Annotated in this window: 54 protein-coding genes (1 of these 54 cut by a window edge); 32 read left to right on the top strand and 22 right to left on the bottom strand. The window is 64.3% G+C overall.

Translation table 11 applies throughout. The features are described from left to right. The first annotated feature begins 30 nt into the window (after nucleotides 1–30). Both QZM15_RS09285 and QZM15_RS09290 read left to right on the top strand, forming a co-directional pair. Nucleotides 31–891 carry an N-acyl homoserine lactonase family protein gene (locus tag QZM15_RS09285; protein WP_302106260.1) on the top strand — a complete coding sequence of 287 codons (861 nt, stop codon included), beginning with the start codon at nucleotides 31–33 and terminating at the stop codon, nucleotides 889–891. Nucleotides 892–1,036: 145 nt separating this feature from the next. Then, the gene (locus QZM15_RS09290; protein ID WP_302106261.1) at nucleotides 1,037–2,272 is read left to right on the top strand and encodes an MFS transporter; all 1,236 of its coding nucleotides are present in this window, start codon (nucleotides 1,037–1,039) and stop codon (nucleotides 2,270–2,272) included. Nucleotides 2,273–2,484: 212 nt separating this feature from the next. Here QZM15_RS09290 and QZM15_RS09295 read toward each other — a convergent pair whose 3' ends face one another. From QZM15_RS09295 to QZM15_RS09310, 4 genes are all read right to left on the bottom strand, one after another. Next, nucleotides 2,485–2,772: a putative quinol monooxygenase gene (locus tag QZM15_RS09295; protein WP_060317923.1), complete on the bottom strand. Its 288-nt coding sequence runs from the start codon at nucleotides 2,770–2,772 to the stop codon at nucleotides 2,485–2,487. A 225-nt stretch (nucleotides 2,773–2,997) separates the two neighbouring features. Then, nucleotides 2,998–3,534: a carboxymuconolactone decarboxylase family protein gene (locus QZM15_RS09300; RefSeq protein WP_060968142.1), complete on the bottom strand. Its 537-nt coding sequence runs from the start codon at nucleotides 3,532–3,534 to the stop codon at nucleotides 2,998–3,000. A 505-nt stretch (nucleotides 3,535–4,039) separates the two neighbouring features. Beyond that, complete coding sequence (locus QZM15_RS09305; RefSeq protein ID WP_302106262.1) at nucleotides 4,040–4,408, bottom strand: BON domain-containing protein; 369 nt, start codon at nucleotides 4,406–4,408, stop codon at nucleotides 4,040–4,042. A 469-nt stretch (nucleotides 4,409–4,877) separates the two neighbouring features. Beyond that, on the bottom strand, nucleotides 4,878–5,810 hold the full coding sequence (locus QZM15_RS09310; protein ID WP_059581376.1) for a LysR family transcriptional regulator: 933 nt from the start codon (nucleotides 5,808–5,810) through the stop codon (nucleotides 4,878–4,880). A gap of 140 nt (nucleotides 5,811–5,950) precedes the next feature. Here QZM15_RS09310 and QZM15_RS09315 point away from each other — a divergent pair, with 140 nt between their 5' ends. The 10 genes from QZM15_RS09315 (at nucleotide 5,951) to QZM15_RS09360 (ending at nucleotide 17,459) form a co-directional block, all read left to right on the top strand. Beyond that, nucleotides 5,951–6,958 carry a zinc-binding alcohol dehydrogenase family protein gene (locus QZM15_RS09315; RefSeq protein ID WP_124862357.1) on the top strand — a complete coding sequence of 336 codons (1,008 nt, stop codon included), beginning with the start codon at nucleotides 5,951–5,953 and terminating at the stop codon, nucleotides 6,956–6,958. Between the two features lie 62 nt (nucleotides 6,959–7,020). Next, a complete protein-coding gene (locus QZM15_RS09320) occupies nucleotides 7,021–8,244 on the top strand; it encodes an L-dopachrome tautomerase-related protein (protein ID WP_059581382.1) in 1,224 nt (407 codons plus the stop codon). A gap of 36 nt (nucleotides 8,245–8,280) precedes the next feature. Next, a complete protein-coding gene (nfsB, locus tag QZM15_RS09325; protein WP_226224069.1) occupies nucleotides 8,281–8,934 on the top strand; it encodes an oxygen-insensitive NAD(P)H nitroreductase in 654 nt (217 codons plus the stop codon). Nucleotides 8,935–9,024: 90 nt separating this feature from the next. Continuing rightward, a complete protein-coding gene (locus QZM15_RS09330; RefSeq protein WP_302106263.1) occupies nucleotides 9,025–9,948 on the top strand; it encodes a DMT family transporter in 924 nt (307 codons plus the stop codon). A gap of 28 nt (nucleotides 9,949–9,976) precedes the next feature. Further along, nucleotides 9,977–10,738 carry a glycine betaine ABC transporter substrate-binding protein gene (locus tag QZM15_RS09335; RefSeq protein WP_059581390.1) on the top strand — a complete coding sequence of 254 codons (762 nt, stop codon included), beginning with the start codon at nucleotides 9,977–9,979 and terminating at the stop codon, nucleotides 10,736–10,738. Between the two features lie 295 nt (nucleotides 10,739–11,033). Further along, entirely contained in the window at nucleotides 11,034–11,834 is an 801-nt protein-coding gene (locus QZM15_RS09340; protein ID WP_124659505.1) for an SDR family oxidoreductase, read from the top strand. Between the two features lie 56 nt (nucleotides 11,835–11,890). After that, nucleotides 11,891–12,652, top strand: coding sequence for an SDR family oxidoreductase (locus QZM15_RS09345; protein WP_050012423.1), 762 nt, complete (start codon nucleotides 11,891–11,893; stop codon nucleotides 12,650–12,652). 103 nt (nucleotides 12,653–12,755) lie between these two features. Continuing rightward, entirely contained in the window at nucleotides 12,756–14,189 is a 1,434-nt protein-coding gene (locus tag QZM15_RS09350; RefSeq protein ID WP_302106264.1) for a catalase, read from the top strand. Nucleotides 14,190–14,266: 77 nt separating this feature from the next. After that, nucleotides 14,267–15,631, top strand: a complete 1,365-nt coding sequence (locus tag QZM15_RS09355; RefSeq protein WP_302106265.1) for an FAD-dependent oxidoreductase — start codon at nucleotides 14,267–14,269, stop codon at nucleotides 15,629–15,631. 499 nt (nucleotides 15,632–16,130) lie between these two features. Further along, nucleotides 16,131–17,459, top strand: a complete 1,329-nt coding sequence (locus QZM15_RS09360; RefSeq protein WP_089465886.1) for an MFS transporter — start codon at nucleotides 16,131–16,133, stop codon at nucleotides 17,457–17,459. A 120-nt stretch (nucleotides 17,460–17,579) separates the two neighbouring features. Here the strand turns inward: QZM15_RS09360 and QZM15_RS09365 are convergent, their stop codons facing one another. The 4 genes from QZM15_RS09365 to QZM15_RS09380 form a co-directional block, all read right to left on the bottom strand. Beyond that, nucleotides 17,580–18,224: a response regulator transcription factor gene (locus QZM15_RS09365; protein WP_059644999.1), complete on the bottom strand. Its 645-nt coding sequence runs from the start codon at nucleotides 18,222–18,224 to the stop codon at nucleotides 17,580–17,582. Continuing rightward, nucleotides 18,221–20,119, bottom strand: coding sequence for a PAS domain-containing sensor histidine kinase (locus QZM15_RS09370; RefSeq protein WP_059581408.1), 1,899 nt, complete (start codon nucleotides 20,117–20,119; stop codon nucleotides 18,221–18,223). Before QZM15_RS09370 ends, QZM15_RS09365 begins: the two co-directional genes overlap by 4 nt. A gap of 30 nt (nucleotides 20,120–20,149) precedes the next feature. After that, the gene (locus QZM15_RS09375; protein WP_059581410.1) at nucleotides 20,150–20,530 is read right to left on the bottom strand and encodes a response regulator transcription factor; all 381 of its coding nucleotides are present in this window, start codon (nucleotides 20,528–20,530) and stop codon (nucleotides 20,150–20,152) included. Between the two features lie 160 nt (nucleotides 20,531–20,690). After that, complete coding sequence (locus tag QZM15_RS09380; protein WP_302106266.1) at nucleotides 20,691–21,725, bottom strand: LysR family transcriptional regulator; 1,035 nt, start codon at nucleotides 21,723–21,725, stop codon at nucleotides 20,691–20,693. 654 nt (nucleotides 21,726–22,379) lie between these two features. On the opposite strand from QZM15_RS09380, the gene QZM15_RS09385 reads away from it, so the two are divergent. From QZM15_RS09385 to QZM15_RS09395, 3 genes are all read left to right on the top strand, one after another. After that, the gene (locus tag QZM15_RS09385; protein ID WP_302106267.1) at nucleotides 22,380–23,090 is read left to right on the top strand and encodes a PadR family transcriptional regulator; all 711 of its coding nucleotides are present in this window, start codon (nucleotides 22,380–22,382) and stop codon (nucleotides 23,088–23,090) included. A 38-nt stretch (nucleotides 23,091–23,128) separates the two neighbouring features. Continuing rightward, nucleotides 23,129–23,950, top strand: coding sequence for a siderophore-interacting protein (locus QZM15_RS09390; protein ID WP_302106268.1), 822 nt, complete (start codon nucleotides 23,129–23,131; stop codon nucleotides 23,948–23,950). Nucleotides 23,951–24,098: 148 nt separating this feature from the next. After that, nucleotides 24,099–24,332, top strand: coding sequence for a hypothetical protein (locus QZM15_RS09395; RefSeq protein ID WP_060317637.1), 234 nt, complete (start codon nucleotides 24,099–24,101; stop codon nucleotides 24,330–24,332). A 25-nt stretch (nucleotides 24,333–24,357) separates the two neighbouring features. On the opposite strand, the gene QZM15_RS09400 is transcribed toward QZM15_RS09395, so the two are convergent. Next, entirely contained in the window at nucleotides 24,358–24,939 is a 582-nt protein-coding gene (locus QZM15_RS09400) for an undecaprenyl-diphosphatase (RefSeq protein WP_302106269.1), read from the bottom strand. Nucleotides 24,940–25,374: 435 nt separating this feature from the next. On the opposite strand from QZM15_RS09400, the gene QZM15_RS09405 reads away from it, so the two are divergent. The 4 genes from QZM15_RS09405 (at nucleotide 25,375) to QZM15_RS09420 (ending at nucleotide 28,816) form a co-directional block, all read left to right on the top strand. Next, a complete protein-coding gene (locus QZM15_RS09405; RefSeq protein WP_059581426.1) occupies nucleotides 25,375–26,115 on the top strand; it encodes an acetoacetate decarboxylase in 741 nt (246 codons plus the stop codon). A gap of 52 nt (nucleotides 26,116–26,167) precedes the next feature. Further along, on the top strand, nucleotides 26,168–26,953 hold the full coding sequence (locus tag QZM15_RS09410; RefSeq protein ID WP_099318111.1) for a 3-hydroxybutyrate dehydrogenase: 786 nt from the start codon (nucleotides 26,168–26,170) through the stop codon (nucleotides 26,951–26,953). A gap of 120 nt (nucleotides 26,954–27,073) precedes the next feature. Next, a complete protein-coding gene (locus QZM15_RS09415; RefSeq protein WP_099318109.1) occupies nucleotides 27,074–28,291 on the top strand; it encodes a patatin-like phospholipase family protein in 1,218 nt (405 codons plus the stop codon). Nucleotides 28,292–28,351: 60 nt separating this feature from the next. Further along, nucleotides 28,352–28,816, top strand: coding sequence for a hypothetical protein (locus tag QZM15_RS09420; RefSeq protein WP_060317653.1), 465 nt, complete (start codon nucleotides 28,352–28,354; stop codon nucleotides 28,814–28,816). Between the two features lie 48 nt (nucleotides 28,817–28,864). On the opposite strand, the gene QZM15_RS09425 is transcribed toward QZM15_RS09420, so the two are convergent. Beyond that, nucleotides 28,865–29,749, bottom strand: coding sequence for a LysR family transcriptional regulator (locus tag QZM15_RS09425; protein ID WP_302106270.1), 885 nt, complete (start codon nucleotides 29,747–29,749; stop codon nucleotides 28,865–28,867). A gap of 121 nt (nucleotides 29,750–29,870) precedes the next feature. On the opposite strand from QZM15_RS09425, the gene argC reads away from it, so the two are divergent. Beyond that, on the top strand, nucleotides 29,871–30,812 hold the full coding sequence (gene argC / locus QZM15_RS09430; RefSeq protein WP_302106271.1) for an N-acetyl-gamma-glutamyl-phosphate reductase: 942 nt from the start codon (nucleotides 29,871–29,873) through the stop codon (nucleotides 30,810–30,812). 66 nt (nucleotides 30,813–30,878) lie between these two features. On the opposite strand, the gene QZM15_RS09435 is transcribed toward argC, so the two are convergent. Continuing rightward, a complete protein-coding gene (locus QZM15_RS09435; protein ID WP_226224077.1) occupies nucleotides 30,879–31,802 on the bottom strand; it encodes a LysR substrate-binding domain-containing protein in 924 nt (307 codons plus the stop codon). 115 nt (nucleotides 31,803–31,917) lie between these two features. Between QZM15_RS09435 and QZM15_RS09440 the strand changes: the two genes are divergently transcribed. After that, nucleotides 31,918–33,003, top strand: a complete 1,086-nt coding sequence (locus QZM15_RS09440; RefSeq protein WP_059581446.1) for a tartrate dehydrogenase — start codon at nucleotides 31,918–31,920, stop codon at nucleotides 33,001–33,003. Between the two features lie 465 nt (nucleotides 33,004–33,468). Here the strand turns inward: QZM15_RS09440 and QZM15_RS09445 are convergent, their stop codons facing one another. The 4 genes from QZM15_RS09445 to QZM15_RS09460 all read right to left on the bottom strand — a co-directional run bounded on the left by QZM15_RS09445 (nucleotide 33,469) and on the right by QZM15_RS09460 (nucleotide 37,407). Next, entirely contained in the window at nucleotides 33,469–33,948 is a 480-nt protein-coding gene (locus QZM15_RS09445; RefSeq protein ID WP_059581450.1) for a nuclear transport factor 2 family protein, read from the bottom strand. Nucleotides 33,949–34,012: 64 nt separating this feature from the next. Next, nucleotides 34,013–34,618, bottom strand: coding sequence for a TetR/AcrR family transcriptional regulator (locus QZM15_RS09450; RefSeq protein ID WP_302106364.1), 606 nt, complete (start codon nucleotides 34,616–34,618; stop codon nucleotides 34,013–34,015). A 547-nt stretch (nucleotides 34,619–35,165) separates the two neighbouring features. Next, complete coding sequence (gene tdh, locus QZM15_RS09455) at nucleotides 35,166–36,194, bottom strand: L-threonine 3-dehydrogenase (RefSeq protein WP_006480187.1); 1,029 nt, start codon at nucleotides 36,192–36,194, stop codon at nucleotides 35,166–35,168. 13 nt (nucleotides 36,195–36,207) lie between these two features. Next, entirely contained in the window at nucleotides 36,208–37,407 is a 1,200-nt protein-coding gene (locus QZM15_RS09460; protein WP_302106272.1) for a glycine C-acetyltransferase, read from the bottom strand. Nucleotides 37,408–37,565: 158 nt separating this feature from the next. Here QZM15_RS09460 and QZM15_RS09465 point away from each other — a divergent pair, with 158 nt between their 5' ends. The 3 genes from QZM15_RS09465 to QZM15_RS09475 all read left to right on the top strand — a co-directional run bounded on the left by QZM15_RS09465 (nucleotide 37,566) and on the right by QZM15_RS09475 (nucleotide 39,818). Next, entirely contained in the window at nucleotides 37,566–38,177 is a 612-nt protein-coding gene (locus QZM15_RS09465) for a helix-turn-helix domain-containing protein (RefSeq protein ID WP_124860083.1), read from the top strand. 141 nt (nucleotides 38,178–38,318) lie between these two features. After that, nucleotides 38,319–38,696 carry a DUF2471 family protein gene (locus QZM15_RS09470; protein ID WP_302106273.1) on the top strand — a complete coding sequence of 126 codons (378 nt, stop codon included), beginning with the start codon at nucleotides 38,319–38,321 and terminating at the stop codon, nucleotides 38,694–38,696. Nucleotides 38,697–38,798: 102 nt separating this feature from the next. Continuing rightward, nucleotides 38,799–39,818, top strand: a complete 1,020-nt coding sequence (locus QZM15_RS09475; RefSeq protein ID WP_060317664.1) for a tyrosine-type recombinase/integrase — start codon at nucleotides 38,799–38,801, stop codon at nucleotides 39,816–39,818. A gap of 136 nt (nucleotides 39,819–39,954) precedes the next feature. On the opposite strand, the gene QZM15_RS09480 is transcribed toward QZM15_RS09475, so the two are convergent. Further along, nucleotides 39,955–41,136 (bottom strand): DNA-binding protein, encoded by a 1,182-nt coding sequence (locus QZM15_RS09480; RefSeq protein WP_059581468.1) that lies wholly within the window; start codon nucleotides 41,134–41,136, stop codon nucleotides 39,955–39,957. Between the two features lie 1,822 nt (nucleotides 41,137–42,958). Between QZM15_RS09480 and QZM15_RS09485 the strand changes: the two genes are divergently transcribed. After that, a complete protein-coding gene (locus QZM15_RS09485) occupies nucleotides 42,959–44,326 on the top strand; it encodes a replication initiation protein (protein ID WP_059581471.1) in 1,368 nt (455 codons plus the stop codon). A 92-nt stretch (nucleotides 44,327–44,418) separates the two neighbouring features. Here the strand turns inward: QZM15_RS09485 and QZM15_RS09490 are convergent, their stop codons facing one another. Next, nucleotides 44,419–45,480 carry a ParB/RepB/Spo0J family partition protein gene (locus QZM15_RS09490; protein ID WP_226224078.1) on the bottom strand — a complete coding sequence of 354 codons (1,062 nt, stop codon included), beginning with the start codon at nucleotides 45,478–45,480 and terminating at the stop codon, nucleotides 44,419–44,421. 23 nt (nucleotides 45,481–45,503) lie between these two features. Continuing rightward, on the bottom strand, nucleotides 45,504–46,166 hold the full coding sequence (gene parA, locus QZM15_RS09495) for a ParA family partition ATPase (RefSeq protein ID WP_059581476.1): 663 nt from the start codon (nucleotides 46,164–46,166) through the stop codon (nucleotides 45,504–45,506). A 1,115-nt stretch (nucleotides 46,167–47,281) separates the two neighbouring features. Between parA and arsC the strand changes: the two genes are divergently transcribed. Then, nucleotides 47,282–47,638, top strand: a complete 357-nt coding sequence (gene arsC / locus QZM15_RS09500; RefSeq protein WP_302106365.1) for an arsenate reductase (glutaredoxin) — start codon at nucleotides 47,282–47,284, stop codon at nucleotides 47,636–47,638. 148 nt (nucleotides 47,639–47,786) lie between these two features. On the opposite strand, the gene QZM15_RS09505 is transcribed toward arsC, so the two are convergent. Continuing rightward, complete coding sequence (locus QZM15_RS09505; protein WP_124860089.1) at nucleotides 47,787–48,002, bottom strand: zf-HC2 domain-containing protein; 216 nt, start codon at nucleotides 48,000–48,002, stop codon at nucleotides 47,787–47,789. Then, entirely contained in the window at nucleotides 47,980–48,579 is a 600-nt protein-coding gene (locus tag QZM15_RS09510) for an RNA polymerase factor sigma-70 (RefSeq protein WP_302106274.1), read from the bottom strand. Before QZM15_RS09510 ends, QZM15_RS09505 begins: the two co-directional genes overlap by 23 nt. A 370-nt stretch (nucleotides 48,580–48,949) precedes the next feature. On the opposite strand from QZM15_RS09510, the gene QZM15_RS09515 reads away from it, so the two are divergent. Beyond that, the gene (locus tag QZM15_RS09515; RefSeq protein WP_059581481.1) at nucleotides 48,950–49,504 is read left to right on the top strand and encodes an NADPH-dependent FMN reductase; all 555 of its coding nucleotides are present in this window, start codon (nucleotides 48,950–48,952) and stop codon (nucleotides 49,502–49,504) included. Nucleotides 49,505–49,572: 68 nt separating this feature from the next. Here the strand turns inward: QZM15_RS09515 and QZM15_RS09520 are convergent, their stop codons facing one another. Continuing rightward, nucleotides 49,573–51,822, bottom strand: coding sequence for a hybrid sensor histidine kinase/response regulator (locus QZM15_RS09520; protein WP_302106275.1), 2,250 nt, complete (start codon nucleotides 51,820–51,822; stop codon nucleotides 49,573–49,575). A 473-nt stretch (nucleotides 51,823–52,295) separates the two neighbouring features. On the opposite strand from QZM15_RS09520, the gene QZM15_RS09525 reads away from it, so the two are divergent. From QZM15_RS09525 to QZM15_RS09535, 3 genes are read left to right on the top strand one after another with little or no spacing between them, the layout of a single operon-like run. Beyond that, nucleotides 52,296–52,664, top strand: a complete 369-nt coding sequence (locus tag QZM15_RS09525; RefSeq protein ID WP_011548759.1) for a response regulator — start codon at nucleotides 52,296–52,298, stop codon at nucleotides 52,662–52,664. Further along, complete coding sequence (locus QZM15_RS09530; protein WP_059581485.1) at nucleotides 52,657–53,283, top strand: chemotaxis protein CheC; 627 nt, start codon at nucleotides 52,657–52,659, stop codon at nucleotides 53,281–53,283. The genes QZM15_RS09525 and QZM15_RS09530 overlap by 8 nt, the downstream gene beginning before the upstream one ends. Beyond that, nucleotides 53,280–54,221, top strand: a complete 942-nt coding sequence (locus QZM15_RS09535) for a GGDEF domain-containing protein (RefSeq protein ID WP_059581488.1) — start codon at nucleotides 53,280–53,282, stop codon at nucleotides 54,219–54,221. The genes QZM15_RS09530 and QZM15_RS09535 overlap by 4 nt, the downstream gene beginning before the upstream one ends. 15 nt (nucleotides 54,222–54,236) lie before the next feature. Here QZM15_RS09535 and QZM15_RS09540 read toward each other — a convergent pair whose 3' ends face one another. Continuing rightward, entirely contained in the window at nucleotides 54,237–55,121 is an 885-nt protein-coding gene (locus tag QZM15_RS09540; RefSeq protein WP_059581492.1) for an alpha/beta fold hydrolase, read from the bottom strand. Between the two features lie 205 nt (nucleotides 55,122–55,326). On the opposite strand from QZM15_RS09540, the gene QZM15_RS09545 reads away from it, so the two are divergent. Further along, nucleotides 55,327–55,659, top strand: a complete 333-nt coding sequence (locus QZM15_RS09545) for a hypothetical protein (RefSeq protein WP_059581495.1) — start codon at nucleotides 55,327–55,329, stop codon at nucleotides 55,657–55,659. Nucleotides 55,660–55,917: 258 nt separating this feature from the next. Next, nucleotides 55,918–56,248, top strand: the 5' portion of a protein-coding gene (hpnD, locus tag QZM15_RS09550) for a presqualene diphosphate synthase HpnD (protein WP_059581498.1). The gene runs 518 nt beyond the window's last position; 331 of the gene's 849 nt are visible here — the first part of the coding sequence; its start codon is at nucleotides 55,918–55,920; the stop codon falls past the right edge of the window.

The following is a 56,248-nucleotide window of genomic DNA, read 5'->3' on the forward strand; positions in this document are numbered from 1 at the left end:
TAAAGTACCGATCTACAGCGGAGAGCAGCCATGAGCTTGAAGATTCACCCGATCAACTTCGGCAACATGTCGCTCGATTCGAGCGGCCTCGTCCTGTTTCGCGAACCCGGCAAGCAGGTGACGATACCGGTGCTCGGGTTTCTGATCACGGGTGGCGCGCATCCCGTGCTCGTCGATACGGGTTCGCGCAGCGTCGAGCAGTACGCTGAATTCGGTCTGCCCTACGAAGTCACGCCAGAGATGACGATCGAGTATCACCTCGCTCAACACGGCCTGAAGATGAGCGACATCCGTCACATCGTCCATACGCACGCACATATCGATCACGTCGGCATGACCGACCGATTTCCCATGACGACAACCGTCGGTATCTCGCGTCGCGAGCTGGAATTCGCGGCATCCGGGATCATGGGCCCGCTGATGTACACCGCGGCCGATACGAAGCATCTGATCGACCGCCTGCATACGCGCGGCGCAATCCGGCTGTTCGACGTGGACGGCACGTTCGAGGAAGAGGTCATTCCTGGCGTCGCGGTCCGTCTCTCCGGTGGCCATACGCCGGGTTCGCTGTCGGTGCTCGTCGAAACCAACGAAGGCATTGCCAACATCTGCGGCGACATCGCCTACAACCTGAAGGATCAGTTGATCGACCCGATCCTCGACCAGGCCGCGCACGAACCCACCATTACCGCGAACCGCGCGATGTCGACGCTCGACGAGAAGCGCGCGATCAAGCGCGCGCTTGCAACGAGCCGCTTCCTGCTGCCAAGCCACGACGTGCCCGCGCTGGTGAGCGGCGGGAAGGTGGTCGGCCTGATGGAAAACGCCATCTCGAACCCGCGGGCCGACGTCACGAAGGCGTCGAATTACACGCCATTGACGCAGGGTTGAACCCAGATGCCCGGCCTTCTGCGTCGAACGCTCGGACTGTTGATTGTCGCCGCCGGCGCATTCCACGCCGCGGCCGCGCTGGTTCTGCACACGCTCGGCAGCTAGTCGGTTGATCGGTGCGTGCCCGTCTCGTCTGCGGCGCCGCGTGCTTCTCAAGCCTCGAAAGGACTCTCTCATGACTACGCCCTTTTCCGCGCGGACGGCGCGCGCACTCCACACCCTCAGCCTCGCGTACTTCGTACAGGCGACGGGCGCGCTCTCCGTCGTCGGCAGCCTCGACTCGATATCGCGTCAATGGGGGCTCGCCGATTCGCAAAGCGTTTACCTCGTTACCGTGTTCGGTGTGACGTTCGCTTTCGCCGCTCCGCTGCTGCAAGTCGGTTTTGGACATCTGCGACGCCGTCGCCAGGTCCTGCTCGGCTTGGCGCTGTTCAGTACGGCTGCCCTCCTGCTGGCGGCCGCGCCGAATTATCCCGTGCTGCTGCTGTCGCGCGTGCTGATGGGGCTCGGCGCGGGTTTCATCGGCCCCGTGCTCGGCGCCTTGGGTTCGAGCCTCGTCGAGCGCGACCAGCAGGGCAGCGCGATTGCCACCGTGCTGCTCGGCTTGAGCGTCGCCGGCCTGGTCGGCATGCCGCTGTCCGCATGGATCGCGCACGCATGGGGCGCACGCTCGCTCTTCGTCGCCGTCGGACTCGCCGGCGCCGTGACCGCCGCGCTCATCGTATGGGCCGTACCCGACACCAGCAGGGGCGAGAACATCGAATTCGCAACGATGGTCTCTCTTCTGACGCGCACCGCTACGCTCAGTGCATTTCTGGTCGTGTTCTTCATCGCCGCCGGCGTCTATTCGACGTACGCTTTTATCGCACCCATCATTCGCGACGTATTCCACGCAGGCGCCGACATGGTGTCGACCTCGCTCGTGGTACTCGGCGTAGCCGGCGTCGCGGGCAACCTGTTCGTCACGCGCGCCGCGCGGCGCCATAGCGCGGAAACGATGCTGCTCGCCGGCCTCGCCCTGCTTGCAGCGGACCTGGTGTTTCTCTGGTTCACGCCCCCGAGCCTGCACCTGCTTTTTGTCGCACTGACGGCGTGGGCGTTCGCGACCGACCTGCTGTGGCCTTCACAGCAACGGCGCATCGTCGAACTCGTACCGCAATGGCGAGGCATTGCGTTGGCCTTGACCGCATCCTTCGTGTTTTGCGGCATCGGCGTCGGCTCCGCCGTCGCGGGGTGGGTGTATCCCGCGTTCGGTTTGACAGGGTCGATCGGCAGTTCACTGGCGTTTCTCGCGCTGGCGACCGGCAGCCTGCTCGTATCCCGTGCGTCGGTCAACGCGAAGGCCTGCGCGGCCGGGTGTCGGGAATCGCTTCAATCATGACGCGATCGAGACAAGGCACCGGCCCGCGGATACGCGAGCAGGCCATCGGAATGAACGGCGTCCTGACCGCACTCGTCGCGCCCGTACTCGCGCTGCTCGTTCGATGATCGACGTCGCGCACGCGACGTCCGGCCTCGATCGAACGAACGAAAAATAACGGCGGCCGGAAATCGATCCGGCCGCCGGCTTGTTCCAGAATGATTTCGGTTCGCCTAGATCAGTTTCTCGAGCAGCACGACATCGAGCGTCGCCTTGCCCGCGAGTTCGCGCGCCAGGTTCTGGAACGCCGGTGCTTCGCCGTGGACCTTCAGCGCACGTTCGTCCCGCCATCGCTCGATCATCGTAAAGCGATGAGCCGCCTCGCGGTCGCGATGCAGCTCATACTGCTCGCACCCATCCTCGGTCCGGACGGCCGGTACGGCCGCCAACAACGCCGCTTCCACCGCCTTCGCGTGTTGCGGATCCGCGGTAATCGTGGCAACGACAAACTGCTTTGACATTTTCATTCTCCATCGTAAAGGGATCTTTCGAGCATCTGCTTTCGTTTGACGCGCCAGTACGACGACACGATCGGACGGATCGGTTCGTCCGCATGGCGCCCCGTCGCTCATTCAGTCTTCGAACTGCTTCGCGAGCGTCAATGCACACAGCACCCGACGGGCGCTGTGTGGCGTTCCGGAACGACACCGGGTATTGGCCGTCAGTCGAGCCGACGCCCGACACGTTCAGTCGACTGCCGGAAAGTCCAGCGTAGTGTCGTTCACGCGGTTCACCAGGTTGGTGAAGGTGATCGATGTCATGACCAGGATGATCTCGATGACCTGTCGCTCGGTATACCCCGCGTCCAGCACCGCCTCCAGCACGCCAGGGGGCACGGTATCGCGCGTCGTCGCGATCGATCGCACGAACGAGAGCAGCGCATCACGCCGGGCCTCCCCCGACGCGCGACCGGCGCGGATATTCTTCATCACTTCCGGCGTGAGACCCGACATCCTGCCGAGCATCGTATGAGCGGCCAGGCAATAGTCGCAACCGGACAGCGCGCTTACCGCAAGGCGCACCGTTTCAATATCGGCCTGATCCAGAGAACTTGCCGCGATCGCCGCATCGACGTTCAACATGGCCGAAAGACCGGCCGGGCTGTGCGTGCCGATGGTCGCGTAGGCGTTCGGGACCTTCCCAAGTGCGGCCTTGATCTGACCGAACACAGCTGCGGTTTCGCCGGTAGCTTCCGACGGCTTCAGGGTAGTCAAGCGTGTCATATATCTCTCAACGAGTTGGATAACGAAGTGCCGACCGAAAACGGCCGGCATGATAGCGACGATGACGAGTCGGAGCCCGCGCCCCTGGTTTTACTGCCGGATAACCGCGCCAAATGCCGAATAGGTCGCGTCACGCAACGCGCACGACAATTATCGACATCTAAAACCCACGACCCGATTTAATCGCAGCAGTTGTCATCATAAAAATTCGCCGCTTTAATTTGAATGCGATTTACCGAAAAACTGACTTTGCTCGTCAACATCGGGGCCGGCCCATTTCGCGTGCAGATCATTCATTTTCAGGCACATCATGAACGTGTCGGCGCGATATCGACCCACCAATTACCCGGCAAAAAGGACGTTATTTCGGCGCGACGAACACACCCGTTTTCCGTGCATGGCGCCATGCAACATTCAAAATCGGAACTCGGCCTGCGAGCCGCCGCGAACACCGAGCGACGCGCGAACGCATCGGTACGCGCACGTCGGCCTCCGGTGAAGGCAATCAACGGCCCGGTTCACCCGGTACCACATTGTTGACGACGGACGTCACGCCCGCGACCCGTGCGGCGCTATCGCCGGCAAGCTGGACTTGTTCGCTGTCGGGCACGTATCCGGTCAGGGTCACGGCTCCCCGGCGAGCGAGCACCCGCACGTTGATTGCATTCAATCCTTTCGTTTTCGACAGCGCCCATACGATTTTCCGCGACAGCGCGCGATCGGCCGCGCGTTGCGCCTTCTTTTCACTCTTCGTCACTTCTTTCTGGCTGACGACCTGCTCCGGCGGCGGAGCGGTATTCTGCTCCGCCGCATGGGCTGAAATACCGAAGGCCAAATAGCTGACATACAGCATCGACGCGATCGTTTTCTTCATCACACTCTCCTTAACCAACGTGAACGTAAAGTTATCAAGGGATAAAACCCGAGTGAATGGTAGGAAGACAATTGGCCGACCTCAATGGCCTCTCCCTGAAAACAGCTTTCAACGCGCGTTCTTCGCCTTCCCCCACCGATGCTCGCAAGCCACCTATACCTGCGCATAGGTGCATTCATTATTTTCGACTAGCTCGAATACACGGCGAGACGATTTTCCGGGCAACTCCGAAACGCCAAACTGGCTGCATGTGTTGACCGATGGCCCAAAAGGCGCCTGAACGACGTTCGAACGTGGGCGATCTGCCAGCGGGAACCCGGTTGCCGTGGACTATCGCGACTGGACGTTAACGAAACCTGGGGACCAGACAGCGTCCCGAATTGGAGCCGAGAAGCCGATGAATACTCCGTTGCGCCCCGTTCTCCATTCACCTCCGCACGTCACGGCTCGCGCGGCTAAAAAGGCCGTGCTACTCCATCGCGTCGCCAACGTAGTCGCGCATCGCGGCGATCATCGGCGAAATTCGCTCGCGGAGGTGCGCATGAAGGTATCTGACCGCCGGCGAGAACTGGCGACGATGCGGACACACGAGGCTCAGCGGAGCCGCCTCGCCTCGCTGATCGGGCAGCAATACTGTCAGGCGCCCCGCTCTGACGTCGTCATGGACATCGAGCCAGGATTTGTAGGCAATGCCCCTGCCCTCGACAGCCCAGCGCCTCGCAATTTCGGCATCGTCGCACAGCAGCACACCCTTCACCGTGACCTGCCGCCTCACGCCGCTTGCGGGGAACAGCCAGCGATCGTAGACACGCCCACCGAGCACGTAGGGCAAACAGTCGTGCAAAACCAGCTCGTCGAGCGACGCAGGCGCGCCGTGCCGCTTCACGTATTCCGGAGCGGCGACGAGCACTCTTCGGTTGCTTTCGGCGAGCGGAAGCGCGACGTAGCTTGCGGCCTCCGGCGCGCCATAGCGAATAGCCACGTCCACCGGATCGCGAAATACGTCGGTCACGTAGTCGGACAACGAAAGCTTCAGCACCAGCTTCGGATGCGCATCGCGGAACACGCCGAGCCAGGAAAGCAATGCATTGCGTCCGATATCCGACGGTGCGGCGATTCGCAACGTACCTTGCAACGCGTGCTTTCCTCCGTGCAACCGCTCACGCCCCTCGTGAACCATGGAGAGCACTTCCTCCGCATAGGGCAGGTACTGCTCGCCTTCCGCGGTGAGTTTCAGGCTTCGGGTGGAGCGTGCAAAGAGACGGGTATCCAGCTCGCGCTCGAGCCTTTGAATCGCGGCGCTCACCTGCCCTGGCAGCAGATCGGCTTCCCTCGCCGCATTCGAGAAGCTGCCGAGCGCCGCGGCTCTCACGAATAGTTGAAGGTCCTCGAGCCGCACCATTTTCATTCCTGGAGTGAAAGTCCTCCCTAATGTAACGCGTTTTTCCCGCAGTCGAGGTCGAGCAGTATTTCACTCACACGCTGGCGCCCGGTCTGCAGCGAGCAGCCCGGCGCCACTCAACCATCATTCGGAGTTCAACCATGAAAGCGGTTGTCTATACACAGCATGGCCTGCCCGCGGATCATCCCGAGTCCCTTTTCGATGCCGAGGTGTCCAAGCCCGAAGCCGAGCCGCGCGACTTGCTGGTCAAGGTCGACGCGATCGCCGTCAATCCCGTCGACACGAAGGTTCGTATGGGGTCGCCCACCGAGCAGCCGCGGATCCTGGGATGGGACGCCGTCGGAACCGTCGAGGCAATCGGAAGCAACGTTTCCATGTTCGCTCCGGGAGACAAGGTTTTCTTCGCGGGCTCGATCGCCCGGCCCGGCGCGTATGCGCAATATGTTCTGGTCGACGAGCGTATTGCAGGCCGCAAGCCCGCGACGCTCTCCGATGCTCAAGCGGCAGCGTTGCCGCTTACGTCGCTGACGGCGTGGGAACTGCTCTTCGATCGCCTCGGGATCGCCGAGGGCGCCGGTGCCGGCGATGCATTGCTGATCGTCGGTGCGGCCGGCGGCGTCGGCTCCATGCTGACGCAACTGGCGCGTCAACTGACGGGGTTGCGTGTAATCGGGACGGCGTCTCGCCCCGAAACGCGCGCATGGGCGCAAGCGCTCGGTGCGCACGACGTCATCGACCATACGCAGCCGCTACTCGAGGGGCTGCGCCGCATCGGCGCCCCGCAAGTGCGCTACGTCGCCAGCCTCACTCAGACGGACGTCCATTACGCGCAGCTCGTCGAGGCGCTGGCGCCGCAGGGCCGACTTGCCGTGATCGACGACCCCGACACGCTGGACGCGATGCCGCTCAAACGCAAGTCGATTTCGCTTCATTGGGAACTCATGTTCACGCGATCGCTGTTCGAAACCGCGGACATGGTCAGGCAGCACGAAATCCTCGATCGCGTCTCCACCCTGATCGACGACGGTACGTTGCGCACGACCATGGCCGATCACTTCGGAACCATCAATGCCGAAAATCTCCGGCGCGCCCATGCCCTCATCGAGAGCGGTCGCGCGCGAGGAAAGATCGTGCTGGAAGGCTTCTGACGCACGCCGACGACGCCCTGTATCGCCATTCCGAACATGCCGAACAAGACCGGAGAACAAACATGCACTTCCCGCATCGACGCATCACGAGATTCACTTCCCTCCGCCGGACCGCAACCGCATTGGCAGCCGGCTTGAGTTTCACGCTGCTGGTCAACCCGGTGTTGGCGCAACCGTCCGCGCCGGCAACGGCGCCGGCGGTTCAGGCGACCGACCGCACCATCGGCGCGATGGACACGGTGGCCACCTTTTCCGGCCCGATGCCCACCGGCGTGACGGTTGCCGAGAACGGCCGGATTTTCGTCAATTTCCCGCGCTGGGGCGACGCCGTGCCTTTCACCGTTGGCGAGTTGCGTGACGGCCGCGTCGTCGCCTATCCAAACGCCGAGATCAACCATGCCGATGCGGCGCACCCGTCCACGCACTTCCTGAGTGTCCAAAGCGTCGTTGCCGACGGTCACGGCAAGCTCTGGGTTCTGGATACCGCCGCACCGAATTTTTCGGAGCCGGTCGCGGGCGGCGCGAAGCTCGTCGCCATCGATCTCGCGACCAACCGCGTCGTCAAGACGATCGTGTTCCCCGCGAACGTGATGCGCGCCCAGACCTATGTGAACGACATGCGCTTCGATTTTCGCATCGGAAAGGCCGGAGTCGCTTACGTGACCGACTCCTCGCTGTCGGGCATCGGCGGCCTGATCGTGATCGACCTCGACAGCGGAAAGGCGATGCGCCGCCTGACCGGCGACGTGTCGACGTCGGCGGATCCTCGCTTCGTCCCGGTCGTCGAAGGCCAGTCGTTAAAAGTCCGCGACCCGAACGGGACCACCAAGCCCTTTTCCGTGGCGTCCGACGGCATCGCGCTCTCCGCGGACGGCCAGACCCTCTACTACTGCCCGCTGTCGAGCCGCCATCTCTACTCGATTCCGACCGCGATGCTGCGCGATCCGTCGATCAGCGACGCGCAACTGGCGGCCGCGGTGAAGGATCTCGGGGAAAAAGGAGCGTCCGACGGTCTTGCCAGCGACGCGAACGGCAATGTCTATGCCGGCGATTACGAGCACAACTCGATTCGCAAGCTCGAACCGGGCGGCGAATGGCAGACGATCCTGCACGATCCGCGCGTGCTGTGGCCCGACACGCTGTCGGTCGGCCCGGACGGTTACCTCTACTTCACCGCGAACCAGCTTCACCGCCAACCGGTATTCCACGGCGGCAAGGACGAGCGCCAGAAGCCGTACGCATTGTTCCGCGTACGCATCGGCGCAGGTCCCGCACCGACCCGTTAATCCCTTTCGCCATCGCCGACAACCGGAGTTCCGCACATGAATCTCGCCGACGCCATTCATGCCCGCCATACCGTCAAAGCCTTCGAGGGCGGCAAGTCGCTTCCCGCCGCGCAGGTCGAAACATTGCTGTCGCTGCTTCACCAGTCGCCGTCCTCGGTGAATTCCCAACCGTGGCATTTCGTGGTGGCCGCGACACCGGAAGGCCGCGCGCGCATCGCGGCCGCCACAACGGGCGCCTACGCGTACAACGAGGCCAAGGTCGTCAATGCATCGCACGTCATCGCGATGTGCATGCGGACCGACATGGACGAAGAACACCTTCAGGCCATTCTGGAGCGCGAATCGGTGGATGGTCGATTCAAGACCGCCGAAATGCGCACCGCGCAGAACAAGAGCCGCCGCTCGTACGTCGACATGCACAAATACGAGCTGCGCGATACGCCGCAATGGATGGAAAAGCAGGTCTATCTGGCGCTGGGCGGCCTGCTGCTTGGCGCGGCGGTCCTCGGCGTCGATGCAACGCCGATGGAAGGGTTCGACAGCCGCACGCTCGATGCAAGCCTCGGCCTGCGCGAACGAGGCCTGACGAGCGTCGTCATCGTGTCCCTGGGTTTTCGCAGCGGCGACGACTTCAACGCGGATCTGCCCAAATCGCGGCTGCCGCGCGAACGGATATTCACATTCATCTGATCACCCGAAGCAGGCTTGCCGCCCGCGCGGCAAGCGTTCCGAGCTACCGTTTCGCGCACGCTCGGCTGCACGACTTCGAGGAGCGTCATCATGTCCGAGTTGATTCGGATGGACACGCACGGCCGCACCGCGACCGTGCCCTCGTCCAGATATGGCGGTGCGCTGTTATTGGGCACGGCGATTTTGTTGTGGGGCGCGAACTGGCCGGCGATGAAGCTCGGCCTGGCGCACGTCACACCGCTGTGGCTGTCGGCAGCACGGTTCGCATCCGGGGCGCTGTGCCTGTTCGTCGTGCAAGCTGCGACCGGGACGCTGCGCTTGCCGAAGCGCGCCGACCTGCCGTTTCTCGCCAGCGTCGGCTTGCTTCAGATGTTGGCGTTCACCGCGATGAGCGCCGTCGCGCTGCACCACGTGAGCGCCGGCCGTTCCGCCGTGCTCGCCTATACGACGCCGATCTGGGTGACGCCCGTGTCGGTGCTGGCATTTGGCGAGCGCCTGTCCGTGCGTAAAGCATTCGGCACGGCACTTGGCGTGGCCGGGGTCCTGCTGCTCTTCAATCCGCTCGATGTCGACTGGCACGACCGTCAGGCCGTTGTCGCGCACGTCATGCTGCTCGGCGCGTCGCTGTGCTGGGCGGTCTGCATTCTTCATCTCCGGCATTTCCGCAGCGCGTCGAGCGCCTACGTGCTCGCGCCCTGGCAAATGCTCGTTGCCGCCGTACCGCTCGCCGTGCTTGCCAGAGTGCTCGAGGGGCCCTACACGGGCGACGGCAGCCTCAGCCTGACGTCGGCGCTGATCTACATCGGTCCGATCGCGACGGCATTTTGCTTTTGCGCGGTGAATGCCGCCAACACGCGCATGTCGAGCACGAGCATGGCGACGGCGATGTTAGGCGTTCCCGTCGTCGGCCTCATGACGTCGGTCCTCTTTCTTCACGAGCATCTCACGATGGGACTCGCGGCAAGCGTCGTTCTCATCGTGGCCGGCATCGCGCTCTCTATCGCATCACGCTGACCTTGATCGTCTGAACCAGGAGAATGCCATGGTCGATCTCGACCCGACTCAACCCAGACTCACGCTCGTTACCATCGACCTGTCGTTCCATCGCGCGGCCTCCGGCGTCGTGCGGCGGATACTGAACGAGCATGGCGTAACGGTCGACGAAATATTCGCACCGCACGAAGAAGCCTTCCGGATTCTGCGGGAAGGGCGAGCCGACATGCTGAGCAGCGCGTGGCTCCCGAGCAGTCATAGTCTCTACCTCGCTCCGTTCGAGCAGGACGTGCACAAGATCACCGTCCTTTACCGGCCATATGCATTGTGGGGCGTACCCGACTATGTGCCCGAAAGCGCGGTGAGCTCCATCTCCGATCTGAAACGGCCGGATGTGGCGTCACGGATGGTGAAGCGGATCCAGGGCATCAATCCCGGCGCGGGCATCAGCAGATTTTCCCGCGAAATCGTCGCGCAGTACGGCCTGGCGGACGCAGGGTATCACTTCGAAAACGGCACGCTCGACGATTGCGTACGCGCCTTCGAGGAGGCCGTCGCCGCGCGCCGGTGGGTGGTGGTTCCGCTTTGGACTCCACAGTACCTTCACGAGCAATACACCATCCGCGAACTCAAGGACCCGAAGGGTCTGCTCGGCGGCACGGACGACGCCACGTTGATCGTCAGAAATGCGTCGCTTGACGCGATCCCGTTGGCCGCATTGTCCGAACTACGCACTCTCAGCCTCGGCAATCGGGAAACGAGCCGTCTGGACCATGTCCTCTCACGCACCGGCTCGCCGCGAACGACCTGAGGCGCCACGGGCGAGCACCGTCGGTGACGAACGCGTAGACGACGCGTATCGACCGAAACCGCCGCGAACGTCGACGGCCGTTATGCAGTTCGCGCGAACGAATATTCGGAGTAAGTGAAATGACTTTATGGGCGGAGCGCGTTGATCGACACGTCGCCTCGCCAATAAACTGCATCGCACTACATCGCAATCGCCGAGAAACAGAAGACTGAAACGAGCCGGCCGAGATGACGCAACCGGCTCGGCGTTTCCCGGCAGATGTCATTCACTTCGTAACCATCGACGGAACAACATCATGACGCAAGCACACAAAGGCACCGCACTGATCACGGGCGCATCGTCGGGTATCGGTGCGGTCTATGCCGAACGACTCGCACGCCGCGGGTTCGATCTGATTCTCGTTGCACGCAACAAGGATCGACTCGACGCATTTGCGAAGCGCATTACCGACGACACGCAGCGCAGTGTCGAAGTGATCGCCGCGGACCTCGGCGATTCGCGCGCGCTGGCCGCCATCGAAGCGAAGCTGCGCACGGACGAGAGCATCACGCTGCTGGTGAACAATGCCGGTGTCGGCACGCATAAGCCGCTGCTCGAAAGCGACGTCGACGCAATGACGCGCATGATCGATCTCAACGTCACGGCGCTGACGCGCCTCACCTATGCAGCGGCACCCGGCTTCGTCGCTCGCGGCCACGGCGCGATCATCAACATCTCGTCCATCGTTGCGATCGGGCCCGAGCTGCTGAACGGCGTGTATGGCGGAAGCAAGGCATTCACGCTGGCGTTCACGCAGTCCCTTCATCACGAACTGGCAGACAAGGGCGTGCAGGTTCAGGCCGTTCTCCCGGGCGCGACGGCGACGGAATTCTGGGAGATTGGCGGGCTCCCGCTGGACAACCTTCCGAAGGAGATCGTCATGTCGGCTTCCGACATGGTCGACGCAGCGCTGACCGGCTTCGACCGTCAGGAACTCGTCACGATTCCATCCCTGCACGCAGGAGAAGAATGGGCCGCATACGACGCCGCCCGCCGCGTGATGATTCCCCATCTCTCGAGCAATACCCCCGCGGCGCGTTACGCCGTCGCGCAATAAACGCAGCAAACCTTTTTCGCAACCGCTCCAGTCGTCCATTCAAAGGAACTCCGATCATGAAACTCACCGGAAACACTGTCTTCATCACCGGCGGCACGTCGGGTATCGGCCGCGCTTTCGCAGAAAACCTTCACAAGCGTGGCAACAAGGTCATTGTCGCGGGGCGTCGCAAGGCGTTGCTGGACGAGATCGCTCGGGCCAATCCGGGTATCGACACCGTGGAGCTGGACGTCGGCGATCCCACGCAGATCGAGCGTGTCGCGCGACAGCTGATCGCGGACTATCCGACGCTGAACGTCGTGATCAACAACGCGGGCATCATGCCGTTCGATGACGCCGGCGGTGCGCTGGACGACGCGCAAGCCGTCCGGCTCGTGAACACGAACCTGCTCGGGCCGGTGCGTGTCAGCGCCGCGCTCGTCGAACATCTGAAGGCGCAACCCGAGTCGTTCATCATCAACAACAGCTCCGTACTGGCATTCGTCCCGCTTGCCGCCACGGCGCTCTACTCCGCGACGAAGGCGGCCATTCACTCGTACACGATGTCGCAACGCTTTGCGTTGCGCAATACGAGTGTCCGCGTGCTGGAAATCGCCCCGCCGTGGGTCGACACGGATCTGATCCACAAGAGCGGTGATCCGCGAGCAATGCCGCTGGACGCCTTCATCGCCGAGACGATCCAGCGTCTCGAAACCGCGACGACGGAAGTCGTGGTCGAGATGGCGCAGCCGCTGCGTAACAACGTCGGTCCCGACGAGTATGCGTTCGTCGATCAGTTCAATCAGGCGCTCGTCGAGAACCCCATTCCGGTAGCCTGAGCCGCCGCGAAGAAGGACTCCGGAAGGCGGCCCTGCGACGCCGCCTTCCGCCCCCCGCAATTCGATCACTCACCGAACGACAAACGACTTGAGGCTGACAACAATGTCCGACAAGAGCCTGACGACCGCCGCCGGCGCCCCCGTATCCGACAACCAGAACTCGATGACCGCCGGCGCGCGTGGCCCGGTCGTACTGCAGGACATGTGGCTCGTTGAAAAGCTGGCCCATTTCGACCGCGAGGTAATTCCCGAGCGTCGCGTACATGCGAAGGGATCGGGCGCCTTCGGAACGCTGAAGGTCACGCACGACATCTCGCGCTACACGAAAGCCAAGGTCTTCGACCAGGTTGGCAAGGAAACGCCGATTTTCATGCGATTCTCGACGGTCGCGGGCGAGCGCGGCGCCGCCGACGCGGAGCGCGACGTGCGCGGCTTCTCGATCAAGTTCTACACGGAGGAAGGGAACTGGGACATCGTCGGCAACAACACGCCCGTGTTCTTCGTGCGAGACCCGCTCAAGTTTCCGGATTTCATCCACACGCAAAAGCGCGATCCGCGGACGAACATGCGCAACAACGTCGCGGTGTGGGATTTCTGGTCGCGCCATCCCGAGTCGCTGCATCAGGTCACGATCCTGATGAGCGATCGCGGCATCCCGAAGAACTACCGGCAAATGCACGGCTTCGGCTCGCACACGTTCTCGTTCGTCAACGCGGCGAACGAACGCTTCTACGTGAAGTTCCATTTCAAGTCCGCACAAGGCATCGAAAACTATACGGATGCGGAAGCCGCTCGCGTGGTCGGTCAGGATCGCGAGTCCGCGCAGCGCGATCTCTACGAGGCGATCGAACACGGTAACTTCCCGAGATGGCATTTCCGCATCCAGGTGATGCCGGAAGCGGACGCATCGAAGGTGCCGTACAACCCGTTCGACATCACCAAAGTCTGGCCGCACAACGATTACCCGCTGATCGACGTCGGGACGATCGAGCTGAACCGGAACCCCGAGAATTATTTCGCGGACGTCGAGCAGGCCGCGTTCACGCCGGCGAACGTCGTACCCGGAATCGGGTTTTCGCCGGACCGCTTGCTTCAGGGGCGCCTGTTTTCGTACGGCGACGCGCAGCGCTACCGGCTCGGCATCAATCATCACCAGATCCCCGTCAACGCGCCGCGCTGCCCGTTTCACTCGTTTCATCGCGATGGCGCGATGCGTGTCGACGGCAACCTCGGCAGCACCGTGAACTACGAACCCAGCCGTCACGGCGACTTCGCCGCGAATCCAGCAGCGGCCGAACCGCCGGTGCAGGCAGGCACGATCGACCGTTACGACCATCGTGACGATGACGACTATTACAGCCAGCCCCGCGCGCTGTTCCGTCTGTTCACCGCCGACCAGAAGGAGAGACTGTTCGCCAACATCGGGCGGGCGATCAGCGGCGTCCCGCAGGACGTGGTCGACGGAGTGCTCGCCCATCTCGAGCGCATCGATCCGGCGTATGCCGCCGGTGTCCGTACTGCGATCTGGGCCGAGTAAGGCCGGCGTGCGCGCGCCGAGCGGACGTCGCGCGTCGATCTCGCGGATTCGTCTGTCTTTAATCAAGGAGTAACGTTATGGAAAGCGCGAAGCAATACGAATATCTGTTCCTCGGCGGCGGCAAGGGCGGAAAATCCCTGGCGATGGACCTCGCCCGAAGCGGCAAGCGCGTCGCCATCATCGAACGCGGCATGATCGGCGGTTCATGCATCAACGTCGCGTGCATCCCCAGCAAGACGTTGATTCAGAACGCGCGCAACATGCACGCGTGGCGAGCGGCGTCCGCCGATGCGCACCATCTTGCAGACATGGCGCGCGTGCATGCGAACGTCCGCGCAGTCGTCGACGGCATGGTGGATATCAACCGCCGCGCTTTCGAACAGTCGGGCCTCGATCTCGTGATCGGTTCCGGTCGGTTCGTCGCGCCGCGACGCATCCTCGTTCGGGCCGGCGACGGTTCCGAACAGCTGTTCGAAGGCGAGAACGTCTATATCAACACCGGCACCGTGGCGGCGGTTCCGGACGTGCCCGGCCTGCGTGACTCGAGCCCGCTCACACACGTTGAAGCGCTGAACCTCGACGTGCTGCCGAAAAAGCTCATCGTGATCGGCGGCGGCTACATCGGCCTGGAGATGGCCCAGGCGTTTCGGCGCCTCGGCAGCGAGGTCGCACTCATTCACGACGCACCGCGGGTCGCCATTCGCGAGGACGAGGACGTCAGCGTCGAAATCCAGCGCGCGCTCGAGGACGACGGCATCTCGCTGCATCTGTCTGCCCGGATTGCCGGCGTAACCGGGCGGTCGGGTACGGGCGTCACGGTCAAGCTCGACGACGGCACATCGATCGACGGCAGTCATCTGCTCGTCGCGGCAGGCCGGCGGCCGGTCACCGACGACATCGGCCTGGATCTGGCAGGCGTCGATCGCGACGAGCGGGGCTTCATCAAGGTCGACGACGCGCTCGCGACCACCGCGGAACGAACGTGGGCGATCGGCGAGGTCGCCGGCACGCCGATGTTCACGCACGCGTCGTTCGACGACTATCGCGTACTGAAGGCCGGTATCGAAGGGCGGGCAGGCAGCACGGCAGCGCGCATCATTCCGTACGCGTTGTTCACCGATCCGGAACTGGGGCGCATCGGCCTGAACGAAGCGGACGCCAAGGCGCGCAACACGCCCGTCATCGTCGCGAAATTGCCGATGGCGGCCGTGCCGAGAGCCCGCACCAACGGAACGACGCGAGGCTTCATGAAGGCACTCGTGGCGCCCGAAACCGGACAGATCCTGGGCTTCACGATGGCCGGCTCGGGGGCGGGCGAAGTGATGTCGGTCGTGCAAATGGCAATGATCGGCAACCTGCCGTACACGTCCGTGCGCGACGCCATCATCGCCCACCCGCTTCTCGCCGAAGGCCTCAATCTGCTCTTCGCCACCATCAAATAAGCGAGTGCTTTTGCCATTTGCCTGGCTTGCCCCACCGAACGCGGGGCCAGCCCGATGCTCGTGCCGCCACGACGCGCTTTGCGTCGCGGCGGCTTTCGCGCTTCCAATTCAGTCGTCGCCGCCACGATAAAAATGCTGACAGCCGCTCTCCTGCGATCGACACTATCCGGTAAAATCTCCGGACGAGTTCGAATCGCGCAACGCCAGCCCGTGATGTGCCGCACGGGCAGTTCCGCGATCGCGGGCCCTGAGAAAAATATGCCTTCGTCAACACCGGCGTCCCGGTCCGGACGCCTCGAGTGAACGATGGGCAAAGTCGCCGTTCTTCCACCTCATCCAGCATTGCCTGCGCCTCGTTACCGACGCGAACGAAGTGCGGGCACGGCCGTGCGTCGTGGAGTGGATACATGAATTGCTGCTGGCATCCGATATCGACGATCACTGGCGTCGATGTCGACACATTTGTGCGGCCTTGCTCGCCGAGCAACGGGGGAACCTCTTGGATCTGAACGCGACGCGCGCATCCGGTCATCCGGTCGATAGCAACGACCCGAACGACGAAGCGCGGGAAAATCGTATTTCGCGGCATCTCGCGCTGCGAATCCTGCCCATTTTCATGTTTGCGTATGTTGCCGCATACGTCGACCGCATCAACGTCAGCTTCGCGAAACTCCAGATGGGGGTCGACCTGGGTTTCACCGATGCGGTGTTCGGATTCGGCGCGGGTACTTTCGCGCTGGGCTACGTGGTGTTCGAAGTTCCGAGCAACATGATCCTGCAGCGGGTGGGCGCCAAGCGATGGCTCACGCGAATCATCCTGTCGTGGGCGATCGTTTCGGCATTGACCACCTTCATCGCGACGCCCAAGCAGTTCTATGTCATGCGCTATCTGCTCGGGGTGGCGGAGGCCGGGCTCGTGCCCGGCATCGTTTATTACATCTCCCAGTCGTTCCCGCGATACCACCGCGCGCGGGTGCTGTCCACCTTCTACGCGGCGCTGCCGCTGTCCGGTCTGATCGGCTCGCCGCTGAGCGGCTTCATCATGGAGTACTTCGACGGAATCGGCGGGCTTTCCGGCTGGAAATGGATGTTGATGGTCGAGGCGCTGCCGGCGTTCGTCGCCGCGCTTCTCTGCTGGAAGTATCTCGAGGACGATGTCACCCAAAGCCGCCACGAGACGGAGGCCGACCGAGCCTACCTCACCCGAACGCTTGCCGAAGATCGTGCTCTCGCCGCTTCGGCGAACAACAACGCGATGTTCGGCAGCTGGATCTTTTGGGTATTCGGGCTGATCTATTTCCTCGACGTCGTCGGCATTTACGGCTACACGCTGTGGGCGCCCACGATGATCAAGTCGCTCGGCGTGGGCAGGGATCTCTTCATCGGATTGATTGCGGCGCTGCCCAACGCGTTCGCGATGATCGTGATGATCACGGCCGGACAAAGCGCGGATCGCCGCCGAGAGCGGCGCGTCCACACCGCCGCCCTATTCTTGCTGGCAGCGTTGGGGCTGACACTCGCCCTCGTCTGGCACGGCAATCTGTGGCTTACCGTGATGGCACTGTGCATCGCGAATGCGGGATTGCTTTCTCTTCCCCCGGTGTTTTGGGGAATGCCCACGGCGGTTCTCGGCCCCGGCAACGCCGCCAGCGGCATCGCATGGATCAGCGCGATCGGCAACATCGGCGGCTTTTTCGGCCCCTATGTGGTCGGCGTTCTCAAACAGTCGTCCGGGAGCTTCGCGCTTCCCGTCTCGTGCATGATCGCGTGCCTGTTGCTGGGCTTCTGCCTGACGCTGTCGTTGCCGAAACACATCGTCAACAGATAGCCCCCGGGCCGCGATTCCGGTTCGCTCCAGATCGACAGGGCGATGCGGCCGGATCGCCCCACCGGCGTGTTCCGTTGCGCTGACGCGGCGCGGCGCCCACGCGCGTCGAGATCGGTACTGCTACTCCGCGGCAGGATCCAGCCCCAGCGATTGCGCGCCCAGCACGAATTCGGGCAGGGTTCGCGCGCCCATCTTCCGCATTGCGTGGCCGCGATGGATCTTCACGGTGATTTCGCTCAATCCGAGCTCTGCGGCAATCTGCTTGTTCAGGAGGCCGCTCACGACGTATTTCATCACCTCGCGCTCGCGCGGCGTCAGCGTCTGGTAGCGGCGGCGCACGTCGGCGACACGGCTCTCCGACTTCCGCCGCTTCTCATCCTTCAGCAATGCATTCTGGACGACATCGAGCATGTCCTGGTCGCGAAAGGGCTTGGACAGGAAATCCAGCGCCCCGTTCTTCATCGCCTTCACCGACATCTCGACATCGCCATGAGCCGTAATGAAGATGATCGGCAGCTGCACGTCGCCCGCGACGATCTGCTCCTGCAACGCCAGTCCGCTCTGTCCTTTGAGCCGGACGTCGAGAATCAGACAGCTCGGCACATCGGGCTTGTCGAAATCCAGAAACTCCTGCGCGGAGCCAAAGAGCTCGACACTCAAGCCAACCGAGCGAAACAGCCGGCCGAGCGCCTTGCGCATGGAATCGTCGTCGTCGACAACGTACACGACGGAGTTTGTTGCGATGAGATCGGGACCGTGGCTCATGACTGCGTGATTCCTTCAAGCGGTAGAACGAACTGCATCGATGCCCCCTTGTTTTCTTGCGACTCGGCCCAGATGCGGCCGCCATGCCCCTCAACGATCGAACGGCAAATCGAGAGCCCCATGCCCATGCCCTCCTTCTTGGTGGTGAAGAACGGCGTAAACAACGAATTGACGTCTTCGCCACGAATGCCGGGGCCGGAATCCTCCACGCGTACCTGCACGTTCGCGCCATCGACCAGCCCGGTCGACACGACGAGGGTCCGCTTGCGGTCCGCGACGTCGCTCATCGCCTGAACGGCATTCATCAGGAGGTTGATGATGACCTGCTGCAACTGGACACGATCTCCGCGGACCCAGAGCGACGGCTCGCAGCTTTGCGCGACCTCGACGCCGTGAATCTGAAGCTCGCGGCGCACGAGATCGATCGATTGTTCGACGATGGACGTCACGTCGACGAGCGCGTCGTCCCTGTCTCTGCGCTTGGCCATCGCACGGATCTGCCGGATGATATCCGTCGCCCGTCTCGCGTCGTCGGTCATCTGCTCGACGGAATCCCGCACCTCGACGAGATCTGGCACGTCGTGGTCCAGCCAGCGCAGCCCTGCCTCACCTGACGTGACTATCGCAGCCAGCGGTTGGGTGACTTCATGCGCGATCGAAGCCGCCAGCTCGCCGAGCATCGTTACCCGCGTGACATGCGCGAGCTCCGCGTGCGATCGCTCGAGCGCCTGCTCGGCTTGCCGGCGCGCCTCGATGTCGGTGTTGACGCCGTACCAGCGCAGGATCCGGCCGTCTCCGCCGCGCAAAGGTGCGGCACCGACGATCATGCAACGATACTCGCCGCTGCCGAGCTGGACGCGCGCCGTCACCTCGAACGGGCTTCCCGTGGAAATCGCCTGGCGCCACGCGGCGCGCAACGTCTCGATGTCGTCGGCATGAACGATATCGCGCCATACATCCGTGCCGTCACTGGTCCGCACACCGTAATCCGTCCAGCGGCGATTGAGGTACAGCAAGCGCCCGTCTTCGTCCGTGCTCCAGACCATCGCGGGAATCGCGTCGACGGTGGCCACGAGCTCTTCCTTCTGGCGGCGCAATTCGGCTTCCAGCGATTTCGCCTGGGTAACGTCGCTATCGGTGGAAAGAATGGCGACGGGCAGGCCCGACTTGTCTCGCGACACGATCCATCGGCTGGAAATCACGACGCGCTCGCCGTTCTTGCGAATGCGCGTGAGCTCTCCCTGCCAGTTGCCGTGCGCCACCGTCTTCTCGATCAGGTCGGCAATCGGCAGCGCGGCGCCGGTGCGCGTCAGCTCATGGAACGCTTTCCCGAACGCTTCTTGCGCGCTCCATCCGTATAGGCGCTCCGCGCCTTTGCTCCAGAAGCGGATACGCCCGTCGAGCCCGTACACCACGATCGCGTCGTGGGTCAGATTGAGCAAGTCGACCTGGTTCTGCAGCGTCGCCCTGCTGCTCTGATTGCGCAACGCCAATGCCGAGACCGTCACGATCGCGATGACGCTCACGATACAGCGCGCGAGAGAACTGACGGCTATCTGGTCGCTCTGAGCCAGAAGAAATCCGAGGACCGTCAGGGATACGCAGGCCCAGGCCACGCCGACGGTGACCGTTTGGGAGGCGACCGACGCGACCAGCAGCACCACGACGACATACAGAACCGCGACGGCGACGTCGACGGGCGCAAACGCGTCGACAAGGAATACCGCGAGGCCCAACGCAATCGCGACCGCGTATACCGCGGGCTGACTGTTCCGGAGTTGCGCCTGGAGATTGGGCCCGAGCTCGGACGCACGCGCCGCCGCGAGTTCGGCCGGAGCGATGACCGGATCCGCGTATGCGCCGTGGCCGTCACCCGCCTGGCGGTCGTTATTCATAGAGTCACTCGGTAAAGACGGATTTCCGGATCAGGTCCGATTGCTTTCCGAGCCGATCTCCTCCAGGCGCTGCTTGATCTGCGCCGGATCCACCGGTTTGCTGAATACGCAGATCGCGCCAAGCTTCATCGCTTGCTCGCGGGTGGTTTCGGATGGAAAAGCCGTGATGAAGATCACGGGGGGAGCCGGTCCGCGCTCGAGAAGCGCTTCGTACATCTCCAGCCCTGTGATGCCCTTCATCTGGACGTCCGAAATGATACACGCGACGTCCATTATCAAGTCGGCGTCAAGGAACTCCTCGCCGGACTCGTAGACCCTGACCTCCCAGCCGAGCGAACGAACGAGGCTTCGCGTGGCCCTGCGGATGGACCGGTCATCATCGACGATGGAAACAATACCTTGGTTCGGCATACGAGCGGTCCTTGACCTTCAATTCAGTAAAAATATCGAGAACGCGAGCATTTCAGGTCGGCGGCTCGACCGCATCCTATGCCGCCGGCAATCGGCGCGCAAACTATACGTCGGTATGAGTGCCGTCTCGGCCAACACCGTCGTGCGTTGCCCGCGTGTGTCATGCAGTTGCGGCAGTCGCTGCCAGTTGCTGCAGCCCCTTGGGCATGAACCGCGAGTCGTGTCGGCCACTGCCCGCCATCCAGTATGGCGCTGCGTCGCGCCCGCCGTTGATCGCGGGCGTGCCGTCGAAGCTGGCAGTCTCCAGATCGCGAAGCTGGGCTTGAATCCAGTCGATGAACGCCCGTATCGACATCGGCACCTGCCGGCGGTCCGGATAGAGGACAGAAATCGGTAGCGGCGGCGGACCATACTCGTCGAGCACGGTGACGAGCCGCCCTTTTGCGAGCTCTTCCGTCACCATACGCTCGCTGACCTGGGCAATACCGACACCCTCCACCGCATAACGAACCGCCGAACGGACGTCATTGACGGAAATGCGCTCCGCCAGCTTGAGCCGTGTCTCTGCTCCGTCCACGGTGTAGCGGAATTCCCGGGCTGGGCCGAAGCGCCTCGGGGTGTAATGGATGACATCGTGGCAATGAAGGCTATCCGGGTCGGCCGGCGTGCCCCGAACGCGCAGATAGTCCGGACTGGCGACGGTCACCACGTGAAAATCCCCGACGCGCCGGCTACGCAGCGACGAATCCGCGAGTTGTCCGACGACGACGGCGCAGTCCACGCCGTTGGCGATCAGGCCGTCCGCATCCCCGCCGACGTCCACGCGCAAGCCCACCTCGGGGTAACTGGCGTGGAAAGCCGGCACGAGCGGCAAAACCGAATGCGCGACCTCCTGGTCGAGGTCCACCGCCAGCCGCCCACGCGCGATCTTCCCCGCCCCGCTGAGTTGCTGCTGCATATGCTCGATCTCGCCGAGAATGCGCTGGCAGTGCTCCTGATACTGCTCCCCCTCCGTGGTGAGGCGAACACAACGGGTGGACCGCTGAAGCAGCGTGACGCCGAGATGCTCCTCCAATCGACGGACCAGCGTGCTGGCCGACGCTGCACTGATACCGAGCATCTCAGCCGCTGCTGTGAAACTGCCCAGTCGGGCGACGTGACTAAACACTGACATCGCATGCAGAGTACGGTCCATGCTGTTCTCCGGAAATCGTTGCGGTAGAAGGATTAACCGGAAGTCTAGAGAACAGTCGGCCGCGGCAATATCACCTCGTGGGAGTTTGGACCTTATACGATGGTGTTAATAGTCGCACCGCGGGCGCAGCGCGATCGAATCGTCCGGCTCGCCGTATTGGACGGAATCGCCCGCCTACCCGCCGGTACATAGCGTGACACCGACCCGGACTCTCTGGACGACAGACCGGCGCAGTACCATTACGCTCCGTTGAGCAATGTGCTGATCTGAAATAGCGCCGTTACCAGGCATGCACCTGCCCGCATTAGTACGCGATCCGAATTACTTGCGGCCATCGAACATTCATTGGCGGCACTTTGAAAACGCCAATCTCATGCCGCCCTCCTCGATGATGGTCCGGACAGCATCTCCGAGAAAAATCCATCCCCGGATCCGGGTTCTCAAAGCTACGGCAACAATCTCCGTCTCGAGACTCTGGACATGTTTTCGGCAGAAGATCCTGTCAACTGCGGGCAAGGCGACCTTTTCTGCAAACGTCAACCACAAGCCCTCCACTCCCGCCCAACGCCACCATCCCGCCCCCAATAATCCCCTTGACGCCCTATCTTTCGATATATATCTTTAGATATGTTTTGCGACACATAGGACACGATCATGCGGCACAACCCCTTCCGCGGCCATGCCCGCTGCGACAGTCATGGTACGTATGCCCGCCCCGACGGGTTCGCCGGTCTCTGGTACGCGATCGGCCGCCACCGTCGCGGCGGCCCCGATGCATTCGGCAGCGGTCCGTTCGGCGGCCGCGGCGGGCGCGGCTTCGGCGATTTCGGCGACGACGGCATGCCGCGCGGCCGCCAGTTCAGCTCCGACGATCTCCAACTGCTGCTGCTCGCGCTGCTCGCCGAGGAACCGAGCCACGGCTACGAGCTGATCAAGGCGCTCGACACGCGTTCGAACGGCTTCTACAGCCCAAGCCCCGGCATGGTGTATCCGGCGCTCACGTACCTCGAAGAAGTCGGCTTCGTCGCGTCGCAGGCGGAAGGCAACCGCAAGCGCTATGCGCTGACCGACGCGGGCCGCGCGCACCTCGATACCCAGCGTGAACGCGTCGATACGCTGTTCGCGCGTCTCACGCACCTTGCCCGCAAGATGGAATTCATGCGCCGCGCGTTCGCCGGGGAATCGGCGGGCAACGAAGCGCAGGAGGAATCGCAAGCCGGCTGGCTGCCGGAATTCGTCGAGGCGCGTCTCGCGCTCAAGCGCGCGCTGCTGCACAAGAGCGCCGCCAATACCGACGAACAGCGCCGCATCGCCGCCATCCTGCGCCGCGCGACGGCCGAAATCGAAGGCGGCGCCGGCGCGTGAGCCGCGCCGCCCCGTCACCACCCAAGGAGAACGGATTGATGCAGAACACGTCCGAACGCACCGTCACCCGCGTGCGCCACACCCTCAAGTTCCGCCTGCTGCAGGTGCTGCGCGTGCATGCCGTGACGCCGCACCTGCTGCGTGTCACGCTCGGCGGCCCCGATCTCGCGGACTTCGAATCCGCGTCGTTCGACGATCACGTGAAGGTATTTTTCCCGCCGCCCGGCGCGGAGCGGCCCGCGCTGCCGACGCTCGGCGCGAACGGCCCCGAGTTTCCGGAAGGCGAACCGAAGCCGGTCGCGCGCGACTTCACGCCGCGCCGCTTCGACCGCGCCGCCTGCGAGCTCGATCTGGAATTCGTGCTGAACCATCCGGGCCCGGCATCGCAGTGGGCCGCGCAGGCGCGCGTCGGCCAATGGCTCGGCATCGGCGGCCCGCGCGGTTCGTTCGTGGTCCCGACCGATTTCGACTGGCATCTGCTGATCGGCGACGATACGGCGTTGCCCGCCGTCGCGCGGCGTCTCGAGGAATTGCCGGCCGGGGCGCGCGCGGCGGTCGTGCTGGAAGTGGCCGATCGCACCGCGCAGATCTCGTTCGACACGCGCGCCGGCGTGCACGAAATCTGGCGCTTCCGCGCCGAAACCGCCGCGGCGAACGGCGACGTGCTGCTCAATGCCGTCCGGGGCCTGCCGCTGCCGTCGTCCGGCGACGGCTACGTGTGGGCGGCCGGCGAAGCGTTGTCGATGCGCGCGGTGCGCCAGCACCTGACCAGCGAGCGCGGCATCGACAAGTCGCGCATCCGCGCGGCGGCCTACTGGAAGCGCGGCGCGGCGGCCGTGCACGAAACGCTGGAAGACTGACCGGAAACACCGGGTTGGCCGGCGGCCGAAACAATCGTTGCGCCGGCGCAGCGGCGGGCTTGGCACCGGCATCGCGGCTGGTATATATCTGTGTCTGCGCGCCGCTGTCGGGCGACAGCCGCCGCAGCCCGCCCAGGAGCGCCCGGTCATGACAAAAGAAAGCCACGCTTCGCCTTTCCTTCGCCACCTGAAGATCGCCGGTTATTGCGGCCTCGCCGCGGTAGTCCTTGCGTTGTTCGTCGCGATGTGCGCGATCCTGAAGGAAAGCGCCCTCGACCGCGATGCCGCCCGGCATCCGGCCGATACACCCGAACTGCGCGACGGCGGCGGCGGCCCGTCCGCGTCGGCCGAATCGGCCCGCACGTCCGGCTCGCCCGGCTGACGGCAGCCCGGTCGTTTCCTTCCGCTTACGGCGCCTGCCGGCGCCCCATCACGACGGCATGCACCGAATCGCCGAACCGTTCGAGCAGCGCGGTCACACGTTGCCCGTACAGGTGCGCGGCCAGTGCGCCGGCCGTGCCGACCAGCACGCCGCCCGCCATGTCGAACGGCCAGTGCACGCCCGCATAGACGCGCCCCCATGCGATCGCCACGGCCATCGCGGCCATCACGAAGCCGGTCACCCGCGTCGTACCGCCGAGCAGCAGGCCAACCGCCATGCTCCACGCGAACGTCATGTGATCGCTCGGGAACGAGCTGTCCGGCGCGTGCGGAATCAGCTGCGTGCCGACGCCCGCCATGAACGGGCGCGGCGAGAACCAGACATGCCCGAGTACCTGCGCGAGCGCAAGCGCCACGCAAACGCCGACCCCGGCCTCGATCGCCTGACGCCGCGCGGGGCGCGCGCCGAAGATCCAGGTCAGCAGCAGCATCGCGGGCAGCGCATAAACGAGCCAGTCGGCGGCGAAGATCGCGAGGCGGGCAATGCCCGGGTGCGGTGCACTCCCGGCGTTGATGGCGGAAAAGAGGGCGAGATTGACGTTCTGCATGAATCGGGTTGCGTGGGGCGTAAAAAGATCGGCCGGTTGCCCGGTCGGATACGAACGATGCCAGGGCGTGGCCGCTCGAGCGGTACCTGATGCGGCCGCCGCCCGGACAAGGCCCGCGCGGCGAACGCACTTAGAGCCTGCACTGCAACACAAGTTCACACAATTGTCATATTCTGGCGCCACCGTCTCCCGTAAAAGCTCACCGCGATTCCCGTAAAGGCTCACCTTTTCACGTCATGGCGTCATCGACGCGTGCGACCATCGCCCCGGCCGGCGTGCCGTCCCGGCCGTTTGCATCGTTCATCTCAATATTGACGCCGCAAATTATTCGAAATCGGCAACAATTAATTCCAGATGCGGCATCGCACAACGGCAACGCACAGGCATACGATTACGACCACTCATCCACGAAGCGATCAACAACAAGGAGTCCGCATGAAACCCAGCGATGTCCGATCGAAAGCGTTTGCGATGCCGTTGACCAGCCCTGCGTTCCCGATGGGCCCGTACCGTTTCGTCGATCGTGAGTTCCTGATCATCACGTACCGCACCGATCCGGACCGCCTCCGTGAAATCGTCCCCGAGCCGCTGCAGGTCACCGAGCCGCTCGTGCAGTACGAATTCATCCGCATGGCCGATTCCACCGGTTTCGGCGATTACACCGAGAGCGGCCAGGTGATTCCGGTCGAGTACAACGGCCAGCGGGGCGGCTATACGTTGGCGATGTATCTCGACGATCACCCGCCGATCGCCGGCGGCCGCGAGCTGTGGGGCTTCCCGAAGAAGCTCGCGTCGCCCACGCTGCACGTGAACACCGATCACCTCCTCGGCACACTCGATTACGGCAAGGTGCGCGTCGCGACCGGCACGATGGGCTACAAGCACAAGGAACTCGACATCGACGAGCAGGCAAAGCGGCTCGCCGGCCCCAATTTCCTGCTGAAGATCATTCCGCACGTCGACGGCACCGCGCGCGTGTGCGAACTGGTGCGCTATTACATGCAGGACATCAAGATGAAGGGCGCATGGACGGGTCCCGCATCGCTCGAGCTGGCGCCGCACGCGCTCGCGCCGGTGGCCGATCTGCCCGTGCTCGAGATCGTCGAGGCCCGCCACATCGTCGCGGATTTGACGCTGGGCCTCGGCGAAGTCGTCTACGATTACCTGGGCCAGTAACGCGTCCGCAGTCCCTTCTCCCTGTCAATCCTTTCACCACGGGAATTCGAACATGAGCAACCTGAATGGCAAGACCGCAGTCGTCACGGGCGCCGCGAGCGGCATCGGCAAGGAAATCGCGCTCGAGCTCGCCAAGGCGGGCGCGGCCGTCGCAATCGCCGACCTGAACCAGGACGGCGCGAACGCGGTCGCCGACGAGATCGTCAAGGCAGGCGGCAAGGCGATCGGCGTCGCGATGGACGTCACCAACGAGGAAGCCGTGAACGCCGGTATCGACAAGGTCGCCGCGACGTTCGGCTCGGTGGACATTCTCGTGTCGAACGCGGGCATCCAGATCGTCAACCCGATCGAGAACTATTCGTTCGCCGACTGGAAGAAGATGCAGGCGATCCACGTGGACGGCGCATTCCTGACGACGAAGGCCGCACTCAAGCACATGTACAAGGACGATCGCGGCGGCGTCGTGATCTACATGGGCTCGGTGCACTCGCACGAAGCGTCGCCGCTGAAGTCGGCGTACGTGACGGCCAAGCACGGGCTGTTGGGTCTCGCGCGCGTGCTGGCGAAGGAAGGCGCGAAGCACAACGTGCGTTCGCACGTCGTGTGTCCGGGCTTCGTGCGCACGCCGCTGGTCGACAAGCAGATTCCGGAGCAGGCGAAGGAGCTCGGCATCAGCGAAGAGGACGTGATCAAGAAGGTGATGCTCGGCAACACGGTCGACGGCGTGTTCACGACGGTGCAGGACGTCGCGCAGACGGTGCTGTTCCTGTCGGCGTTCCCGAGCGCCGCGCTCACCGGCCAGTCGTTCATCGTCAGCCACGGCTGGTTCATGCAATAACGCCGGCGCCTCCCCGACGGGAGGCGACTTGCGCGCCCCCCCTTCTCGAGATGGCGTGCCGTCGATCGACGTCACGCCATCCATCACCGCCGTCCACGGCGGGCTTTCTCGGAGCAATTGATGAAACCGCACGCGCGTACAGAAAAGCAGGCCGTCGATGCGGCGGATCTGCAGCACGAAGCCGGCGCGCCGGCCGCTGCGCGGTCGCTGCCGTACGAAACGATCGCGCTCGTCCTGCAGGGCGGCGGTGCGCTCGGCGCGTATCAGGCCGGCGTATTCGAAGGGCTGCATGAAGCAGGCATTCCGCTCGACTGGATCGCGGGCATCTCGATCGGCGCGCTCAACACCGCGCTGATCGCCGGCAATGCGCCCGAGCACCGCGTCGAGCGCCTGCGTGAATTCTGGGAAACGATCTGCCAGCCGGCGTTCTTTCCGACGATTCCGGCCGCGTTCGAATTCGCGCTGTTCAACAGCATCGATCAGATCCGGACGTTCTTCACCGCGTCGCAGGCCGCCAGCGCGATGATGCAGGGCCAGCAGGGCTTCTTCGTGCCGCGCTTTCCGCCGCCGCTGCCGGGTGTGTCCGACCATCCTGAGAAAATCAGCTGGTACGACACGTCGGCGCTGCGCACGACGCTGCTGAAACTGTGCGATTTCGACCGGATCAACTCGAGCGAGACGCGCGTGTCGGTCGGCGCGGTCAACGTCGGCACCGGCAACTTCGTGTACTTCGACAACTCGCGCATCCGTCTCGCGCCCGAGCATTTCATGGCGTCCGGTGCGTTGCCGCCCGCGTTCCCGCCCGTCGAGATCGACGGCGAGTATTACTGGGACGGCGGTGTCGTGTCGAACACGCCGCTGATGGAAGTGCTCCGCGCGCATCCGCGCCGCGACACGCTCGCGTTCCAGGTCGATCTGTGGAGCGCGCGCGGGCCGCTGCCGCGCACGATGGCCGACGTCGCCGAGCGCACGAAGGACGTGCAGTATTCGAGCCGCACGCGTTTCGTCACCGACACGCTGCAGCGCGAACAGCGCTACCGCAACGTGCTGCGCCACGTGCTCGAACAGGTGCCGGAAGCGCAGCGCAAGAACGACCCGTGGTGCGTCGAGGCCGAAGCGATGTCGAGCGGGAAGAAGTACAACATCCAGCACCTGATCTATCAGCAGAAGGCGTACGAGCATCACTACAAGGACTATCAGTTCGGTCTGTCGACGATGCGCGACCACTGGTCCGCGGGTCTCGACGACATCCGCAAGACGCTCGCGGTGAAGGACGGCCTCGCGCTGCCCGTCAACGACGCGGGCTTCGTCACGCACGACATTCACCGCCGCCGGTAATGCCGTGTACGACGGGCCGGTGCGCCGCGTGCGCCGGCCCGTCCTCCTTTCCGATTCGACATGCCGATTTTCATTGCGCTATTCGCGCTCATCGCCCTGGGCTGGGGCGCCGTTCATCTGTTTCACGTCATCGCCGCGCAGTTCGGCCAGCCGGTCGCGATCGCGGCCGCCGTGCTGGCCGCCGCGCTCCTGATCGCGCTGATCGCGTGGTGGCTCAAGCGCCGCCGCGACATCGCGCCGAACACGAAGGAAGAAGGCTGGACGCACGTCGTGCATCGCGCGTGGGGCGAGTTGCGCGTGTCCGCGACGCAAGGGCTGCTGTGGCTGTCGCGTGACGGCGCGGACGGCCGCTATACGCTGTCGCAACTCGACGGTTGCGAGGCCGCGCCGATCGACGGCCGCTGGCATCTCGTCGTGCGCGTGCGCGACGCCGTGCACGGCGAATGGAGGCTGCCGATGATGGACAAGCGCGATGCGCGGCGCTGGGCGCGCGTGCTCACGCTGGCGAAAGACAACCGGCTCTGAACGCGTGCGGGCCGCGCGGCCGGCACGGGCCAGCCGCACGACGGCCCGCTATCGCGCACTGAGCGCCCACAGCGCATCGAGCACGTGCTGCGTCGCCCGTTCGACCGAGCCCGCCCGATGCGCAATGCCCAACTCGCGCCACAACGCCGGCCGTAGCGGCCGCATGACGATGCGCGCATCCGGCAGCGGAGCCCCGGCTTCGTGCGGCAGCAGCGTCGCGCCGTACCCTGCGGCGACCAGGCTCTTGATCGCATCGTTGTAGTTGAGTTCGATCCGCGGCTCGGGCCGGTGGCCGGCGAGCGCGAACCATTCGGCCGTGAGCCGCGACAGGCGCGTCGTCGCATCGTTGAGAATCAGCGGCCGCGCGGCCAGATACGCCGGCGTCACCCGAGCCGGAAGCGGCCAGTCCGCAGGCAGGAAAGCCATCACCGGGTCTCGACGCCATGGGCGGATCGACAGCCCCGCGACCGGCGCCTGCGGCAGCGCGACCAGCCCGACATCGAGCGTGCCTTGTGCAATGCGCGCCAGCGTGTCCTGCGACGTGAGCACCGCGATCTGCACGTCGATATCCGGATGCCGCGCGCGCAATCCGGCCACCGCCTGCGGCAACAGATGCGCGATCGCACCGGTCGATGCGCCGAGGCGGACACGCCCCGTCAACCCCTGCACCTGTCGCTGCACGTCGTCCAGCGTGGCTTCGACTTCCGCCAGCAGACGCCGCGCCCGCTCCACCAGCATTTCGCCGATCGCCGACGGGCGCACGTTGCCGCGCGTGCGCGACAGCAGCGGCGCGCCGACGCGGCTTTCCAGCTCGGCGACATGCAGGCTGACGGTCGGCGGCGCGAGATGAAGCCATTGCGCCGCCGCCACGAACGATCCGTGGTCCGCGATCGCGACCAGCGTACGCAGACGGTCCAGACTGATCTCGCGCATCACACACCTCTCGTTCAGGAAAGCTGAATCGGACGGTCAGTAAATTCAACTTTTCCTATTCTAGGCGTTCGGTGGACGATACGGCTTCCCCCGACGATCGAACGCGACGCACACGACCATCATGAGCCTCCCCATTGTCTTCATCGACGGCGACCAGGGCACGACCGGGTTGCAGATCCACGCGCGGCTGCGCGACCGCACCGACGTGCAACTGCTCACGCTTCCCGCCGCCGAACGCAAGGACGCGGCGCGGCGTGCCGACGCGCTCAACGCGTGCGATATCGCGATCCTGTGCCTGCCCGACGCGGCCGCGCGCGAAGCGGTCGGCTTCATCCGCAACCCGGCGGTACGCGTGATCGATGCGAGTTCGGCCCATCGCACGCAGCCCGACTGGGTCTACGGCTTTCCCGAGATGGCCGACGGACATGCACGGCACATCGCTCATGCGAAGCGCGTGACCAATCCCGGCTGTTACCCGACCGGCGCGATCGGCCTGCTTCGCCCGCTGTTGCAGGCAGGCCTGCTGCCGCGCGACTACCCGGTGAGCATCCACGCGGTGTCCGGTTACTCGGGCGGCGGGAGGGCCGCCGTCGACGCATTCGAATCGGGCGACGCCGCCGCCAACGCGTTGCCGCTGCAGGTCTACGGCCTCGCGCTCGAGCACAAGCACGTGCCCGAGATCCGTCAGCATGCGGGGCTCGCGCACCGCCCGTTCTTCGTGCCGGCCTACGGTGCCTATCGGCAAGGCATCGTGCTCACCATCCCGATCGAGCTGCGCCTGCTTCCGGCCGGCGTGACGGGCGAGCGCCTGCATGCGTGTCTCGCGCATCACTACGCGGATGCGCATTACGTCGACGTGATGCCGCTCGCGGACGCACGCGCGGCAACGCATCTCGACCCGCAAGCGCTGAACGGCACCAACGACCTGCGGCTCGGCGTGTTCGTCAACGAAGATCGTGGCCAGGTGCTGCTGTCCGCCGTGTTCGACAATCTCGGCAAAGGGGCATCCGGTGCCGCCGTGCAGAATCTCGACTTGATGCTCGGCGCGCGACGCGCGGCGTGACGCGCCCGCGGGCATCGTCGACGGTGCCTGCGCACGTCTCCCGCAAAAGCTCACCTTTAGCCGGTTTCAGGCCGCATCGTCACCCGCGGCCGCATTCAGGCCGGCGAGCGTCTCCACCAGAAAATCCACGCACACGCGCACCTTCGCCGATGCCGCGACGCGTTCCGGATACACGGCCCAGATGTTCGCGGGCTGGATCGCGTCCGGCAGCACGCGGCACAACGCGCCGCGTTCGATCAGCGGCCCGGCTTCCCAGATCGAGCGCAGCACGATGCCGCGCCCGGCCAGCGCCCACTGCACGGCCACCTCGCCATGGTTCGTCGACAGCGCACCGCCGACCTTCACCGTGGCCGTCTCGCCGCGCACGTTCAGCCGCCATACGCCGAACGGATGGTCGCGCTCCTTGATCGCGAGACAGTCGTGCGACGCGAGATCCGCGAGCGAGCGCGGCATCCCGCGGCGCGCGAGATAGTCGGGCGACGCGCACAGCACGCGGTAATTCGCGGCGAGTCGGCGCGCGATCAGATGATCGGCGATGTCGTCGCCGATGCGCACGTCGAGGTCGTAGCCTTCGCCGGCCACATCGACGAGCCGGTCGAACAGATCGAGCCGCACGTTCAGTTGCGGATAGCGCGCGCTGAAGTCGAGCAGCGCCGGCGCGACGACGTGCCGGCCGAAGCCGAAGCTGCTCGACATGCGCAGCGTGCCGCGCGGCACCGTGCGCGTGGTCGACACGTCCTCGACGAGATGATCGACGTCGTCGAGAATTTTTTCCGCACGCGCGAAGACGCGCTCGCCGGCCTCGGTCACCGTCATGCGGCGCGTCGAACGATGCAGCAGGCGCGTGCCGAGTTGCGCCTCGAGCATCGCGATGCGCTTGCTGACATACGCGGGCGACACCGCGAGCTGCTCGGCGGCCGCGCTGAAGCTCATCAGTCGGACAACCAGGCTGAACACGCGCAGGTCGTCGAGGTTCGGCGATTTATTCACGATTCGTGGAAAGTCGATTAACTTTTGCGTGATTTTAATCCAGATTGAAACAAATAGAATGACGTGACGGGCCGCTGCCTTCCCGGTAGCCGGCCGAACAGCCAAGGAGATTTGCATGACCGACAGGACTTACAGGATCGCCGTGATCCCCGGCGACGGCATCGGCCGCGAAGTAATGCCCGAGGGCCGGCGCGTGCTCGACGCCGTGACCGCGCGCTTCGGCATCCGCTTCGACTTCGTCGAGATCGACTGGGCGAGCTGCGACTACTACGCGCAGCACGGCACGATGATGCCGGACGACTGGAAGGCCCAACTGTCGGGCGTCGACGCGATCCTGTTCGGCGCGGTCGGCTGGCCCGCGACCGTGCCCGATCACATTTCGCTGTGGGGCTCGCTGCTGAAGTTCCGCCGCGAATTCGACCAGTACATCAACCTGCGGCCCGCGCGCCTGTTCGACGGCGTGCCGTCGCCGCTCGCCGGCCGCCGCGCGGGCGACATCGATTTCATGATCGTGCGCGAGAACACCGAGGGCGAATATTCGTCGGTTGGCGGCACGATGTTCGAAGGCACCGAGCGCGAAGTCGTGATGCAGCAGTCGATCTTCACGCGGCACGGCACCGAGCGCGTGCTGAAATTCGCGTTCGAGCTCGCGCAGCGGCGCGCGAAGCGCGTCACCGTCGCGACGAAAAGCAACGGCATCGCGATCAGCATGCCGTGGTGGGATGCGCGCGCGGCCGAGATGGCCGAACGCTATCCGGAGATCGCGGTCGACAAGCAGCACATCGACATCCTGTGCGCGCGCTTCGTGCTGCAGCCGGACCGCTTCGACGTCGTCGTCGCGTCGAACCTGTTCGGTGACATCCTGTCGGATCTCGGGCCGGCCTGTACGGGCACGATCGGCATCGCGCCGTCGGCGAACCTGAACCCGGACCGCACGTTCCCGTCGCTGTTCGAGCCGGTGCACGGCTCGGCGCCCGACATCGCGGGGCAATACATCGCGAATCCGGTCGCGATGATCTGGTCGGCGGCGATGATGCTCGACTTCCTCGGCAACGGCACGGGCCGCGAACGCGACGCGCACGATGCGATCGTCGCCGCGATCGAGGACGTGCTGCGCACGGGGCCGCATACGCGCGATCTCGGCGGCAAGGCGGGCACGCAGGAAGTGGGCGAGGCAATCGCCGCGCGGGTTGCGGGTTGACGGTCATGCCCGGCGCTCGCGCCGGGCGGCGTCGCGTGAATCCGGCTGCGGTGAGCGACACGCGATACGGTTGCGCACTTGTGCGGACTCCGTCGATGCGTCGGCAGTCAAATCGAGCGGTGAGCAACGACGCATCGCAACGCGCACTGCTTACACAGTTTGTCGTTGAAAATCGAAGTCGATCCGACCGGTGAGTTGCACGCCGCACTCGCACACACCAATCATCAACACACGATCGCATCGACGCGATCGGTGAGATGCCTTACGCGGTGAAGCACACCGCTGCACGTCGCCACATACGCCGCCTCACCGGGCGCAACGCCGCGTCGACCTGTTCGAGGCACACAGCTCGACGCGACATTTCACCTCGTCCCGAAAAATCTCACCTTCAGCGGACGGCTCCCGAATTTCCTCACCATTGAACCCCGGTGATGCGTTCGCCGGTCCGTTGAACGCGTGCTCGCATCACAGCCCGAGGTCGGACAACCCCGGATGATCGTCGGGGCGACGGCCGAGCGGCCAGTGATAAAGACGGTCCGCCTCGCGAATCGGCAGATCGTTGATGCTCGCGTGACGATGCGCCATCAGGCCGTTTTCATCGAACTCCCAGTTCTCGTTGCCGTACGAACGGAACCAGTTGCCTGCATCGTCATGCCACTCGTACGCGAAGCGCACCGCGATGCGATTGCCGTCGAACGCCCACAGCTCCTTGATCAGCCGGTAGTCGAGTTCGCGCGCCCACTTGCGCTGCAGCAGCCCGACGATCTCGTCGCGGCCCGTCACGAATTCCGCGCGATTGCGCCAGCGGCTTTGCGGCGTATAGGCGAGCGACACGCGTTGCGGGTCGCGCGTGTTCCATGCGTCCTCGGCGGCGCGCACTTTCTGGCGCGCCGTTTCGAGCGTGAAGGGCGGAACGGGCGGACGAACTTCGGGGGAAGCGGACATGGGTTGCTCCTGTTCAGGGTGACGGCCGCGAACGCACGCGGCCGGTTCGGATTCGCTGCGTCGGCTACCGCGATACGGTATCGAGCAGCAGTTCAGCCGTCGCGCGCGCATCGCGCGCGGCGTTTGCATCGCCACTGACGAGCGCCACGCCAATCGCGCCGTCGATCAACACGAGCCACTGACGCGCGATGCGCGCGAGCCCGCGGCGCTCGATGCCGGTTTCGTCGGCATAGGCGTCGAAGCGCTCGCGCACGAACGCCAGCAGGCGTGCCTTGTGCATACGGGCGACGACGCGCACGGGATCCTCGGCGTCGGGTATCTCGCCCGACGCATTCAGGAACGCGCAGCCGTGAAAGTCGGGCTGCCCGAACCAGTCGCGCAGCACGTCGAACATGCCGAGCAGTTGCGCGCGCGGCGTCTTGCCCCGCGCCAGCGTGGCGTTGACGAACCAGCGCATCCAGCGCTCGTCGCGACGTTCGAGCGCGGCGACCACCAGCGCCTCTTTCGATTCGAAATGCGAATAAAAGCTCTTTCGCGCCGCGCCGGATCGCTTGACGATCGCATCGACACCGGTTGCGTGGATGCCGCCCGAATAGATCAGCGCTTCGGCCGCGTCCAGCAGCCGCTCGCGAACGCCCGGTTCGCCGGAGGAGTCGAGAAGTGGATTCATGGGTTTACGGTAGAACGATCGTTCTACCTTGTCAATATCCGGATGAAAAAGCCCTGTCGGCGGGAGGGCTGAATCGTGCCCGAAGCGCTGGCTCGTCGGGGTGAGCCTTCCGTTCGAGCAGTGCGGATGGGAAGGTGAACGAATCAGGTAGGGGTCGGCGCACCGATCGATGTCGATAACGCCTCGTATCAGTGAGTCGCAACGCAGCGTGCGGCTCACGGTGGACGTGCCGGGTCGGTACGATCTCGCATACGGTCGCGAGCGAACCCTCGCACGCCAAGCGAAGCGGGGAAGCGCGTGGAAGAGGAGAAACGGGCGCCGAATGCTATGGCGGGGAGAAGCGAAGCAGTTGCCGAGAGGTGACGCGAGCCTGCTATTGCGCATCACCTATGCGCGATCGTGTGATGATTCGGCGCACGAACACGGCTCCCGAAAAATCTCACCTCAAGCGTTCAATCGTGCGTCCGCGGCGCGACGGTGCGTGTGTGCAAACGAAAACGGGGCAGCCGGCAAACGTGCCGCGCCGCCCCGTCTCTCGATACCCGACTCAGACCGTCCAGTCGAGAATCACCTTGCCGCTTTCGCCGGACAGCATCGCGGCGAAGCCTTGCTCGTAATCGTCGGCCGCGAAGCGATGCGTGATGATCGGCGACAGGTCGAGGCCGCTCTGCAGCATCGCGACCATCTTGTACCAGGTCTCGAACATCTCGCGGCCGTAGATGCCCTTGATCTCGAGCCCCTTGAAGATCACCTGGTTCCAGTCGATCGCCGTCTGCGCGGGCGGGATGCCGAGCAGCGCGACCTTGCCGCCGTGGTTCATCGCCTCGAGCAGGCTCGTGAACGCGCTCGGCACACCGGACATCTCGAGACCGACGTCGAAGCCTTCGGTCATGTGCAGGTCGGCCATCACGTCGCGCAGCGACTCGCGCGCGACGTTGACCGCGCGCGTCGCGCCCATCTTGCGCGCGAGTTCCAGCCGATAGTCGTTGATGTCGGTGATGACGACGTTGCGCGCGCCGACGTGCTTCGCGATCGCGACGGCCATGATGCCGATCGGCCCCGCGCCGGTGATCAGCACGTCTTCGCCGACCAGGTTGAACGACAGCGCCGTGTGCGTCGCGTTGCCGAACGGATCGAAGATCGACGCGAGATCGTCGGAGATCTCCGGCGGAATCTTGAACGCGTTGAACGCCGGAATCGCCAGGTATTCGGCGAATGCGCCTTCGCGGTTCACGCCGACGCCCACCGTGTTGCGGCATAGATGCCGGCGCCCGGCGCGACAGTTGCGGCAGAAACCGCACGTGATGTGGCCTTCGCCGGACACGCGATCGCCGATCGCGAAGCCGCGCACTTCCTGCCCCATCTCGACGATCTCGCCGACGTATTCGTGGCCGACGTGCATCGGCACCGGAATCGTCTTCTGCGCCCAGTCGTCCCACTTCCAGATATGGATGTCGGTGCCGCAGATCGCCGTGCGGCGGATCTTGATCAGCACGTCGTTGTGGCCGACTTCGGGACGCTTCACGCGCGTGAGCGTGAGGCCGGGGCCGCGTTCGAGCTTTGCCAGTGCTTTCATGGTCGCGCCTCCGTCAGATGATGCCGAGCGACTTGCCGACGCGCACGAACGCGGCGACCGTCCGGTCGATCTGCTCGGGCGTATGCGCGGCGCTCATCTGCGTGCGGATGCGCGCACGGCCGCGCGGCACGACGGGGAACGAGAAGCCGATCACGTAGACGCCTTCGCCGAGCAGCCTGTCGGCCATGTTCGTCGCGAGCTGCGCGTCGCCGAGCATCACCGGGATGATCGGATGCGCGCCGGGCACGAGCGTGAAGCCGGCTTCGGTCATCTGCTTGCGGAACCGCGCGCCGTTCTCGCGCACGCGCTCGCGCAGCTTCGCGCCTTCGTCGCTGCCGAGCAGTTCCAGCACCTTCAGCGACGCCGCGGCGATGCTCGGCGTGAGCGTGTTCGAGAACAGATACGGACGCGAGCGCTGGCGTAGCAGCTCGATCACCTCGCGACGCGCGGCGACATAGCCGCCCGACGCCCCGCCGAGCGCCTTGCCGAGCGTGCCCGTGATGATGTCGACGCGGCCTTCGACGCCGCAGTGCTCGGGCGTGCCGCGGCCATGCGTGCCGATGAAGCCCACCGCATGCGAATCGTCGACCATCACGAGCGCGCCGTATCGATCGGCGAGATCGCAGATGCCCTTCAGGTCGGCGATGATGCCGTCCATCGAGAACACGCCGTCGGTCGCGATCAGCTTGTGGCGGGCGCCCGCGGCGTCGGCTTCCTTCAGCTTCGCCTCGAGGTCGGAAAGATCGTTGTTCTTGTAGCGAAAACGCTTCGCCTTGCAGAGGCGGATACCGTCGATGATGCTCGCGTGGTTCAGCTCGTCGCTGATCACCGCGTCGTTCTCGTCGAGCAGCGTCTCGAACAGCCCGCCATTCGCGTCGAAGCAGCTCGAATAGAGGATGCTGTCCTCGGTGCCGAGAAACGCGGCCAGCGCGCTTTCCAGTTGCTTGTGGACGGTTTGCGTGCCGCAGATGAAGCGCACCGACGCCATGCCGAAACCGTCCTGGTCGAGGCCGGCCTTCGCCGCGTCGACCAGGCGCGGATCGTTCGCCAGGCCCAGATAGTTGTTCGCGCAGAAATTGAGCACGCCGGCACCGCCGGCGAGCCGCACGGCTGCCGCCTGGGGACTCGCGATCTCGCGCTCGGTCTTGTAAAAACCGTCCGCGCGGATCTGGTCGAGCGTCCCGCGCACCTGGACGAGAAAGGCATCACGCATCGCAAAGCTCCTGACAGGGTTTCGCATTCCGCAGCGCACCGCTCGTGGCGGCGCAACGGCCTGCTACTGTTATAGTCGGTCGTTCGGTTGACCGCATTTATCCGATATTCCGAACTAGAATTCGAAATATCGAACAACTCTAAGCGAACGGAATTCAAATGGCAAGTTCCCCCGGATCGCGGCGCACGCCTGCCGGCGCCGCCCCGCAACCGCCTGCCGCGACCCCGCCGCGCGTGGGCGAGCAAATCCAGCGGCTGCGCAACGAGCGCAAGCTGACGCTCGACGACCTCTCGCGCGCAGCCGGCGTATCGAAATCGATGCTCTCCGAGATCGAACGCGACAAGGCCAACCCGACGATCGCGGTCGCGTGGCGGCTGACGAACGCGCTCGGCATCACGCTCGATGAACTGTTCTCGCAGCCGAAGGCGCCCGAGACGATCCGCGTGGACGGCCCGCACGACATTCCGACGCTCGCAGGCCACGACGGCCGGTACCAGTTGCGCGTATGGGGCCCGATCGACCTCGCCGGCAAGTTCGAGTGGTACGAGCTGACGCTGCCAAGCGGCGGCGCACTGGTATCGAACGCGCACGAACCCGGCACGCGAGAGCACCTCACCGTGCTGCAGGGCGCGATGGAAATCGAGGCCGCCGCGGCCAGCCGACGCCTGAAGACGGGCGACACCGCGCGCTACCCGGCCGACGAGCCGCATGCGATCCGCAACCCCGGCAAGACCGAAGCGCGGGCCTTGTTGATCGTGATCCATCGCTGACGGCGCGTATAGTCGGCCAAAAGGCAGATCGCAGGCCAGTTGCGGAAAATACTGTATGTTTGTACAGTATACGGACATTCCGCCATGCATGGGCCGGAGCCGGCGCACCGAGGCGCCCGCCCCGGTCGACAGGAGCCTGCAATGACAGAAGAACAAGATTTGGCCGCGCTCAGCTTCAAGGCTGCCGCGCACGACCTCGAACTGATCGTTCGCCATATCGCCGCGCGCTACATCCGTCAGCGCGTACCGCTGACATGGCGCCTGCTGCACGCGATCGAAGCCGAAGCGCTCGCCGATCTCGGCTTTGCGAGCCGGCACGACGCCGGCATGCGGCAACTGTTCGAACGACCGTCCGACATGACGTTTCCCGAAACCGACGATCCAATCGACTTCGGGCGCTCGAACGCGCTGCCCGCGGTCTTTTCATTCGCCGTTCTCGCGTACGAAGCCGCAGCAACCACGCACGACACCGCGCGGCCCATGCGCGCTCACCGCCCGTCCAAGGCGTGGGGCGACTGAAGGCCGAGCCCCGGCCGCGATGCATGGCGGCCGGTTCACCCGCGTGCTGCCCGATACGTTGCGAAAAGGGCTACGATATACGCAACTAACGGAATTAACACCATGTCCCTTCCCGCCTCTCCCGACACCGCCGCGCGTGTGGAAGAAAAGGATCTGTTCGACCGCGACGCATCCGACTGGGTCGTCTCGCCCGAAGCCGCGTTCGACGCGTGGCTCGCGATGCAGGACTATCGCCGCTCGTCGGCCGATGTCTATCGCGCGCAATGGGGCGCGTTTCTCGCGTGGATGCGTGCGCATCAAAAGAATCTGGCGACGGTCGATACGCCGACCATCGCGAACTTCGTCGGCGAGTTGCCGATCAAGAAGACACAGCGGATGCGCTATTTAAGGCTGATCGAGCGTGTGCTCGACCATATCCGCCGCACCGAATACGCATCGACCAATCCCGCGCGTTTCATTGCTCAGGATGGCGAAGCGAACTGGCGCAAGGCCCGCGACAACGAACCGACCGGCTTCCTCACACCGGCGGAACGCGCGACGTTGCTCGCGTATCTGTTTTCGCCGATCGGCGTATCGGGCGCCGCGTACTGGAAGGAGCGTCGCGACCGCGCGCTCGTTGCCGCGTTTCTCGGCGCCGGCATCAAAACCGGTGAAGCGCGCGCGCTTACGATTAGTTGCATCAATACGAGCGGCACGTCGCTGCGGATCGAGTCGACGCATCCCGATTACGCGCGCGAAACCCATCTCGCCTCGTTCGCGATCGCATTGCTCGAAGCCTGGCTCACCGAACGCAAACGCCAGGAGATTCCGGGAGAACTCGTGTTCCCCGCGTCGCATGCCGGGCGGCCGATGCACAAGGCAACGATGCTGCGCGCGATCGACGCGATCGTCGAATCGGCCGGGCTCACGTCGTCACGCACCGCGCGCGCAAGCCCGCAAACATTGCGCAATACGTACGCGGCCGAACTGTTCGAGCACGACGTCCCGCCCGAGCGGGTCGGCAAATGGCTGGGCTTCATGCGGCCGATCTCGTCGAATCGCCTGCATCGCGCATGGAAAAACTGGCGCGACGGGCTGGCCGACGACAACGGTGACGCGTCCGACCGCGACGAAACTCACTGATCGGGAAACGGCTGCTCACGCAAAACGATCCGTGAGCAGCCTTGCGTGGCGCAGCCTCACCGTTTCACAGCTCCCGAAAAACCTCACCTCAAGTCTCCCGGATATTCTCACCTGTGCGGTGTCGCCGGCTTCCGGGTCAAGTCTGCGCGAAACGCGCGGCGGCTTCGAAACGGGACGGCCATGGGCCCGAAGCGTGCTCGCATTCGGGGCACGCGACTTCAAAGCCGTCGTCACCGTGTGACAGTTCCGGCTCGCCGTCGCAATGCGGGCACCGGGCCGGCGCCGGAATCTCGTGATCCAGCGAGGTGCCGATCGCGGCATACGCGTTCGCATCGAGTTGTCCGGCATCGGCCAGGCGCCGGAGCAGCGCGGCGATTTCCGGATTCATCCCGCGGTTCGCGCGCAACGCGTTCGCGTCGCGCATCGCGCGGTCCAGTTCGTCGCTCTGGGTACGCAACTGTTCTTCGAGCCGGTCGGCGCGCGCCTTGGCCGAGCTCAATTGCTGCAGGAAATCGAACTCCTTGCGCTGAACGTCGCGCAACCCGCTCTGGTAGGTCGACGCCATGCTGCGCAACGCGTCCAGTTCGACCAGCATCGGCTTGACGCGGCGTTCGGCTTCGGCCACCGCATCCTTGATTTGCTGCGCATAGTGCTCGGTGCGCTGCTGCAATTCGGCTTGCAACGCATCGATGCGGTCGCGCAACGCGGCATTCTGGGCCTGTTCGGCATCGAGGCGGCCGGCAGCCGCGGCCAGTTCCTTTTCCAGTCGGGCGACCGTGGTGAGCAACGTTGCTTCGCTTGCCGAACCGTGCGTGGTCTGCGACGCAAGCTGGACCTCGAGTTCGGTCACCCGCGCCTGCAATTGCTCGTTTCTCGCTTCGCCGCGCGCGAGCGCTTCTTCAAGCGTTTCCTGGCGGACGGTTGCGTCACGCAACCGCTGTTCGGCCGCGGCCACATCGGCGCGAACCTGCTCGCGGTCGCCGTCGAGGCTGTCGCGCGCCGCTTTCAACGCCTCTTCATAAAGTGCGCCCAGCAATGCGCCGGCCTTTTCCTCGACGGCCTTCGGGATCGCCGCGCCGTCGAGCCTGATCTTGGAGGCGGAACGGATGCGCTCCCAAAAGTGATCGATGTCTTTCGGGATGTCGCTGGCGCTGCCGGTCTGGGTGAGATCGCGCACGTTGGCGGCCGACGGCCGGATGCCGAGATCGAAAAACAGGCGCTTGCACGCATGCAGCGACAATTCCTGACGCCGTGCACCGCTTGCGCGCAGCGATTCCAGTTCTTCCCGAATGACTTGACGCATTTCGTCCAGGGTCATGACAACACTCGCAGGCAATGAAGTGTTGCAATCATAACGAAACACGTATTTCTTGATACTTATTTCGACGGTCCGTTGTGAATTTACGTCGTTTCGCACCGAAATCAGCGCTGCGAACGCGTTTGGCCGAAGGTGGCCTCGGATTCCGTGAAACAAAGCGAAGAAAATCATCCAAGTCTTTGTTCGGCAAGCGTTTTTCAGCGGACCCCGAATTTTGGTATTTGTTTCACATGACATCGGATCCGATGGCCCGTGGGTGTTCAGGGGTCGGGGTATCTGTGGAAAACTCGTCAACCGATGTCTTGAGAGTATTAGAAGTAAACACCCTTGAACCCTTAGTTAAAAACGTTAACGCCACGGCACAGCCTTGTGGCACAAGGCTTTCCGGCCGACAAGGTGAAGTTTTACGGGAGCCAAGGTGATCTTCTGCGGGAGCTGACGTGATGGGGTTCGGGGAGCTGCGTGAGCCGTTGCAGGAAGGGTCGTGAGCGGATTCGGGATCACAGTAAAACACGAGTTTTCCCAAAGGTGAGGGTTTTCGGGGCCATACAGCCATGGAACCCGCACTGCGCCTGACCGCACAGTTTTCTGCCTGTGCAGACATAGGTGAGAATTTGCGGGACCTGTTTCGCGCCCCGATTCTGCCCATTTTTTGGGCAGATTGGATGAAAGGTGAGATTTCACGGGACCTCGCGGGAATTTGCTGTGAGGATTTCCGGGAAGCGGACGCCATTTTGCACAGCAAAAGTGCTCTCCGGTGCCTGTGATGCCCCAAAGGTGAGGTTTTTCGGGAGGGAAATCCGGGTCTTCCTGCCCCTTTGCGCGCAAGGTGAGCTTTTTCGGGGCATGGATCACAGGCTGTGGCTTGGCTGAAAGGTGAGATTTTCCGGGAGAGATATCTGCTCGAAAAATGGGCAAAGGTGAGGCTTTTCAGGACCAGGGACCGGTCGAATTCGCCGAAAAGCCCGCCAGGACTGGAAGAAATCTCGTTTTTGCTGTGCCACTTTTTGGCACAGGTGAGATTTTTCGGGGGCGGGCCTACGGTCGTCGTATGAAGGATTCCAGCTGAAAGGTGAGGCTTTCCGGGAGATCGCGACGATGCACAGCCAAATGCCTTCTGTGCATAAGTATCGGAAGAAATTGAAGTTTTTGATACCGGGCCGGTTACGGTGAGGTTTTTCGGGAGCCATTTCCGTGCCCGCCGCCGTGCCGCATTTGATTGGTAAGGTGAGCGTTTTCGGGAGTCGTTGGCGCTCGGTCCCGCGTCCGTCGGGCATTTATCGGTATCCGGACGAATCGACCTGCTGTGCTCGAGGTGAGTATTTTCGGGACCCGATACGATTTGCACGCTGTACAATGCGCGCCCGGGCCAGCCAATCACGCGTTGTTCGGGCCGCGCGTGCCGGTTTCCGCGGTGCTTTCCCCTATGTCGGAGCCGAATCGACTTCCTCGCGAGCCGTGCCTGTACATGCATACAGGCCGGTGTGCTTCAGTCGCGGACGGGCGGTGAGGTGCAGTCGCAAGCCTGTGTCGAACTCTCGGCTGCGCAGTCGCAAAATTACGACAAATCGAAAGGTGAGCCGATACGGGAGTCAATTCCGCACGTGTCGCGCACAGGGGAAATTCTGTGAATCGGCGCATGCCGCGGCACGTCTGGAAGAGTCCGGAACGCCGCCCTGGCCGACCGGTGAGCGTTTTCGGGAGGGGTTCGGGTGAGTGCCGTTTTGCCGGCGCGCTTCACCGGCTATGGTGAGCATGTCGTTCTGGACGCACATCACCGCAGGCGCTATCCTTCCGGGAAACTTCTCCTCCGACCCGACGTATGGCCACGACGAAGCGCGCCAAGAAAACCGATGTGGATGTGGTGAGTGCCAGTTCAGCCGAATTGCGAAAGGCCGTCGAGGCGATCGCCATTCAGCCGAAGAGCGGCAAGATCACGCTCCTCACTCGCAAGCTGTTCAATGTCCTGCTGGCCGTCGCGCAGCAGGCCGACGATTCGGGCGATACGTATCGCGCGCTGCTGTCGGACATCGTTGCCAACTCCGCTTTCGATTCGAACGACACCGCGTTGGTGAAGGAACACCTGCGTCGCATGGTGTCGGTGCAGGTCGAATGGAGCACAGGGACGTCGAGCCAGAAGCCGGGCCGCAAGTGGGGGATCTCCACGCTGATTGCCGATGCGGAAATTCTCGAGGATCCGACCACCCGCCGCGTATGGGTCGAATTCTCGTTCGCGCCGAAGATCAAGAAGAAGCTGCTCGACCCGGTCCAGTATGCGCGCCTGAGCCTGCAGTTCCAGAGCCAGCTACGCAGCAGCGCGGGGCTCGCGCTGTACGAGATCTGCGTGCGCTACCTGACGAACCCGAGCCATTTGACGATGCGCGAGCCGTGGGAATGGTGGCGGCCGATTCTGTCGGGCACGCCCGACACGGAAGCCGGCGACGAAGCGAAGCGCGAGTACAAGTACTTCAAGCGCGACTACCTGCGTCCCGCGATCGCGGAAGTCAATGCGGTCACCAACATCTTCGTCGAACTGATCGAGCACCGCGAAGGGCGTCGGGTGGCCGAGATCCAGTTTCGCGTGACCGAACGCAAGCAGCCGATGCTCGCGCTCGACGAACACCCGAACGTGTTCGACAGCACGCTGGTCGACCGGATGGTGAAACTCGGGATCCCGCTGAAGGAAGCACAAACACTCTATGCGGACAGCGAGGAAAACCGGATTCGCGCCGCATTGCAGATGACCGAGCAGCGGATGCGCAGCACGACGCTGCCGCCGGTGCGCAGCGCGCCGGCGCTGTTCAAGGACGCGCTGAAGAAGGGTTATGCGCCGCCGGTCGAGTCGGTCGACGCGCTGCCTGCCGGCACGCCGTCCGCGAAGGCTGCGGCTGCGCAGCCGGACGATCTGAAGGCTCGCCTGCTGAGCGAGTTCGCGGCGTTCCGCCGCAAGGAAGCGAAGGTGCTGTACGAGGAGCAGGGCGACGCGGAGCGCGAAGTGGCGCGTGAGTCGTTCGAATCCGAGGCATTGCCGACGATGGGCTCGCATCTGCGCGACGACTGGCGCAAGCGCGGCCTCGATTCCAAGCTGGCCGAGACGGCCTTTTTCGACTGGCTGGCCCAGAAGACCTGGGGCGAGCCGACGGACGGCGACCTGCTGTCGTTCACGCTGAACCAGTCGCGGGCCGCTTGAGGCCCGCTCAGGCCCGCTGACGGGCCGCCGCCGGTCCCATCCGTTGGTCGGGCGGGGCCGGCGCCCGTGTCAGGCTCTGCCGGCCGCTTCCATTACTCCGACAACAGCATCCGCTCGAGTTGCTCGAGGATTGCGTCGCGCTTGTCCTTCGGGAGGCCGCGCAGGCGCAGTTCGATGCGGTCTTCGCCATACGATTTCAGATCGCCGACAGACTTGCCGCCGAGCTTGATCTCGAGACGCTGCGCGTAGCGCTGACGGCCCGCGACCTTCGGCGTCTCCTGTGCCGCGACGCGGCCCTTGACGATGTCCGACACCTGGCGCGTGCTGAGGTCGTCCGACACGATCTTGTTGATCAGCCGCAGCGTCGCCTCGGTGCCGCGCGCGTTGTGATAGCGGCCGACCTGATACGCCATGTTCGATCCGAAGCGATCGGGGCGCGCGACCATTTCCTGCATGATCGCTTCCGGCAATTTGCCGATCGACAGCGCGACAGCCACCGTCGACTCGTCGAGGCCGAGATGCTCGGCGAGTTCTTTCTGGCTCTGGAAATGCTTGTCGTCGAGGAAGCGGCGCCACACGACGGCATTGTCGAACACCGTCTGCGAATCGCGCTGAACGTTGAGATCATAGCCGAGCTTGTAGCTCTGGATGCCGATCGGCACGTCGATCACGATCGCCTTGACCGACTCCTTGTTCGCTTCCTTCAGCGCCCGCACGCGGCGGCCACCATCGCTGACGAAATACGTGCCCGGGTTGTCGTAATCCGGAATCACGTGGATCGCTTGCTGCTGCCCTTGCTTCGCAAGGTTCACCGCGAGTTCGGCAATCGACGATTTCAGATAGAAGTGCCGCGGGTTGAACGGGCTATGTTTGATCGCCTTCAGCGGCAACTCGATCACCTGCCCGGGGGCATAGCGATTCTCGAGACGCCACGCGCGATATTGCTGCGATTCGTCGATCGACGGGTCGATCGTGAATTCCGGAGCAGGCGGCGGTGCGATGTCCTTCTTCGCGGATTTGGTCGACGCCGGGGGCGGCGTCTCGGACTTGACGATGCCGTCGATCGCATTGAGCCGATCGAGCGCCGTGCGCTTCTCGCTCGTCGTGATATCCGGGCGCGCTTGGAATCCTTTGGCAAATTGGGAGGGTTTCATGTGACTCCTTTGTGCGCATAAAGTCAGGGCAGCATGGCGACGATTTCGTCGGCACATGCGCGAATTTCGGAGGCGGCCAGCTTGCCGCCACGATCGTTCATTTGCAGCACGGTCTGACCGAGCGCCATCGCCTGCTTGTACGCTTCCCGAGTCGGGATCTGCGTCTTCAGCAACGGAAAGCCGAGTTCCTCGAGTGCACGCTTGAGCTCGCGGGTCAGCATGCGTTTCTCTTCGGTCTTGTTCAGCAGGAAGACCGCGCGGAGGTCTTCGTTCATCACCTGCGCTTGCTGAATCAGTTTGACCAGCCCGACGCTCGACCAGTAATCGGCCGGCGACGACGATGTCGGGATCACGGCAATCGATGCGGCCAGCAGGACGACACCCGAGACTTTCTCGGTGATCGACGGCGGGCAGTCCACGACGATGATGTCGTAATCGTTGATGAACTTCTTGATCTCGCGATGGATCTGGCCGTCGGCTTCGGCAAGATTGACGACCGGAAACGGGATGCCGTTTTCGCTGTCGCCGGATGCGCTCGACCAGTGAACCAGCGTGTTTTGACGGTCAGCATCGATGACGAGGACGCGCTTCCCTTTTTCATGGAACGCGGCGCCGAGATGCATGGCAATCGTGCTTTTGCCGACGCCACCTTTTTGTTGAGTGACTGCAATGATTTCCGCGGCCAATTTTCACTCCTGTTTTGGTCGTTGGAATTCTACAGGACGATATTTGAATTTCAATGAAATTGTCGGTCGACAACGACGCATTGGCCATTCGGACGATCGGTTTATGCGCATAAACGAAGTGGCGACGATGGGTAGCTCGTTGGGGCGGTGTGTTGGAGATGGCGACGCTGAGGTAGAGCGGCGATGGGCTGCGTGGGTGGGAGTGGTCTTCACGCGCTACATCGCCGGGCACCTGTTCGTCACGGGGATATCTCGTTGCGCTGCCCTTTTCCGGGGTGGATAGGACTGTCGGCGAGTCGGGGAGTTTGTGCGCATAAACTCCGCAGTGGGCGAAGCGATGAACTCTGTGGGGAGCGTGCGTGTCGGGCATCTGCGAGCGAGCGATCTGCGCGCTCCGAGGCGAATGCGCGTCCGTGAGTTGCGTCCGTGAACGGGCATTCAGGGTGACATTCTGTCCGCCCCGCAGCGTTTATGCGCATAAACCAGACGCAACGATGATCCGCGATGAAGGGCCGCAGCCGACACCTCACCGAATCAGGCAACCCATGATGTCGCGTCGGGACGGTCTGTCGTTTGCAGCGATCGCCCGGTGCCGTCTCGTGTCGGCATCGCCCAAGGCCCGAGTCAAGCCGTGCGTCGCCCGACAATCGCCGGCATTATGCGCATAAACCTGCCCCAGGCAGGCCGCCGATGATGTCGCGCTGGGTGGCTTATCGATACAGCGATCGCCCTCTGCCACCTTGTGTCGCATACGTCCACGCCCGGAGTCGCGCGTCGCCTCGGCCAAAAATCGCTGGCTTTATGCGCATAAACCACTCGACGCGCCGGGCCATCACGCTCCCACCATCGGAGATAACCTGTGCGACACATGGCTGGGCAAATTGCAGTCCGCGAATCCTGCGCACCAGATGTTCTAGCTTTATGCGCATAAACAACGGCTCTTTGAAGCGTTTTCGAACACCGGAGACACGCTCTTCCATTACAGCGCGTCGCTAAACCGAACCGTCTCAGCCACTTGTCGAAAGGAACGCCACCCGGTCTCGGCTGAACCACGCCAGCAAGCCCCTCAATGCAGAGTGGCTACAATACAGGGCTCCCCCACCCAGGCTTGAATGATGATCACGATCTACCACAACCCCCGATGCTCGAAGTCCCGCGAGACGCTTGCGTTGGTCGAGTCGCTGAATACCGCCGGCACGCCGTTGACCGTCGTCGAGTATCTGAAGACGCCGCCGACCGTCGAGGAACTGGAAACGCTGCATCAGCAGCTCGGCCGGCCGGTCCGCGACATGCTGCGCGACGGCGAGGAGCCGTACAAGGCGCTGAATCTGGCCCGCACGGATCTGACCGACGCCGAAGCCTACGCGGCGATCGTCGCTCATCCGATCCTGCTGCAGCGCCCCATCGTCGTGTATCGCGGCAAGGCGGCTATCGGTCGACCGCCCGAGTCCGTGAAGGCGTTGTTCGAATAATTCTTGTCCGGCGTATTTTTCTTATTGCATCAATGCGGCCCAGCCCGGCACGCGCAACGGCATCCAGGCCGACGCAACCTCCAGGCCGCCTGCTAGCCGTCACCGGAACGATACGCCGACATCGCGGCGCCTCGGGCGTGAACACGCCCTAGCCGCCGCCGGCCGGCCCGTCATCATCATCCGGCTCCCGCCCCGCGGCCGCTTTCGCGGCCGTCCGCAACAGCGCGATCTGCCCGCGATAGGCGCGGCATCCGCTGCAGGTCGGCAGATGCACACGCACCTGCAGGCGCTCGTGCAGTGTCAGAGGCCGGTCGAGCGCATCCGACAGCAGTCGTGTCACGTCAGTACATTTCCCCGGCAGCATCTTCGGTCGTCAGTCCTTTTTCGCTCAGGCAGGTTCGCAGGCGCGTGCGTGCCCGGTACAGCAGCACGCTGCAATGATTCGTCGTCAGCGTCAATTCGCTGCAGATGTCCGGAATCTCGACGTCGAGAAATTCGCGCATCATGAACACGCGTCCGATCTGCTCCGGCAGATGGTCGAGGCACACCTGGAACAGCATCCAGAACTGCTGTTGCTGCAACAGCGTCTCGGGTTTCGGCCACGGTCGCGGTTTCGCATGCGCGGCCCAGTGCCCGTTGTCCTTGAACAGTTCGCGATCGAGCACGGATTCGCCGTCGAGCTCCGCATCGAGCTCGGTCAGGCTCACCATCCGCTGCCGCGCGCGCAGCACGTCGATCAGCTTGTTGCGCAGGATGGCGAACACCCACGTCTTGTGGGCCGATAGCCCCGCGAACTCGCCGGCATGCGACCACGCGGCGGCCAGCGCCTCCTGCACGGCGTCTTCGGCCGCGTCGGCATCGCGAAGCTGGAGTCGTGCGAAGCGCAGCAGATCGTGGCGCAGTTGTGCGAGATAGGTGGGGTCGTCGTATGCGGACGGCATGTGTGGGTTGTCGTGTTTCGAAGCGATCGCGCATGCGTCACGGAACGGGCGCATCGCTGTGCGAGCAGCTTACTGGTTGCGGTGCCGGCCTGCAACGCCATGTTCGGTCGCGATTTCATGAAGCCGGCCGCCGCGCTGCGCTATGCTTGCCGAACCTCTCGGCTCGCATGTCGAAGACGCCGCGCGGCGGGAAAACTGTAACGTCGGAACATAACGGTCGAGTTATCCACAATTTCTGTGGAAAACCTTGTGGAAAGTCGGCCGGACGGCCCCGTCGGACGGCTCGCGGGCTGGCTTGCCTATAAACAGACCTTTGTCGCCCATTCGGAAGCAATCGCTCCGATTCCTCACTTACCGGAAGGAGAATGCCATGTCCTATCGAATTGCGGTCGTCGTCGGCAGCCTGCGCAGCGCTTCGACGAACCGTGCGCTCGCGCACGCCGTGATCTCGCTCGCCCCCGCCGATTTTTCGTTCGAGTTCGTCGAGATCGGCGAGCTGCCGCTGTACAGCCAGGACTACGACGCGAATTTCCCGGAAGTCGCGAAGCGCTTCAAGCAGTCGATCGAAGCCGCCGACGCGTTGCTGTTCGTCACGCCCGAGTACAACCGGTCGATTCCGGGCGTGCTGAAGAATGCGCTCGACTGGGGCTCGCGCCCGTGGGGTTCCAATTCGTGGTCGGGCAAGCCGGGCGCGGTGCTCGGCACGTCGCCGGGCGCGACGGGCACCGCACTCGCGCAGCAGCACCTGCGCAACGTGCTCGCGTACCTCGACGTGAAGACGCTCGGTCAGCCTGAAATGTTCATCAAGCACGATCCGGCGCGCATCGACGACCAGGGGCAGATCGTCAGCGAGGACACGCGCAAGTTCCTGCAGGGCTTCGTCGATCGCTACGCGGGCTGGGTGCGCCTGCTGAAATCGGCATGATGTCGTTGGCCTGATCGCCGCCGCGCCCGTTCACGCAGTCGCGCCGGCGCCGGCCCGCACGTGGCCGGTCACGCGCCGGCGTGTCGTGCGTCGCGCGCTTCGCGGATGCCCAGCAGGATCTCGTCGAGCAGCGCGATATCGAACGGCTTCGACAGCACGCGGACGTTGACGGTGCGCGTGCGGTCGAGCTCCTCCGCATAGCCCGTGACGAGAATCACGGGCAGCTTCCCCGGCCGCTTCTCGACCGCTTCGGCAAGGTCGATGCCGTTCATGCGGCCCGGCATGTGGATGTCCGAAATCACGAGGTCGAACGCGTCGTTCGCCGCGGCGCCCTCGATCAGGCGCAACGCGTCGTCGGCGGTGGGCGCATAGGTCACGCGATGACCGAGCAGCGACAGCAGCGCTTCGGTGCCGGCCGCGACTTCGCCGTTGTCCTCGACGAGCAGCACGTGCAGGCCGGCGAGCGTGCCGTTCCCCGCATCGTGCGCGCCGGCCGCCGGCCGTGCGACGACGTCCTCGGCGCGCGCGCGCGGCAGGTACAGACGTACCGACGTACCGGCGCCGACCGCGCTGTCGATCGTCGCGAGGCCGCCCGAGCGTTCGCAGAACGCGAATACCTGCGGCAGGCCGAGCCCCGTCCCCATCCCCTGCGCCTTCGTCGTGAACAGCGGTTCGAATGCGCGGGCGAGCACGTCGGGCGCCATGCCCGAACCCGTGTCGTCCAGCGAGATCTGCACGAACTCGCCCGTCAGCGGGAAGCCGTCCTCGCGGCGCAGCGTGACATTGCGCGCACCGACCGTGAAGCGTCCGCCGGTCGTCATCGCATCGCGCGCGTTGACCGCGAGGTTGATCACCGCGAGCTCGAGCTCCGCGACATCGACGCGAATCGGCCAGACGCCCGGGTCGATCGCGACGACCAGCGACGACTTCGACCCGAGCGATGTCTTCAGCAGTTCGCGGCACGTGCCGAGCCATTGCCCGATGTCGATCGTCTCGTTGTGCAGCGGCTGCTTGCGCGCGACGCCGAGCAGCTGGCGCGTGAGCGACTGCCCGTTCTTCAGCGCGCGTTCGATCGCGCCGAGCTCCTTGTCGAGATGCTGGACGCCGCGCCGCCGCGCGATCTGCACGTTGCTGGAGATGATCATCAGCAGGTTGTTGAAGTCGTGCGCGACGCTGCCGACGAGATTGCCGAGCGCCTGCATCTTGCGCGACTGCCGGTACGCCGATTCGATCGAGCGCCGCATCGACGCTTCGGCCTGCCAGCGGTCCCACGCCTCCTCTTCCGCCTTCAGACGCTTGAGCGACAGCCAGATCACGGACCACAGCGCGACCGACGGCGCGAACATCGAGATGAACAGCACGCTCAGGTGTTCGTACCATTCATGCCAGATCGCCGACGTGCGGTATGCGCAGGTCACGAAGACCGGGTAGCTGCCGACCTGGCGATACGCGACAATCTCGCTGCTCGCGCCGTCGTGGCGCACGCGCACGACGCCCGCGCGCGGATCGTTGTGCGCATTGCCGAACGTGACCGAGCGATCGGTGTGCGCGAGCGACGGCGGCGGCGGATACGACGCGATCACCGCGCCGTCCGAGCGCGCGAGCGCCATCGTCATCGGCGTGCTCGCGCCGCCGAGCAGGTCGCGGTAGAACGCGTTGAAATACGACGACTTCAGTGCGATCGACACCATGCCGGCGAACGAGCCGTCGCTATGGCGTCGCGCGACGCCCGTGTTGAATACGGGAATGTTCTCGAGCTTGAGCGGCCCCATCATCAGCCGCGAGATGTGTTCGATGACCTTGCCGTCGCGGATGCCGGCGAAGTCGTCGCGGTTCGCGATCGACGCGTACGGCGCCGGATAGTACAGGCTGTTGGCGAGCAGCATTCCGCTCGCGCCGAAGATCGACACGGCGGCCACCTGCGGATAGCCGCCGCCGATCGTGTTCAGCGCTTCGTGGATGTCCGATTCCCTGCTGCGCACGGCTGCGTCGTCCATGTCCTGCACGAGATCGACGATGCGCGCATCGAGCGTTTCGCTCAGGTCGAACACCTTGAGCGCATGCTCCTCGGCGACGCGCACGGTGCGCATCGTCACGTCGCTCGCCGCGGCCTCGCGCGCCTTCAGGTCGTTGTACGCCATCACCGCCACGTAGATGCACGGCAGCACGATCGCCGCGACGAGCAGCACGATCAGCGTCACGCGGCGTACCGCGAAATCGTGCTCGGGCGCGCCGGACGCGTAGCTGCCGTCGTCCTGCCAGTCATCGGCGGGAGCGGGGGCGGGAGCGCGGGAGTCGGCAGGCCGTTCGGACGTCATCGAGGAAAGCGGGTGAAGCGGAGGTGTCTGCCATCATAAACGAGTTGCGGCGGCCCGCCGCGCGGCGCCGTACGGGCGCAATCCTGTCGTATGTGACAGAGGTAAACCGTCAGATTGAAAACGCGACGAATCCGGCAGCGCAAACGTACACAAGGAAAAATTTTGCGTGCTTATCTCGAAAATGGTCGCGCCTGTTTTCGGAATGGCGCGCGATCGGATCGATTCTGTTCGAAATGGTGAATATGGCGAGTTGCATCGCCTCCGGTTTACTCCGAGAATCGCGCCTTGCTTTCCCTATGACAGATACATGCGCCCGCCGGCGATTGCCGCGCGGTGCGTCGCGCGCACCTGCGTCGCGGCGCACCGTGCGCGGCCGCAAGGCGGTTGCCCGCGCCCGAAACGCATGGCACCTAAAGAAGTGCGCCGCGCGGTCGTTAACGCGAGAGAGACCATTCCGTATACCGCATCGCCCCATGCCTTTGCCGATTGTAATTGCCGACGATTCGCTGCTCGCTCGCAAACTGCTGACAAAGGCGCTGCCGGGGGATTGGGACGTTGACGTCGCGTATGCAGCGAATGGTCGCGAGGCCTTGGCGCTCTATCGTGACGGCAAAGCTTCCGTGATGTTTCTGGACCTGACGATGCCCGACATGAGCGGATATCAGGTCCTGGAAACACTGCGCCACGAAGATCTGAACACGTTCGTGATCGTGGTATCCGCCGATATCCAGCCGCAGGCGCAAGCACGCGTGCGTGAATTGGGCGCGATCGCATTCGTTGCCAAGCCCGTGACGTCGGAGGCATTGCTGCCCATTCTCAAGGAGTATGGGTTGTATGCCTGAATCGGTGTTCACGGCGGAGCAACGCGACGCGTTGCAGGAGATCGCCAACCTTGCAATGGGCCGCGCCGCCGCGCGGCTGGCGTTGCTGCTCGGACATTTCATCGAGCTGTCGGTGCCGCGCGTGCGCGTCGTGAAAGCGGCCGACGCGAGCGACGCGCTGCGCGAGATGACAGGCATTCACGACAACGTGACCGCCGTGCGCCAGGGCTTCCGTTCCGACATCAAGGGCGAGGCGATCGTGCTGTGCCGCACGGCGGGTGTCGCGCGGCTCATGTCGGTCGTCGACCGCACGTTCGGCGACGGCGTGTACGGCGGGATGGCGACGCCGGACGAGCTCGTGTTCGACGTCGCGAACGTGCTGATGGGCGCCTGCGTCGCGTCGATCCTGGACGAACTCGGCCGCAAGCCCGTGTTCTTTCCGCCGGGGCTGCTCGGCGCGAACGTGTCGTTCGACGACGTCTTCCAGCCGAACGAACTGGGGTGGAGCGTCGCGCTGCTGCTGGAGGTGAACTTCGGGCTCGAGGACCACACGTTCCGCGCGCATTTCGTGATGCTGATGGCCGAGGATTCGATCCGGCTGATGGGCGACGCGCTCGACGCGTTGCTGTCCGCGCTATGACGGCCGCCGCCCCTTCGCTGAGCGACCTCGTGATCGAGCGGGTCGGCTTCGGCCTGTTCGTGCTCGACCGTTCGATGACCGTCCTGATGTGGAATCGCTTCATGCAGGACCACAGCGGCATTCCCGCCGCCGACGTGATCGGCCGCAACCTGTTCGACCGCTTTCCGGATCTGCCGCGCGCATGGCTGTCGCGCAAGCTCGAGAGCGTGTTCCAGCTCGGCAGCTTCGCGTTCAGCTCGTGGGAGCAGCGGCCCTACCTGTTCCGCTTCGAGCACGACCGGCCGATCACGGGCGGCGTCGACTACATGCAGCAGGACTGCACGTTCATGCCGCTCACGCGCGGCCGTGACGTCGAGGCCGTATGCGTGACGATCTCGGACGTCACGCATGTGAGCGTGATGCAACGGGAGCGCGAGGAAGCGGTCGCGAAGCTGCGCGAACACGCGAATCTCGACGGGCTGACCGGCATCGCGAACCGGCGCTTTTTCGAGGTGCGGCTCGGTGACGAATTCGCGCGCTGGCAGCGCTACGGCGGCGACCTGTCGGTGCTGCTGTTCGACCTCGATCACTTCAAGACGATCAACGACCGCTTCGGGCATGCGGTGGGCGACGCCGTGCTGCGCGAGACGGCGCGCCGCGTCGCGTCGATCGTGCGCGCGCAGGATACGTTCGGCCGCTTCGGCGGCGAGGAATTCGCGCTGCTGCTGCCGTGCACGAATCTCGACGAGGCGATGCGGGTGGCCGACAAGGTGCGCGAGGCGATCGGCAGCGTGCCGGTCGACGCCGAGGGCGTCAGCGTGCCGGTCACGGCGAGCGTCGGCGGCGCGTGCGCGAAAGCCGGCGCGTCGACCTGCGACGTGCTCGTGAACGAGGCCGACGCCGCGCTCTATCGCGCGAAGCGGCTCGGGCGCGATCGATCGGTCGCGTACGCCGACTGACCGCGCCCGCCGCGCTCAGCTTTTCGCGATGTCGGCGAGCACGCCGGCCAGCACGGCCGGCTGCGACACGAACGGCGAGTGGCTGCTGTCGAGCTGGTGCACGTGGGTCGGGTTGCCGGGCGCGAACGCGTCGGCTTCGTCGATGAAGCGCTGCTGCAGCGCGGGCAGGATCACGCGATCGGCCAGGCACTTGACGTAGTGGCGGTCGATCGCGCCCCAGCGCGCGGCAGTCGTCGGGATCGCGGTCGCGAACGGCGCGGCCGGCACGTCGCAGCTCATCAGGTTCGCGACCGCATCGAAGTCGGCCTGCGGCACGTCTTCGTACAGCGCGCGCTTCATCAATTCGCGATACGCGGCATCGCCGCTGTGCGGATCGATGCGCAGCGCGCCGGCCACGCGCGGGCTCGCGAGCATCAGCGGGCCGAGCAGCTCCCCGTTGTTTTCCGGCGCGCGCACGTAGTCGAGTCCCGGTACGCCCGACGCGGGCATGAAGGCCGCGAGATAGACGATCTTCGCGATCTTCTCCGGCGCGCGTTCTGCGGCCGCCGTGATCGCGAGGCCGCCCATGCTGTGCCCGACCAGCACGACCTTGCCGCGGCCGAGCGCGTACGCGTCGTCGACGGCCTGCATCACCTGCGTCGCGTAGTCGTCGAGCGTCGTGTTCGCGACCGGCGACGGCTCGGCGCCGAACGCGTCCTTGTCGAGCGGCCGCGCGAGATACGACGCGGGAAAGCGTGCATGGATGCCGTGCGCGGGCAGGTCGCGCGCGATCGACAGGTAGCCGCGCGCGGCGAGCGCGGCCGCCACGTGGGCATAGCACCACGCGCCATGCCATGCGCCGTGCACGAGCACGAAAACGGGATGATCGGACTGCGGGGTGGCGGTGTCGTTCGTCTCCATGGTGTCCGTGTTTTTTCGAGAAAGGTGTTCATCTTAGACGAAGCCGCGCGCCGCCCGGCATGAACGCCGGGCCCGAGCCAGCGCCGGTTCGCACCGGCCGTCGCGATACAGGCCATTTGTCTCGTACAGGCCACATTTCGTCCTGATCTGATTTGAATTTGCGCCGAAGCGCGCTAATTTGTCGGTTTGCCTGCGATTGCACCCCATGAACGTCGACTATCTCTTCTATCGGAAGCCGGACAAACCCGGCCCCTATTCGCTCGACGACCTGGGCGACATCGCGCCGCCGATCGGCCCAGGTGAACTCGTGCGCGCGGGCATCGCACGCGTGTTCGAGCAGATCGACTGGCAGGAATCGCCCGACGTGCCCGGCGCGTGGTTCGGCACGGGCGGCGCGGTGTTCCAGTTCACCGCCGAGCCCGACGGGCGCGTGACGAGCTTCATGGGCTCGCGCCTCGAGCGCCGCTCGATGCTGCAGCTCACGCGTGAAATGGGGCTCATCGCGCTCGACCTGCAGCGCGACATCGTCTACGGCTGACGCGCCGCGCGGCATCCCTTCGCGAAGGCCGGCCGCACCGCCCTCGCGGCGGCGCTCGACACCCCGCCAGACCTGGCGCGTGTCCGCCATCGACCTTCAAAGATTGCTATACTTTCGGCCAATTCCGGCTTCCGGCCGGTAATTTGTGCCTGTCTGCGTCGATCGTTCGCATATCTCGCTCGCATTCGACGCCCTGACCATCCCAGCCGGGCATGGCTTCTTCAATCGCCCCGCGTGGGTGTCTCCGTGGAGCTCGTCTTGGCCGTTTCCCATTCCGTCGTGGACGAACAAGAAACCGACGCCGCTGCCGTCACATCGGGCAGTTCTTTCTATCTGGCGATGCGCATCCTGCCGGCCGCGCAGCGCGATGCGATGTTCCAGGTCTACGCGTTTTGCCGCGCGGTCGACGATATCGCCGACAGCGACCTGCCGCGCGCCGAGCGCAACGCGGGCCTCGATCGCTGGCGCGCGGACATCGACGCATGCTTCGCCGGCCGCCCGCCGCGCCACCTGGCCGCGCTCGATCGCGAGATCCGCGCGTTCAACCTGCAGCGCGCCGATTTCCACGCGATGATCGACGGGATGGCGA

The sequence above is a fragment of the Burkholderia sp. AU44665 genome (assembly GCF_030504405.1).
Lineage (GTDB): Bacteria > Pseudomonadota > Gammaproteobacteria > Burkholderiales > Burkholderiaceae > Burkholderia > Burkholderia semiarida.

Excerpts from the sequence above, each read along its gene's own strand:
- QZM15_RS09285 (WP_302106260.1), top strand. The coding sequence starts at position 31 with ATGAGCTTGAAGATTCACCCGATCAACTTCGGCAACATGTCGCTCGAT.
- QZM15_RS09295 (WP_060317923.1), bottom strand. The coding sequence starts at position 2,772 with ATGTCAAAGCAGTTTGTCGTTGCCACGATTACCGCGGATCCGCAACAC.
- QZM15_RS09300 (WP_060968142.1), bottom strand. The coding sequence starts at position 3,534 with ATGACACGCTTGACTACCCTGAAGCCGTCGGAAGCTACCGGCGAAACC.
- QZM15_RS09305 (WP_302106262.1), bottom strand. The coding sequence starts at position 4,408 with ATGAAGAAAACGATCGCGTCGATGCTGTATGTCAGCTATTTGGCCTTC.
- QZM15_RS09310 (WP_059581376.1), bottom strand. The coding sequence starts at position 5,810 with ATGGTGCGGCTCGAGGACCTTCAACTATTCGTGAGAGCCGCGGCGCTC.
- QZM15_RS09315 (WP_124862357.1), top strand. The coding sequence starts at position 5,951 with ATGAAAGCGGTTGTCTATACACAGCATGGCCTGCCCGCGGATCATCCC.
- QZM15_RS09320 (WP_059581382.1), top strand. The coding sequence starts at position 7,021 with ATGCACTTCCCGCATCGACGCATCACGAGATTCACTTCCCTCCGCCGG.
- nfsB (WP_226224069.1), top strand. The coding sequence starts at position 8,281 with ATGAATCTCGCCGACGCCATTCATGCCCGCCATACCGTCAAAGCCTTC.
- QZM15_RS09330 (WP_302106263.1), top strand. The coding sequence starts at position 9,025 with ATGTCCGAGTTGATTCGGATGGACACGCACGGCCGCACCGCGACCGTG.
- QZM15_RS09335 (WP_059581390.1), top strand. The coding sequence starts at position 9,977 with ATGGTCGATCTCGACCCGACTCAACCCAGACTCACGCTCGTTACCATC.
- QZM15_RS09340 (WP_124659505.1), top strand. The coding sequence starts at position 11,034 with ATGACGCAAGCACACAAAGGCACCGCACTGATCACGGGCGCATCGTCG.
- QZM15_RS09345 (WP_050012423.1), top strand. The coding sequence starts at position 11,891 with ATGAAACTCACCGGAAACACTGTCTTCATCACCGGCGGCACGTCGGGT.
- QZM15_RS09350 (WP_302106264.1), top strand. The coding sequence starts at position 12,756 with ATGTCCGACAAGAGCCTGACGACCGCCGCCGGCGCCCCCGTATCCGAC.
- QZM15_RS09355 (WP_302106265.1), top strand. The coding sequence starts at position 14,267 with ATGGAAAGCGCGAAGCAATACGAATATCTGTTCCTCGGCGGCGGCAAG.
- QZM15_RS09365 (WP_059644999.1), bottom strand. The coding sequence starts at position 18,224 with ATGAGCCACGGTCCCGATCTCATCGCAACAAACTCCGTCGTGTACGTT.
- QZM15_RS09370 (WP_059581408.1), bottom strand. The coding sequence starts at position 20,119 with ATGAATAACGACCGCCAGGCGGGTGACGGCCACGGCGCATACGCGGAT.
- QZM15_RS09375 (WP_059581410.1), bottom strand. The coding sequence starts at position 20,530 with ATGCCGAACCAAGGTATTGTTTCCATCGTCGATGATGACCGGTCCATC.
- QZM15_RS09380 (WP_302106266.1), bottom strand. The coding sequence starts at position 21,725 with ATGGACCGTACTCTGCATGCGATGTCAGTGTTTAGTCACGTCGCCCGA.
- QZM15_RS09385 (WP_302106267.1), top strand. The coding sequence starts at position 22,380 with ATGCGGCACAACCCCTTCCGCGGCCATGCCCGCTGCGACAGTCATGGT.
- QZM15_RS09390 (WP_302106268.1), top strand. The coding sequence starts at position 23,129 with ATGCAGAACACGTCCGAACGCACCGTCACCCGCGTGCGCCACACCCTC.
- QZM15_RS09395 (WP_060317637.1), top strand. The coding sequence starts at position 24,099 with ATGACAAAAGAAAGCCACGCTTCGCCTTTCCTTCGCCACCTGAAGATC.
- QZM15_RS09400 (WP_302106269.1), bottom strand. The coding sequence starts at position 24,939 with ATGCAGAACGTCAATCTCGCCCTCTTTTCCGCCATCAACGCCGGGAGT.
- QZM15_RS09405 (WP_059581426.1), top strand. The coding sequence starts at position 25,375 with ATGAAACCCAGCGATGTCCGATCGAAAGCGTTTGCGATGCCGTTGACC.
- QZM15_RS09410 (WP_099318111.1), top strand. The coding sequence starts at position 26,168 with ATGAGCAACCTGAATGGCAAGACCGCAGTCGTCACGGGCGCCGCGAGC.
- QZM15_RS09415 (WP_099318109.1), top strand. The coding sequence starts at position 27,074 with ATGAAACCGCACGCGCGTACAGAAAAGCAGGCCGTCGATGCGGCGGAT.
- QZM15_RS09420 (WP_060317653.1), top strand. The coding sequence starts at position 28,352 with ATGCCGATTTTCATTGCGCTATTCGCGCTCATCGCCCTGGGCTGGGGC.
- QZM15_RS09425 (WP_302106270.1), bottom strand. The coding sequence starts at position 29,749 with ATGCGCGAGATCAGTCTGGACCGTCTGCGTACGCTGGTCGCGATCGCG.
- argC (WP_302106271.1), top strand. The coding sequence starts at position 29,871 with ATGAGCCTCCCCATTGTCTTCATCGACGGCGACCAGGGCACGACCGGG.
- QZM15_RS09440 (WP_059581446.1), top strand. The coding sequence starts at position 31,918 with ATGACCGACAGGACTTACAGGATCGCCGTGATCCCCGGCGACGGCATC.
- QZM15_RS09445 (WP_059581450.1), bottom strand. The coding sequence starts at position 33,948 with ATGTCCGCTTCCCCCGAAGTTCGTCCGCCCGTTCCGCCCTTCACGCTC.
- QZM15_RS09450 (WP_302106364.1), bottom strand. The coding sequence starts at position 34,618 with ATGAATCCACTTCTCGACTCCTCCGGCGAACCGGGCGTTCGCGAGCGG.
- tdh (WP_006480187.1), bottom strand. The coding sequence starts at position 36,194 with ATGAAAGCACTGGCAAAGCTCGAACGCGGCCCCGGCCTCACGCTCACG.
- QZM15_RS09460 (WP_302106272.1), bottom strand. The coding sequence starts at position 37,407 with ATGCGTGATGCCTTTCTCGTCCAGGTGCGCGGGACGCTCGACCAGATC.
- QZM15_RS09465 (WP_124860083.1), top strand. The coding sequence starts at position 37,566 with ATGGCAAGTTCCCCCGGATCGCGGCGCACGCCTGCCGGCGCCGCCCCG.
- QZM15_RS09470 (WP_302106273.1), top strand. The coding sequence starts at position 38,319 with ATGACAGAAGAACAAGATTTGGCCGCGCTCAGCTTCAAGGCTGCCGCG.
- QZM15_RS09475 (WP_060317664.1), top strand. The coding sequence starts at position 38,799 with ATGTCCCTTCCCGCCTCTCCCGACACCGCCGCGCGTGTGGAAGAAAAG.
- QZM15_RS09480 (WP_059581468.1), bottom strand. The coding sequence starts at position 41,136 with ATGACCCTGGACGAAATGCGTCAAGTCATTCGGGAAGAACTGGAATCG.
- QZM15_RS09485 (WP_059581471.1), top strand. The coding sequence starts at position 42,959 with ATGGCCACGACGAAGCGCGCCAAGAAAACCGATGTGGATGTGGTGAGT.
- QZM15_RS09490 (WP_226224078.1), bottom strand. The coding sequence starts at position 45,480 with ATGAAACCCTCCCAATTTGCCAAAGGATTCCAAGCGCGCCCGGATATC.
- arsC (WP_302106365.1), top strand. The coding sequence starts at position 47,282 with ATGATCACGATCTACCACAACCCCCGATGCTCGAAGTCCCGCGAGACG.
- QZM15_RS09505 (WP_124860089.1), bottom strand. The coding sequence starts at position 48,002 with ATGCTGCCGGGGAAATGTACTGACGTGACACGACTGCTGTCGGATGCG.
- QZM15_RS09510 (WP_302106274.1), bottom strand. The coding sequence starts at position 48,579 with ATGCCGTCCGCATACGACGACCCCACCTATCTCGCACAACTGCGCCAC.
- QZM15_RS09515 (WP_059581481.1), top strand. The coding sequence starts at position 48,950 with ATGTCCTATCGAATTGCGGTCGTCGTCGGCAGCCTGCGCAGCGCTTCG.
- QZM15_RS09520 (WP_302106275.1), bottom strand. The coding sequence starts at position 51,822 with ATGACGTCCGAACGGCCTGCCGACTCCCGCGCTCCCGCCCCCGCTCCC.
- QZM15_RS09525 (WP_011548759.1), top strand. The coding sequence starts at position 52,296 with ATGCCTTTGCCGATTGTAATTGCCGACGATTCGCTGCTCGCTCGCAAA.
- QZM15_RS09530 (WP_059581485.1), top strand. The coding sequence starts at position 52,657 with ATGCCTGAATCGGTGTTCACGGCGGAGCAACGCGACGCGTTGCAGGAG.
- QZM15_RS09535 (WP_059581488.1), top strand. The coding sequence starts at position 53,280 with ATGACGGCCGCCGCCCCTTCGCTGAGCGACCTCGTGATCGAGCGGGTC.
- QZM15_RS09540 (WP_059581492.1), bottom strand. The coding sequence starts at position 55,121 with ATGGAGACGAACGACACCGCCACCCCGCAGTCCGATCATCCCGTTTTC.
- QZM15_RS09545 (WP_059581495.1), top strand. The coding sequence starts at position 55,327 with ATGAACGTCGACTATCTCTTCTATCGGAAGCCGGACAAACCCGGCCCC.